We start from the raw sequence: 57,671 nt of genomic DNA, 5'->3' as shown, positions 1-57,671 counted from the left end.
AAAAAGCGGCAAGGAAACCCAGGCTATTTTTTTATCGAAAACAGGTTAACTGAGGCTGAGCACCCAATTGCAGATGTACCTCCGTTCCCAAAGGGATAGGATAATTAATCGCCCCATGGCCTATTCCTGCAATTCTTAGTACTGGAATAGCACTGTGTTCAGCAAAACGCTGTAAGACAGGTTCAATCAAAGAGGAGCCATTGGGCTCAAGACCCTCGAGAAAATCACCCAATATGATTGCAGTTGCATTGGAAAAAACCTTTGCTTGCTCTAAATGCTCCAGCATTCGATCAACACGGTATCCTCGCTCACCAACTTCTTCAAGTAAAATAATTTTATCACGTCCATCCATGTGCCAGCTCGTACCAATCCCTGATTGTACAATTGCTAGATTACCACCAGTTACCTGGCCTTTAATCATGCCCTCTTTCTTTGCCTGTTTGTTCAGAGGGATTAAATCATTGAACTGACTGGGAGTATCACCAAACAAAATTGACTTTACTGCCGCGATCGATTCTTTGGAAAATTTATCGGGTGCTGCAGCACCATGTATTGTTGGCCAACCCCAATGTTGTTGTAAATAGAGATGCAGACAGGTAATGTCACTTATACCAATAAATATTTTAGTCATTTCTGGAGGATGAAGCGTTGCTAATTTTGGAATTAAGCGCGTAGCACCATAACCACCTCGCACACAAATGACCGCTTTAGTATTAGGATTTAGAAGCGCATTTTTTAAATGGTTAAAACGCATTTCATCGGTATTGGCACAAAGCAAATCTCGAGCAAAAATATCTTCCTGCACAATACAATTTAATCCCCAAGACGCCAATAATTCTTGCAATGCAAGCAATTGACTGTCTGTACTTCGAGATGATGGTGCAATGATTTCTATAGAATCGCCAGGGGATAACACAGGTAATTTCTTCATTCGCTATCTCTTAAAAAAAAATTTCTTCCATTTTGGATAAAAGACATTGTACTGCAATTTAAGGAAAATAAGGCAAACACTACTCTATCTTCTCAGGCTCAACAAACCCTAAATAAGTAGGGTTTTACTTAGCTTTCCTGGTTCTTCACATACTAAGCGTGGCAACAGGTATCCTGGCAGGAGGTTTTGTAATTGCTTATAAATCGATTGTATTGTCGCAAAAGCTAAATCAAAATGAGTTGCTCCTTGCACCTTATCCAGTTGATGTAAATAATAAGGCAAAACGCCGTATGCAAATAAAGTTTGGCTTAAATCAGCCAAAATCTGAGCATCATCATTGATTCCTGCAAGTAATACGGCTTGGTTTAGCAAATAACATCCAATTTGTTGTAACTCATGAAGCACATGTCGCACAGACTCATCCAGTTCTTGCGCATGATTACAATGCAGGACAATCACTTTATTAAAGCGGGTATTTTTTAATATTGAAAGTAATCCCTGATCAATTCGCTCGGGAAAAACCACGGGAATTCGGGTATGGATACGTAACGTATGCAGATGTGGAATTTCTTCCAATTGTTTTATTAATTCAGCTAAAACCAAATCAGATGCCAACAGAGGATCACCTCCACTCAAAATGACTTCGGTAATGCTGGAATCTTGGGCAATGTAATCACAAATTGCTTTTAACCCATTCCGGCCAGGGTTATTCTCTTGATAGGGGAAATGTCTGCGGAAACAATAACGACAATTTACAGCACAAACACCCGTTAAGGTTAATAAAACCCGACCGTAATATTTATGCATTAATCCACGAATTGGGGTATTGTCATGCTCTTCTAAAGGATCAAGACCGTACTCTTCACTGACTTGTAATTCATTTTCAGTAGCTAAAACTTGGAGTAATAAAGGATCACGGGGATTTCCTTTTTGCATACGCTGCGCGAATCCCAGAGGCACACGACTAGGAAATTGCTTTTCAGCATGTAAATTCCCAGTAGATAAGGGCAGCTCTAAAAATTCTAATAATTCATTAACTGAAGCAAAACCTTGCGCCAATTTTTTTTGCCAACTTAAAGAGGTATCTCGCATTAATTACACAGACTTGATAAACTGTGCGAACTTTAACTAAAACCAAACAAAATCTCAACTCTGGAGTACTAATGGCAATTTATAGCACCAATGAATTTAAAAATGGCTTGAAAGTAATGGTTGATGACGCCCCATGTACCATTCTCGATTGTGAGTTTGTAAAACCCGGAAAAGGACAAGCTTTTACTCGCATTAAAATCCGCAACTTAAAAACAGGTCGTGTTGTGGAGCGTACATTCAAATCGGGAGACACATTACCTTCAGCTGATGTTGCCGATGTGGAAATGCAATATTTGTATAATGATGGGGAACAATGGCACTTTATGGTTCCTGATAATTTTGAACAATATGCTTTAGGTAAAGAAGTACTTGCTGATGCAGAACAATGGTTAAAAGAACAGGATATTTGCATTATAACGCTCTGGAATAATGAGCCCATACAAGTCACGCCACCAAACTTTGTGATTTTGGAAATTACGGAAACAGATCCTGGATTAAAAGGCGATACTTCTGGAGGCGGTGGAAAGCCAGCCACCTTAGAAACAGGAGCCGTAGTTCGTGTGCCCTTATTCGTACAAACTGGTGAACTAATTAAAGTAGATACCCGTAAAGGCGAATACGTATCTCGTGCCAAAGAATAATATAACTTCCTCACATTTTGAGGAAGTTCAACTTTAAGTTGATTGAGCGAACACCAGAAGCTGTTGGCAATTCGCAAGATTGAGCTAATGGTGAGATTTTAGAGTATAGAAACACAGAAAATCTCGCCATTTGACCAAGACAGTAGAATTATCAGTTAATAAACCTGATAAGAGTCATACATTCCCCAGTAACCTACATCTCCCAAATCGTCATAACCATAATAATAAGCATCATTATCATTGTAATAATCAATATCCCAGTAAGGACTGGTATGATAATATCCAACGGAATATGCGTATGCAGGAGTATAGGTGGGAGTATAGTAAACTCGTTCCGTAACACAGCCAGCTACCAAAAGCATAGAACTGACCATGATTAAAGCAAGAATCAATCTGTTCATAATCCCTTCCTATTTATTGATACTTTAAATCCTAAAAATTACCACCGATGCCAATAGTGCCAATGATGCCATCTATGCCAATGGTGCCACCTATGCCAACGATGCCATCTATGCCAATAGGCATATTTTGCACCTGCGGCAGGTAAATTATTATTTGCGACTACCGAGGCATCTGTTCTTTGTGCTGGATTTTCAAGGGCGGAGGGTAGAGCCGAAGCAGAAGCAGGCAACGCGGATAAAAAAAGAGGGGCACTTAAGACTACAGAAATAATTAGTTTTCTCATAATAGCCTCCAGACTCTTATTCACAAATCTAATTATGGTAGCTTAAGTATAAGACAAGAACATTATTTAATCAAAATGACTGTTTTTTATTCTAATTTTGATGTGATTATATAGGCGAAACCTTTCCAGATCCTGAGCCTCTTACATGATCCACTTTGTAGGTTTATGTAGAGCTTAAGGCGTCCCACTGACCACATAGGCCTGCACACCACTCTCCAAAACAACCTCCTAACCTGAAGTTATTAAATGGTTCAGCCGGAATAAGTATCACCCATATGTATAAAGGATAGACTACGTAGCTCGCATGTGCACAATTTTTGTGCAAACTTTACTTATTCCTTGTCTCGATATAAATGATTCGCAGAGGCTTGCACTGTGGGCATAATTGTCATTTCTTCGATATCTACATGTTGTGGGCGGGTAATACAATAAACTATCGCATCCGCTATATCTTCGGCCGATAAAGGATGAAAGTCCTCATAAAACGTTTTTGCCTTTTGTTTGTCATTCCATCGCACTTCACTAAACTCAGTTTCGACTGCACCTGGGGCAATTTCCGTAATACGAACTGGTTTACCAAGCATATCCAGTCTCATTGATTTTGAAAGCGCATGCACTGCATGTTTCGTTGCACAATAAACATTACCATTTGGATAACACTCATGTCCTGCTATAGAGCTGATGTTCACTACATGGCCACGACCTCGCTCCAACATTCCGGGAATCAAAGCTCGGCTGACGTATAACAGCCCTTTAATATTGGTATCAATCATAATATCCCAATGCGCTTCAATCCCCTGCTGCAATGGCAACGTATCCAATGCTAATCCTGCATTATTAATGAGTACATCTATAGCTTGCCACTGGTTGGGTAAAGAATTTAATTGTTTTTTTACTTGCTCACGATCACATACATCTAAAGGTAGTACATAGTGTTGTTGACCATAATGTTGACTTAATTCTTTTGCCAAAGCCTCAAGGCGTTCCACACGTCGGGCACAGAGTATCAACCGAGCCCCATATTGTGCACATAAGCGCGCGCACGCTTGACCAATGCCACTTGATGCCCCAGTAACTAAAATAATTTTATTCGTTAAATTATTCATCTCTTGTCCCTCAATGTTTCTTGTTTATTACTTAATTTAGGATCTGCTGACTATCGCTAGATTGAGCCAATGTGGTTTGATTTTAGAGTACTGAAACACAGCAAACAACCCCACATGTTAGTTAATTCGTTGACAAAAAAACTCAATAAACGTGGGCTACCTTTGCTGCAATAGCTTCATCACGTCATCATCTGTAGTTTGTGAAAAATTATTGTACCATAACCCTACCGCATGAAAATTAGACGGACGCATTGGACAAATAAACTTATCAACTAAAGCAGCAATTTCATTACAAGTTGATCGCGGTGCAACTGGGACTGCAACGATAATTTTTGCTGGTTTTTTCTGTTTCAGTGCTGCAATTGCCGCACGCATTGTATAGCCTGTGGCAATGCCATCGTCCACAAGAATTACCGTTTTTTTAGATATTTCAGGAGCAGGTCTCTTGCCACGATAAACCAGCTCACGCCGTGATAACTCTTCTTGCTCTGATTTTTGAATTGTAGCAATCGCATCTTTTTGTATGTGCAGCCTCTTGACTACCTCTTCATTAAATACAACGACGCCTCCAGAAGCGATAGCTCCCATAGCGAACTCTTCATGTCCAGGAACACCGAGTTTACGTACAATAAAAATATCGAGCGGGAGCGATAGCTTCTTCGTTACTTCATAAGCTACAGGCACACCACCTCGCGGTAATGCCAATACAATCACATCCGGTTTGTTCGCATAATCCTTAAGCGAGTCCGCTAGAACACGGCCGGCTTGATTTCGATCAACGTAATTCATGCCATATTCTCCAATACGCTCCATCACCCTGAAGTTTAGTTCATACTTCTTGAGGTCGCACAATATGCTCATGAAAGACTAGACATAATCAGCCTTAATGCCTTTTCTCCTCCTCATAATCCATACTGTCATCTTTTGAACTATATTTATGACACTGTGCTATATTTTAACAATTAGCTGTTCTCAAGGAGGAAATAGCAATGAATGTGACCGAAAAGATCCTCAAGGCCCATCTTCTTGAAGGTAAAATGGAGCCAGGGAAAGAAATCGCCTTAAAAATTGATCAAACACTGTGTCAAGATGCAACCGGAACCCTGGTCATGCTCGAATTAGAAGCCATAAAACTTGAACGTACACAAGCAGAGATTTCCGTTCAATATGTCGATCATAATCTGATTCAAGAAGACAATAAAAATCCTGACGACCACCTTTTCCTTGCCAGTGCAGCCCGACGATTTGGTTTTTATTTTAGCCGACCAGGAAATGGCATCAGTCATGCCGTACACATGCAAAATTTTGGCAAACCGGGTAAAACATTAACCGGCTCAGACAGTCACACTTGTGCTGCGGGCTCTCTAGGAATGATTGCCATTGGTTCTGGTGGCCTGGAAGTGGCAATGGCCATAGCAGGTTACCCTCTGTATATCAAAATGCCTAAAGTGATGGGTATTCATTTAATTGGGGCATTACCCAAATGGGTCAGTGCAAAAGATGTGATTCTAGAAATGCTGCGTCGTTATGATGTAAAAGGTGGAGTGGGTTACATCCTTGAGTATTATGGAGAAGGCTTAAAGCACTTAAGTGCTATGGACAGACACGTAATTGCCAATATGGGTGCTGAATTAGGCGCTACCACGACCGTATTTCCTTCAGATGAAATCACTAAAGAATTCTTGCACAGCGAAGGTCGCGAACAAGACTGGCTGGAATTAAAAGCAGACAAAAATGCATCCTATGATGAACATGTAGAAATCAACTTATCGAAACTGGTACCACTCATTGCCAAACCCACCAGTCCAGGCAATGTAGTTCCAGTTGCAGAAATAGCAGGACAAGAAGTGTATCAGACCTACATTGGCTCTTCTGCCAATCCAGGGTATCGTGATTTTGCAGTTGCCGCTGAAATGGTAAAAGGCCGAACCATCCATCCTAATGTATCATTTGATATTAATCCAACTTCTCGTACCACCTTAGAGGAATTGGTGCGTGATGGACATTTAGGAAGTCTTATTCATTCTGGTGCTCGTATTCATCAGGCAGGATGTAATGGATGCATTGGGATGGGACAAGCTCCTGCGACAGAAAAAAATAGCTTACGTACCGTACCAAGAAATTTTCCTGGACGCTCAGGAACTGAAGAAGATAAAGTTTTTCTGTGCAGCCCAGAAACTGCCGCGGCATCAGCATTAACCGGGGTAATTACCGATCCTAGAACATTAGAAATGCCTTATCCTGAAATCAAAGCGCCTAAGCAAAGGATATTAAACCACGCCTGCTTCGAAGCTCCTTTACCCTTAGAAGAAGCAAAAAAAATAAAATTAGTCAAAGGTCCGAATATAGTCAGCTTGCCTGAATTTGAGCCCTTGCCACATTCTTTGAGCATACCAGTTTTACTTAAGGTAGAAGATAATATTTCTACCGATGAAATTTCTCCAGCCGGCGCTAAGGTTCTTCCTTATCGCAGCAATATTCCTAAAATTAGTGAATTTACCTTCGGTCACGTCGATCCAGATTATGCAGAGCGTACTAAAAAGCATAAACAAGGCCATGTGATCATAGGTGGAGAAAATTATGGTCAAGGCTCAAGTCGAGAGCATGCTGCATTGGCTCCTCGTTATCTCGGTTTACGGATAGTTATCGCCAAAAGTTTTGCCCGCATTCATTGGCAAAATCTGATCAATTTCGGCATTTTGCCCTTAGTTTTTAAAAATCCTAAGGATTACGATGCCATCCACTTAGATGATGTCGTTGAAGTCAAAAACTTACCTGACATTCTGGAGAAAGAATCTTTTAAAATAAAAATAAATAATAAGGATGTGGAGGTAGAACAAACTCTATCCAAACGTCAAATCGAATTGCTTATTGAGGGTGGGTTAATTAATTGGGTGAAAAAAGATTTGCAAAAGAAACACAAAAGTAAATAAACCTCTTTTGATCCTGGATCAACCTGGTGCAGGATGTTGCCATCGCCATCCCCACTAAAATTTGCTTTTGCTATGATAAAAACAATTATGCAAACTGTGTAACAACCATCTTGAGGCCATGCTATTGCACTTTTGTAGCCCGGATTAGCATAATCCGGGCACTGCGTACCCAATAAACTCAACAGTTGGTATAGCACAAATTTAACAGTTCACACCAATTAATTAAAAATCCAATTTGGGCCCTAAAGGAACGATTTGTGTTGGGTTTATGGTTTTATGACTAAAATAATAATGTTGCTTAATATGTAATAAATTTACCGTTTCACGCACCCCAGGATGATGATACAGTCGCTCCAAATAAGGTTGGAGTCCTGCATAATCACCAATTCGTTGTTGATTTGTTTTGAAATGACCGTAATATACGGCATCAAAACGAATTAACGTTGTAAAAAAGCGCCAATCAGCCTCAGTTAACTGCGCTCCCAGCAAATATTTTTGCTTGCGTAAGCGCATATCTAACTCATCAAGCAAGAGAAATAATGCAACATAGGCCTCTTCATAGGCCTGTTGTGTTGTCGCAAAGCCACAACGATAAACCCCATTATTAATTGCATTATAAATTTGCCCATTCAATGCATCAATTTCGGGACGTAATGATTCTGGATAAAAATCTTGATTATCTCCAGTCAAATGATTAAATGCCTGATTAAACTGACGAATAATTTCCGCTGATTCATTATTAACAATTGTTTTTTCTTTTTTATCCCATAACACAGGTACGGTTACTCTGCCCGTGTATTTGCTGTCTGCCTGTACATAAAGCTCATATAAATAATTCAATCCATAAAGCACATCACCCGTGGCTCCCATCTCTTTTTTAAATGTCCACCCCTTTTCAAGCATATGTGGATGCACGATAGAGACATCAATAAAATCTTCCAGTTTCTTGAGTTTTCTGAAGATCAAAGTCCGATGTGCCCATGGACAAGCCAGGGATACGTACAAATGATAACGTCCCTTTTCAGCAGGAAATCGTGCCTGAGCATCTTGACTAATTGCAGCATGAAAATGAGTCGGTTCGCGTTTGAATTCACCGCCCGTTTTCGCAGTGTCATACCAAACATCATGCCATTGACCATCGACTAAAAGTCCCATGATTTTTTTTCCTTATACATTATTTTCAGAAAATATAGCAAAATAATGGGCTCTGTTGTTTTATTTTAATTTTTAATTTCATGCTATGATGCATTACCCCTATCATTTTTTAATCTATTAATGAATAGAAAAATAATTTGTGTCGGTGGCATCACTATTGATAGAAAACTCACATCGAAGCATCCACTGCAATTAAGAACGTCCAACCCAGTTTCATCGATCTCAACATTTGGTGGCGTGGCACATAATGTCGCTAAAAATCTGGCGTTGTTGACAGATAACGTGCATCTTTGCAGTGTTGTAGGTCAAGATAACCATGGACTGGAGGCCCTGGCCAATTTAAAACGCCTAAATATCCACATCCAGAATATTCTTACCCTGCATAATCAACCTACAGCTCATTATGATGTCATTCTTGATAATGAAGGAGAGTTGTTCCTGGCTTTAGCGGATATGGACATTTTCGATCATGTTCCTTTTAGCCAGTTCACTCAATCCTGGCATGAATGGAATAATGACGACCTTGTTTTTTTAGACAGCAACTTACCACAAACAATCATCGAGTATGCAATTCACATGGCACGTACTCAAAATATTAAGATATGTATTGATCCGGTTTCAGTAAGCAAGGCCCAAAAACTCCCGCCTTGTCTGGAACATATTTTTTTACTGAAACCCGACCGTTTCGAAGCGGAAGCATTGACTGATATGCGTATTCATTCAGTATCTGATTGCATCAAAGCAGGTAAATTATTGCTGGATAAAGGGGTTAAAAACTGCATTATCAGTTTGGGTAAAGCCGGTTATGTACTTATTAATGAACGCATACAACAACATTTCCCGGCGTTTTCTATCAACCCGATAGTTGATGTCAGTGGCGCAGGCGATGCATTTATTGCTGGTATTCTTTATGAATTAAAACACAACGCCCCTATAATTGACGCCTGTCAAACAGGAGCCGCGATGGCAGCTTTAACCATACAATCTAGCCATACAGTAAATGAACACATTAATCATGGCCTACTAAAAAAAATTCAATTATCACCTACAGAAAGAGAACTCGATCATGCAACAGTTTTTTGATTATTCCCCAGAAGTACAATCAGCCCTTGAGCATCAAAAGCCAATATTAGCATTAGAATCCACCATCATTTCTCATGGCATGCCCTACCCGGATAATTTTGAAACAGCACGGGCAGTCGAGCAAATTGTGCGTGACCAAAATGTAACGCCAGCAACCATTGCGGTGATTGAGGGGAAAATAAAAATTGGTTTAACCGCAGATGAATTACAACAATTTGCATGCAATAAAAATGTGTTGAAAGCCAGTCGACGCGATTTACCGTTCATAATAGCCAACAAACATTCTGCGGGAACTACGGTTGCTGCAACCTTATTTTGTGCAGCGAAGGCCGGGATTAAATTATTTGCTACGGGCGGAATTGGTGGCGTTCATCGTGGTGATGCACAGGATGTTTCCGCTGATTTAATTGAGATTTCAAGAACACCGATCGCGGTCATTTGTGCAGGAGCCAAAGCAATTCTTGACCTGCCACGAACCTTAGAGTTTTTAGAAACTATGAGCGTGCCTGTCATTGGTTATCGCACGAAGGTGTTACCTGCTTTTTATACTGATGCAACCCATTATCAGTTGCCGATCTGGGCAGATGATATACCAACCCTTGCCAATATATTAACCGCTCATTGGGAGATAGGTATGTCTTCAGGTGTCTTAATCACTAATCCCATTCCTACAGAATTTAATATTCCCATGGAAATAATTGAACCCGTGATCAGGAATGCCATACAAAAAGCAGAACAAAATAATATTTCTGGAAAAGCATTAACCCCTTTTCTACTATCAGAAGTAACGCAACTGACCCAAGGAAAAAGTTTACTTGCCAATATCGCTTTAATTAAAAATAATGCCCGCTTAGGTGCTGAACTTGCTCGTGCTATTTCTTATTGACGTGTGTGGGGGGTAGAACCAACCAGGCAACCCGAGAATCAGTTTCACCGACCAACAGAGTTCGTGCCTCACGCACCAACCCTGCGAAAAGCGCGCGAGTAAGTTCAAGTGATAGTCAAAGATCGGTTTTCTGCCCGACGTATCCTCCTGTACTTGCACCGATGGTGTGTGTGGTGGACAAGAACAATGACCAACTGGTTATATCACGACGTCCTATTATGATTTTGGGATGAGCACACAGGCTATTATGCCTTGCGACTCCTTCAGCACCATGCAAAGCGAGCTCTGGTAATTAAGGACCAGGAACCGAGCGCGGCTGTTCCCCAACAATCAGTAAGGACTTCAGCTGGGCTTCTAGCAAGATAAAATCTTCTGTTCTTGTTTTACATAACGCCGTCATGGCGGCTAAATCTGTGCCGGCTAACCCGCTGCGCTCCATGCCCCAGGGGGCCCACCCCGCCGCGCCGGCCTTATATATAGCCAAATCAAAACCCAACCTAGAGTTTGCATCGCACCAAGGCTCCCAAGCCTTAGATAGCCAATTATAAAACTGGCGCAAGCCTCTCGCAGGTGTGGGGCGCGCAACGAATGTTGGTACAGGCTCAAAAGGTGTATTCGAACAATACTCATCAACTACGTGCATAGGTGCCATCCGCTGCGCCCCACCAACACCTGTACGCCACTGCAGGTCAGCAGCATCCCAATTTTTAGTTGCAAGATTAGCTCCAAGAGCATTTTGAGCATTTGCTTGTTTTTGCAATGCGTCAATAATGGCGAAATCATAATGAGACTCTATTTTATTCATTTCATTGAGTTGGTACCTCACTCCTTTAGTCTTCACATTCTCATATTGGTGGAGCAACTCCAGAACAATAGCTTGACCTTCTTCAGTCAATTGCCCCTTCTCATCTTTAGGTAAACAGGCCAACATATCAGTCCACAGGTGTTTGTCTAAAGCCCATAGCGCATATTCAAAGCCACTAATGCAATCAAATGCACGGCCTGAGTAATCTTTTACGTTATCTCTTTGAATAAGCAGTCGAATATCTTGTCGCAACATCGTTTGTATTTGCCCATGCTCACCCTGTACGACATGACCTAAGAATGTCCTTAAAGGCTGACGTTGTGAAAGAGGCAATGGAGAAAGCTTCGATAGGGCATGAGTAGTTCTTGAGGTTCTCGCAAGATGAGATGAGTCGCTAGAATTGAGGTACTTGTCAACAACCCGATTAAGCACCTTGGGTAAATTATCAAAAAACTTAGCTTTCATTACCCCGCCTTAAAACGCATAAAACAAATCAACTTGAAAAAAAATTATACATTTATGGAGCGCAAATGTAAATGCAAAATAAACTTTATTTGACCTATTTGGTTAAAAAATATTCTTTAATGAGGTTTTTTAGTCAGCCATAATTTATGACCAAAAAATTTCTTGATACAATTGATACAATTAATTAACAAGCTCTTAATTTATGACACAGATCCTTTAGCCATATAAGCACCAATTGTGTCACCGGTGCGCTCTTTGGCTACTAAAGAACCCGATTCAGAGACGGAATAACTCATATCAAGAGGATTACAAATCATTGCACGAACCAACCTGGAGCCCATTCCAGGCATCCCTGCATGCATCACTTTTTTATTATCAATAAGCAATACATCCCCTTTTTTCCACAAACAAGACGAATAATAATTACGCATGGACTGGGCGAGCTCTTTCACTTCTTTGGCGTTAAAACAACTTCCTACTTTCACTGTATTCGCTGAAAAGCGCTTCGCTTTTCTGCTTGCTTTAAAATTAGATAGTTTGGTACGCAAAATGTTATATGAATTCTTTGGTGAGTTAAAAAAAGAAATAAACATAATCGCGAGTTTCTCTATCGAATTAAAAATTGGCGTGGGTAATTTCCAAAAAAAACGATGCCAAAACCAAGTCTTCCCCTTATAGTCGTTCATAAAGCATTTTCTTAGTTCATAGTTTAATGTGGGAAGTTCAAACATATTGATTTGCAATGCTTTCTCTTTAGTTTTTGGATGCTCTAAGACACTTGGTTTATACATTAAAACAAACCGATCTTCACCCTCACCGATTATAGGAAGCTTAAAGTGACTACATATTTTGTCTACTGCAGATTGGGTGATCTGATAGCGGTCTGCAATTTCGGCAAGAGACCATTTACAGACAAAAAAGGAATTTTTTTCTAGTTTCTGCTGCAGTTCATCCTGCAAATGGTTGTAAATTTTTTGTGTATTAATTAAACCTGTTTCCCCACCTAATTCTGATGGTTGAAAACAACAAAAACAAAGATAACTGGGAACATCGGTGGAATAATAATTTTCAGTATGAAACCCACCAAGATAAAGTGTTCCTCCAGTTTTATAAACTGAATTGGTATGTAAAACGTACTTGAGATCATCGACATGAACCCGGCCATTTTCAGACATAAACGCTTCGCTAATGCCGCGAAACTCGGGAATACTTAGAATAATCTGCTCAAATTGCTTATCAGTCTCAATATTAAAACCTCTTAATAGCACAGCACCATAACGGGCTATATCATCAAGAATGTGATGAGAGTTGGAAGCAAGAAATTGTTGCAGGAAACTAAAATCCGAAGAGCCATTAGCTTCGATCACCAGTGGCATTTCATTTTCTTCGGATAAGATAAGTCGTTCATCCTGGCGGAGAAATCGTGTGACCACACCTTGATATTCCTTATGCATGCCCCAAAACGTCCTTATTAAATTGCCATAAAAAACTATACCATAAAAAATGAATGTAGGCTCAATAGAGCAAGTTGATGACGTTAATTATACACCTAAACTCGTTTGTGTTTCCTCAAATGCTGAAATAGTCAATTTATACTCATGTTGCATGTAAAAATCGGGCCACGCTTTAATAAACTGTAGTAAGTTTATATTATTCACCAAAGGCTTATCTCTAATATTTTGATTGGTCATTGGATCTGGAATAGGAAAGGTATTACTCATGGTGGGCAGATTCACTTGTTTACTGTTTATCCATTTCGTTATAGAACTCTTTTCAAATGAATGGCCACTAGGACTTAAAACAGGCTCATTCATGACATTAAATAATATCGGATCTCTGATATCTTCTTCTACTTTCTGTAATTTTGCCCAATACTCTTCGGGACTTAAAGACGTTGCGGAGACGTAATTAATAATGGTTTTGAGTCTGGTATTGGGATAAAAGTCCGTTCCCTCTTCCAAACCAGGGTATCTTTCCAATAAATTAGCACGTTCATAACTTATACCATCTTGTACCCAGGTAACGGGATCTTTCATCACTTTCATTTGCCCTGACTTTATTGTTGTCAATGGGCAAGAAAGTGCGATAAGCATACCTTCTGGCAAATCGACTGTTGTAGACTCCAGTTCTGGGCCAGATGAATCGCCTTTGCGAATGTATGCGTCCGTAATGTAGGCGGTATAACCTATAGATGTTGTTTCTTGTCCCTTTTTGGGATTAACTCTATTTTCTACTTCATAACCATTTTCAGATAAAACTTTTAGTAATCCAGGCAGATGAGGTTGTGTATTCTCCTCAGTCATGTGGATAATTCCACCCGCTGCATCGGCAATATCAAAAAATGTTTCACTTTGTGGGTTCGCATTATTAACAATCCATCCTTGAGCATTGGATAGCATATAACGCTGAGGCATATTTACCTGCCATTGAGCACTCTCTTTATCCCAGCTAATAGATTGAACAGTGAGCAATCCCTTTACCTGACTGTCTCGTATCAACCATAACTTACCACCGTTTTCTTGCAACTGAGTGATTTTTAAGGAGGAGGCTTTCGATTGCTGGCTTAACCATTCTGCCTTAGCCAAAAGAATAAGATTGGTTTCATCTTGCCCTCTTTTACCGTAGATAAAAATATTCGCATCATCAGTGTCTTCTATCTTCAGCCGCATTTTTTCTCCTCAGGTGAAACAATGTGTATGGAGCAATAAAATTCCCATGTATGAGGAAGATCTTTTTGCCATTAAGAACAGTACAATTCATCGTGTATAGAACATCATTTCTCTTCATTGACTCGAGTCATAAAGTTTAAGTGTAGACAATGTGTATTTATTTACAAAGTCGACTTGGCTGGCTCATGCTGATGTGACTCAGCTTCCTTTTCTGGAGAAGCTGTTTTTCCTTGCCACCAATATTGCAGGCGTTGGAAACCATGAAGTGCTGCTTTATATAAGTCTGGAAGAATGGATACAATCGCATCAAGAAAATCTGTAGCGCCACCTTTATTAAAGCCATAAATACAACGACTAAATTCAGCACCCTTTTTACTTAGCGCAATCGTCTCGTCTTGTTTGGCATCTGGTTTTGAGAAAAATCCTAGTTGAAATTGAAACTTTTTTTCATAATCATGTAATTCTTGAGTAAATACTTTCTCAATATCATCTGCAATCAAATGTCGTACTTGAGTTTCAGTAAGAACTGGATAAAGCACCGCCATCATATCACGTATTGCTTTATTCTTTGTGAGATTAGGAATAGTGTCTTTGCGACTCTCAGTACCTTCTCCAAGACTCCAATTACAAGCACCGACTAAAAGTTTTAATGACTCATAATACTCAGTATATGCATTACCCCGTTGATTGATAAAGTACGCGGTAGCTGCCCAGCCTATCCAACCTAAAAAGCCAATGACTGGCAGAAAAGACAAAGCAGTGGCTGTAACACCAAAAATAACACTTCCTGCAATTTTTTTATCAATACTTTTTAATTGCATGGATTTTTCTTGAACCTGTGCCGTGCATTGAGTTAAAAAATTGATATATTCCTGTTTGCTTGTGCGAAAATTTTGTCCGTCTTTGACGGTAATCGCAAGCTTGTTGCCATCAGCTGCCTCAGCATTCTTTGCAATAGTAAAGTATCGCATCGATTCCGTTTGCAATGTGTTTAGATCACTATTGATGCCAAGTGGGGGCACAGGTGTAGACAGTTGCTTTTTTATCCCGAGAAGTTCTAATACTGATGACATTTTAGTTTACTCATAATAAAAAGAGGCATTTTAAATTTTCTTTAGCGTAATGACAATAAAGAATGTGCAAAAAAAACTCTTATAAATTATTTTTAATACCAAGGATGATGGTGACGCTCAAAACCCGCATTAGCTTGAGTTGATTAGACGAATTTTAGTTCTTTTTAGCAATTAAGTGTTTAATATCAATAGCTATTTCGCGAATCGTTTGTTCTTTATTGATGTCATTACGAATATCAAGATCAAACTCATCTTCTAAATCAAAGAATAAGTTGACTAAATCCAGAGAACTAGAAACAACCTGGTCAATTGACTGATCCAAATCAATCTCATCAGGTGGAATTTCTTGCGTCCTAGAGATTAAATTAATCATACGATGCTCTACTGTCTGCTCCATAAAAAATCCCTTTTTGATGTTCGCCTGATAATATCACTTATATCGAGTATATAACCAGCCCTCATTCAACTCTATTAATATTTATCCACCTTTAATTCATTGTACAACGCTCTTCGCTTCGTCTCTGTTGTGCCAATTAAAAACCAAATCGTTTAAAGCATTGTGCTCCCAATGATTTCATTGCATCGCATTGAATGATTGTGGTTGTAGCTGCTGCATCATTTGCGATTTGAATGACATAAGCATGACCATTGGAACAGGCAATATTCCAATATGCTGCATCATATCGATCGAGGCCTTGATAAAAAGCGACCACAGGAACACATGTTGCGCCTGCTGCATTGATAATTCCACTTAGTATTTGCGCTTTCTGCTCCGATGTTCTGCTTAACAAGATATCATTGGCTACATTGGCATAATTACAGGAAGTAAATACCAACAAGAAAAGCATCATCATAGGCTTACGCATCATGCATCCTTAAAAAAATGGAGTTGCATCCCCACAAAAAAATTTTGGTCTATATGATTTTATTCTAGAAGATGGAATGAATTTCTCCATTTCAATGTGTCAAGTTGATAAGCAAAATAGGATGATTTTTACTGATGGCATATGGGAACGACCATAAGGCTCATTCCCAGCCACAAATCAGGCGGAGCTGAGAATTAGCGTTCATCACAGACTGTATAATATCCATGACGAAAAGGATTACTGCGCGATCTAAACTTATAATCACGGCAACGTTGTCCGCGATCATCCGTATATCGTCTGTCCAAACGAAATGAAAAGTCACCGAAATTCATATCTTGGCGCCATTCTCGTTCTTGACGCGCCCTATCTTCTGCATCCATGTCTTTAAAAAATTTACTGAGTTTACTGGCATGCCCTACTGAGAAAAAAGAGGCAAGAAGTAGAAGTGCGATTATTTTTTTCATAACCAGGCCTTAAAAAACACAAGAAGGACGTTATTAAACCATAATTATCTTAAATAAACAAAAAATTAAAGGAACGATAAAGAACGTGTATACTAGAAAACATTTATCAGACCTCTTCGAAACCCAAAGAGACACAATTGGCCTCTGTAATAGCGTTTCGAAAGAAGCCTATTAAATTATAAGGACTTCTATATGCCAGGACAGCCATTTAAAATAACCATACCACTCACATTGCTCAGCATAATACTGTATCTTGGGTTGCTTTCTTTTATCCAATACCCTTTGACTACCATATTGAAACCCATCCCCATTGCATTACTTATGCTTTTTACATTACAAGTCAACTGCAGCAAACAAGTAAAAACCTTATTACTCTTTGCCTTGGGATTTTCACTTCTTGGTGATGTTTTTTTAACCTTACCAATAAAAATAGCATTGCACGTGGGAATTTTGGCGTTTATGGCAACGCACTGTACCTACATCTGGTTATTTTTAAAAAACATATGCTTTCGCGGCAAGAACTTACTTTCTTTTTTACCTATCTTAGTATTTGTCTTAGTCAGTTTCTACTTCTTATCCCCCTATTTGGGCGAAATGGAAAAACCAGTCGCAGTCTATCTCTGCCTACTTACTTTAATGGTATTTTGCGCGTTTCAAGTAAAGCAACAATCGCTGCTAACGCGGATCGGAGCATGTCTCTTTTTGTTGTCTGACTTTGTTTTGTCTTTAAACTTATTTGTTTTAGCAAACAATACACCAACAGCCGTGCTAATTATGTTTCTTTATTACACTGCTCAGTTTTTATTAGTAGTCAGTATCACTCAGACTAAAGAAAAGATTCTTCTCGAATTACACAGCTTATTTCGTGGTTTAAAACTGGCGTAACTATATAGCATCGCCATTAAAATTGAGACAAGCGCAAGAGAGAGTATATGTAGTACATGATTGAAGCCGAGTAAACTTGCAACAAGGCATACACCCTTGTGGGTAACACCATAGGTTTAAGTAACAAGGAGAAATAATTTCAGAAAATGTAATAATAAAGTAATCAAAATAACAATCAGAATGTTGGCCATCAAGCCAACCTTATTTTTTCCTAAAATAAGGGAAAAAACATATCTTGCCAGTGCAGTCATAAAAAATAGAAGCAAATAGGTGGCAAATATTGAGAAGAATGCCCAATACAGACACTCTTGGTTAATGTAAAAAGGCACAAATTGCATCGTGAAGCCTGCGCCTTTTTTATAGCATAAACTAAAAAAATAATGCCAATCATAGATAACTAAAACAATTATTGCGTACAAGCGAAGAAAATTTATAGTGTATAACATAGTGAATACTCTGGCGTTACAGGTTACTTACTCTCAAATGTCATCAACGTGTTTTCATACACTATTTCATCATGATGTGGCACCCTATTGTCTTTATAAATTAAGGGGGGCTCGTCATTGTCAGAAAATGAGTAATCCTGCGTTATAAAATGCTCGAAAGCATAAGGTATGCCCTCACCAAGCAATGGTGATGGTTTATCTATAATATGAAAATGTAAATGCGGTGCATCAGAATTACCAGAATTTCCTAGTTTACCAATGATCTGACCTTTACTTACTCTATCTCCTTTATGTACCTTAACACTATTAGGTATCAAATGCGCATAGAATGCATATTTGTGATTTCCAAGATCAATAATGACATAATTACCCGCTATATTGCTTAAGGTAATTGGATAATCACGTCCTAAGGGGGCATTATCGGGAATACCATCCAGCACCTCGACTACCTTGCCGTCGGCAACAGCATAAAGAGGAGCATCGTAACTATAATAATTTTCATTTTTATTGGGGTTGTCTTTGTAATAATTTCCGTCTGCCCCAAATTGCATAAAATCAATCGCATAACGTTCAGGGTAATGGGTAATACCATGAGCAGTGACATGAGCCAGTCGATGTTTCGAGGTATTCGATGGACCATTGATTGCCATCCAATGCTCGCCTTTTAAAGGTGAGCCCATGAGTAATGGTTCATCCCGGTTAATACCAGTAGGTGCTGCAGCAAGAGTAAACCAATCTGCTCTTCCAGATTCTTCTTGTGACTTAAGATAAAACCGATGCATGATTGTTCTGGGGAGTTCTCTACCCTGATTCAACTCAATTGAGAGATATATGACATGGCGAATTCCCGGATGTGCGATTAACTCCTCATTGTTATTCATTTCTTTTGCTGCAAAAGAATGCAACATTTTTTTTAACTGCTCATGATCAAAAGAACTGATAGGATGATTAGGATTTTTGCCATCAAAAATCTCGACCTTTTCTAAAGAAAACAGGTGTTGACCTATATTCGAAAGAAAAATCTCATAAGTTAAATAACGTTTTCCATTAATAACAATTGGTGCAGGCTTGTGGAGTACCTGTGCTTCCATCTGGAAATAAACCAAGTCATCGTCATTTGCGTTCAGGTGACTTTGAGTTGCTTGTGCCAATAGTGGCATTGCGAAGAATATGAACAGCGCGAAAAAACATTTACATTTATTCAATTGACGGCACCTCAAGTGTTCAATATTTCCACATTATGACACAAATTAATTTGCTTCGAAAACGTCTCATCTTAATAATGAATTTTTTATTCATACGCTTAAAATTTTGCCATCCCGATTGGCAAGCGTAGGTTGGAAGCCCAGCGTTTTGCTGAATTAATTCTTGTAGCCCAATTAGCCCATGTACTTTGGTGCATTGTTACATGCTGGGCTTAACAGCCCAGCCTACCGAATCGCCTAACACATACCATCTCGGACGACGCTCAAGATGCATACTCGATTCGCCACACCGCCACATGCATTTATCCTATTTTTTTATAGGAATCATGACCAATAAAACGGGCTCCAGGACCTTCATGAGTAATGTCGCTTGCTTGTTTGTTCAGTATGGAAATTGCATCAATAGCGTGTAGATTTTTATCGAGGTGACCACTAACACTCAATACAGACTCGCACATTGGGTAAACAACACTGAAAGAAAGTACATTACCAACCATATAACCTGTAATCGGTCTTTTTTGATTAATTGCCTGTGGACAGGTTTTAGAAGCAACTGCCGTGGTGAAATACCCTTCGATTTTATTATCAGCCAAGAAATTAAGGGTTAAAATTGAACCTCTTTCATTTTTATAAGTAATTTCTTTTGGCGCAGCAACAACCGCGTGGGTAAATAAAGAAGAAAGTGCAATTGTAGCGCAAAAAAACGATTTAAAACTCATTAAGATACTCCTTGCTAATGTTTAAATGCTCAGTGATTTTGATACCGAGTGGTTGTTTAACATGTTACCAGGATAAGGTCAAATGGTATCAATTTCCTGCTGGATAACTTAAGCAACGTGCATTATTAATTCTGATTTAAATCAAGTGACTAACTCTTTTGACACACGGAATTCTTGAGCTTAATATACGTACTTATTGCCTCAGATAGCATATCTGCTGATATTCCCGCAGTATTAAAAAATCTGTACCTGTTCAGGCAATGGCTCAACTTAAGGATGAGTATATGTAGTCGGAGTGAAACTTAGGTCGCAATCTTGCAGACCGGACACTGAGTCTACTCTTAAGTTGACGCCATTCCATGAATGCGTACCAAAGCTCAGGATGGGTTTGAAATGCATAAATTGCTGTTTATTGGGTTGACTTTCTTACTACTAACAGCCTGTGGGAAAGAGAATAAAGCTTTTAGTGGGTATATTGATGTGGACCTCATCTATTTGTCTGCAGACTTTGGTGGACGACTCACTGATCTTGCCATAGTCAGAGGACAACGAGTTAAAACCGATCAATTTCTATTTAGGCTTGAACAAACCAGCGAACTTTACAATGTACAAATAAGCAAGTTAAACAAAAAAGACCTGCTCGCTCAACGACAACAAATTTTGACCCAACTCCAATACAATGACATCAATTACCGCCGTATCGTAGACATGCGCAAACAAAATGCAGCCAGTCAAAATGACCTCGATGCAGCACAAAGAGATTTAAACATTTCCAAAGAACAGCTTACCGATATTGATGCCAAAATTAAAAGTAATCAAATCGATACTGCTGACAAAAAATGGCAGGTAACGCGCAAGGAAAACTTTGCAACGGATAATGGGATTATATTTGATACTTATCATACCAAAGGTGAGTTTGTCCAAGCAGCAGCCCCTGTTCTTTCCTTAATTACCAAAAATAATATTAAAGCCGTATTTTTCGTTCCCGAGGAAGAGCTCGAAAACATACGCCTGAATCAACGAATTAAAATCAAGACCGATCACAATGCTGATTTTGCATCGGGTCAAATTTTCTACATCTCCAATATTGCTGAATACACTCCGCCCATCATTTATTCTCGTGAGGAACGTCAGCGTCTTGTATTCCGAGTAGAAGCCAAAATTGACGCCCCCGATCTTGAAAAAATTCACCTCGGCCAACCTGTTACCTTGGAATTGACTGCATGAGTGAGTTTGCAATTGATGTTAAAGACTTAACAAAAAAATTCGCTGAAAAAGTCGCTGTAGATCACATTAACTTACAAGTAGCAAAAGGCAGCATCTTTGGATTCTTAGGTTCAAATGGCAGTGGTAAGACGACCACTATCCGCATGATTTGTGGGCTTTTAACCCCCTCTGATGGAGAGGGAGCCTGTCTTGGATATGATATTCGCAGTCAAAGTGATGAGATAAAAAAACGTACGGGTTATATGCCACAAAAATTTAGTTTTTATGCAGGACTAACGGTTCATGAAAATCTGCGCTTTATTGCCGATATTTTTCAGATAAAAAATTCAGCTAAAGCAATAGAAGACATTATAAAAGATCTCGAACTTGAAGACTATCGCAAGATTCAAGCAGCTAATTTATCAGGAGGATGGAAACAACGCTTAGCCCTAGCATGTAGTTTGGTGCATAAGCCACAATTATTATTTTTAGATGAGCCTACTGCGGGAGTTGATCCCAAAGCGCGTAAAGAGTTTTGGGATTATTTACATAAAATTTCCTCACGTGATAATACAACCATTCTGGTCACAACTCACTATATGGATGAAGCCGAAAAATGTACTGATTTGGCCTACATCAATCTAGGAAAACTATTGTATACAGGCAGTACCCAAAATTTAATTCCCTACTCCAAAGTCAAAACGTACGTATTGGAAGTCGAGAGAAAAGAGCAAACTCCATTAATGGAAAAAATACAGGATACATATCCCAAGCTCTTGGCCTCAATTGTAAATAATGAATTGCGAATTTCATCACGTGATCATCAACCATTGAAGCAACTGACTCAAGAATATAATCACTTTTCATTTAAAGAGGTTACCCCTTCCTTTGAAGAAGTTTTTATTGGACTAATGCGATGAAGTACAAACATTTTATACATGGAATATCCCTTACTCGTCTTATTGGCCTAATACGTAAAGAATTTGTGTTGATCACACGCGATCGCGGTACTATAGCGATGTTAGTCGTCTTACCGATTATGTTGCTGATTCTTTTTGGTTTTGCTATTGAATTTGATCCTAAACATCTTCCCACGACCATTATTAGCTATGATAACTCCCCATTAACTCGAGGATATGTAAGTGCTCTTGAGGCCTCGGGGTATTTTAGAATCATTCATGATGAACAAATGAGTGAACGTAAAAAAAATCAAGATTTCGCTAATGGCAAAATAAGCTTCGCCTTCACCATCCCTCCTAATTTTACACGCAAATATATTCGCAATGAAAATCCACAGTTACTGGTTGAAATCGATGGTTCAGATCCTGGAAGTAGTGCCAGTGCGCTCAGTAATGCACTCCCCATACTGAATCAAACTCTAGATACATTTAACAAACAAGGGCTAAGCTCCCCCAACGCCACTAATACACAGCGAGGTGTCAATCTCACCATTCACCGACTTTATAATGAATCGAATACCAGCTCTTACAATATCGTTCCAGGATTAATTGGGGTACTACTCACGCTTACCATGGTAATGCTTACATCAACGGCCATCACCTCAGAAAAAGAGTCTGGAACCATGGAAATGTTGTTAAGTACGCCATTGAAACCAACAGAAATCATTTTAGGTAAGGTAATACCCTACATTGTTTTAGGTTATTTGCAACTAACCAGTATTTTAATTTTTGGTAAAGTCTTAATTCATATTCCTACCGAAGGAAGTACATTCTTGCTTTATATCGCGTCTGCCCCATTTATTATTGCCAATTTAATGGTGGGGATGATTTTTTCCACGCTGGCACGTACTCCGATGCAAGCAATGCAACTCAGTGTTTTCTACCAATTACCGTCAATGTTTTTGTCAGGCTATATTTTTTCTTTTTATGGCATGCCTACTTGGGCACAAATGATAGGGTACTGCGTACCTATGACGTACTTTATTCGTATTACACGTGGGATTTTATTGAAGGGAAACACGTTTACGCAGATTGTTCCTAATATTTTACCTATTGTATTAATTGCCATTATTTTGATTTTTTTGACGGGAAAAATATTTAAAACAAAGCTCGACTAGGGGTTGTTGACTAAACTATGAAACTAAAAATTATCTTGTTACATCTATTCGCTATTTTGCTTGGAGCTTGTTGCAAAAACTGCGTTATTCCTGAAAAAGTGAATTATCCTAAAAATTCACGTGGCGGCATAAAATACACCGATAATAAAGCGGAGGACTTAAGCCGAGTTGCATGGTGGAAAAAGCTGCAGGATCCAGAACTTAATCAGCTGATTATGCAAGCATTGACCTCTAATGACACAATTAAAAGTTCGTATGCAACGATTGAGCAAGCACAAGCACAACTTAAAGCAGCTCAATTTGCGTGGATCCCAACTCTGGATGCAACAGCCACCGGTTTTGCAGGAGGAACCTGGAACTCACATATTACTCCCAGAGGACAATTAGCAAATAATCCCTTTTTCTCGCATCTTTCCAACATCAAATTTAGAGGATACTACTCCGGCTTTACACCAAAATACACGGTGAATATCTTAAATAACATCTATAACGTTAAATCAGCCAAAGCTTCTTTAGCCATGGAGCAAGCACAAGCTCAATCAACAAAATTAGGAATTATCAGCCAAATGAGCGGAGCCTACTTTATGCTCTTAAGCCAGCGCGAACAATTGGCTGTTGAAAAAGAACTGCTTGATGATTTAAGAAAGCAACACCACCTGGAACAAATTCGTTTCAAGAAAGGGGCCAGCAATATCGAAGTACCAATAAACATTGATCAACAACTGGCACAGGAGGAGGCCAGGATTCCGCAAATTGAAAGCGTTATCGCGCAAAGTGAAAATACCATCCGCCTGTTGTTGAATCAAAATCCTGGCCCGATTACCACGCATCGCAGCTTGCTTGCATTGAACTTAAATCAGGTGATCCCTAAATCATTGCCGTCATCGGTTTTAAAAAATCGTCCAGATCTCATGATTGCGTTAAACAATTTAAAAATAGCCCAGGCACAAGTTGGAGTCGCTTATTCGGCTTTTTTTCCAACCATCGCATTAACCAGTTTAATTGGGGGTGCTTCTGTTGATTTAACAAATATTCTAAAATTGAGTACGAATATTTGGGTTGCAGAAGCGGCTGCTTCAACAAAAATTTTCAATGCCAGCACCTATGAAAATATCAAATCAGCGAAGGCTGGATTCAAGGCAACTTATTATGAATACTTAAACACCCTCCACACCGCATTTGCGGATGTAGATGATGCTCTTACCAATGAACAGAAAAACAATTTATCCTATTTGCAAACTCAAAAAGGCTATATGGCAGCACGAAGGGCATATGCGGTTGCATTAGCTCAATATAAGTCAGGAGCAAAAGACTATCGCAATGTGCTCAATGCAAAAATTAATCTTGATCGCAGTAAATTGACGTTAATTCAAGAAAAAGCACAATTACTTGATAGTATTGTGCAAGTGTATAACGAGGTGGCAGGCGGATATGATGTTGCTTAAGGTAGTCAGCGAGGTAGGCTGCTGATAAGCCCAGCGTTTGCTGTGTTAATTCTTATTCTTCAAAATGTCCATTATAAAAACTACCACTGAAATCTCAATTAACAAGTAACTTATCCATGGTGTTCATCCGTCGACATTGTTACATGCTGGGCTTAACAGCCCAGTCTACAGGTAGTTATATATGCCCATCAATAATTATGCTTTTTCGTCAAGAGCCTTTTCAACTACTTTGACCAAACGCCCTGCTTCAGGAGAAGTCGTTGAATAAAAATAATCAATCAGCTCCCCTTTGCGATTAATAAGATATTTATGGAAATTCCATTTTGGTGCTGTGCCAAATCCTAATTTCTGTCTCGCCCACAGATAAAATGGATGTGCATTTTTTCCTGAAACCACTTCTTTAGCAGCCATTGGAAAAGTGACACCATAATTGACTTGGCAAAAACTAGCAATTTCTTGCTCGGTTCCTGGTTCTTGGCCACCGAAATCGTTTGAAGGAACACCCAGTATTACCAAACCGCGATCTTTATACTGTTCATAAAGCTTCTCTAACCGCGCATATTGCGGGGTAAAACCACACTTTGAAGCCGTATTCACAACAATTAAAACCTTGCCTTGAAATGATGAGAGTGGCAATGGCTCATGACCGCGCAATGTATGAAATGCATAATCATAGGCACTATCATTGAGTTTAGATGAATCAGCGGCAGCGATATTAGAAGTCATAATGTAACATCCTAGTAAAAAGGTTAGAAAACGCATGGTTATCCCTTATGTTCTTTGTGAAACTGAATTGCTGGGATGTCTAATCCTCATCCATCATATATGATTGATCGGGCATTGCAAGCAATACCGAATTTCGCACAAATACGGCATGTCACCTAGTTCAAACATACCTCGAAAAATCTGTTAATCGACATTCAGCTGGTGCTTAATTTGTTCTTGGACTTCCTGCATATGCTGTTCATCTTTATAATGGGTGCGTGGCCAAAAAAAACCTTTAAGCCCATCGTGTTTGTTCCTGGGAACAATATGTATATGCAGATGAGGGATACTTTGGCTAACGGTATTATTCATTGCAATAAAACTTCCTGCAGCCCCCATTGCTTTTTCCACAGCCCTGCCTATTCTTTGTGTTAATGAAAAAAGTGGGGATAGCATTGAGTCAGGCAAATCATATAGTGTTTGAATATGCATCTTAGGAGCTAATAAGGTATGCCCCAGAAAAAGTGGACGAGAGTCCAAAAAAGCGATAAAACCCTCGTCTTCAAAAACAATCAATGCTTTTTCCTTTTTTTCTACAATTAAATCAATAACACAGCCAATGGTCATTTTTATATCCCTATTCACCTAATTTATGATTTAAACGATCTGTATTTTACTCATTGCATTATATGTTGCTCCTTTATGTTCTAACAAACTCTCTTTTTCATCCTTAGGATTTTTCTTGAGGAGTTGGCTAAAAAAACCATCCATGCAATGTGCAGAGGATGTAAGTGCACGAGAAGGCTCTTCAGTAACTTGAGCGGCTTCCTCAACAATCTGCGGTGGCTCTTCAGCAATTTCTTCTATTCTTCCCGCATTGATGCGATTGCTCCATCTATAGGCTAATCCGGGAATAGCGATAATAACACCCCCTGTATACCCCGCAGCGATGCCATATATTCCTAACTTCGTTTTAAGTCCAAGAAGAGCGGAGCCAGTGATCCCCAAAGATAATGCAGAAACTGAAATAATAGTTGACCCCTTGAGATCATTCAAAACTCGTAATTGTTGTAACAAATCATAGCGTACCGAATCCAAAATGACTCCAGCCGACATAATGGGTGCCAAATATTTAAGAATATCTTTTACTTGAGCGGGATTATTGCCCATAACCAGCACACCTGGCATCACCGCAAAAAATAAAGGAATAGGAGTGGTATAAAGCAGGGTCGTTAATAATCCATATTTCCCCATACGGTTAGCATTTTCATATTTTTTGGCGCCAATTAGACGATTAAGCTCCTGTGAATTCCCTTGTCCAAACCCTGCTAATAATAAAAAATTAAAGAAGACATACTGATTTAAAGCAGTGATGGCTGCTTGTTCCTTTGTCCCCAAAATCCCCGACAGAACACTTACAGAAAGAGACATTGCCATTTCACTTGCAACCGACAAAGTAATCGAGCCACCTATTTGCAAAAGTTCTTTAAGCTGTGCGAACTGCCCGGAAAATTTTTTAAAAATATTGAAAAATTCGTACTGACTAAAATCTTTATGTTTTGCTAAATAAAGCGCATAAGCTATCGATGTTAAATACGCTTCAATGACATAACCTATAGCAATTCCAGTCCCCCTTAGCCTTGGTACACCTAGACCGCCAAATCCAAGCCAGGCAGAAATTCCTGTTCCTACAGCAAGGTTTGCTAATCCCATAAACATTGCTGGTTTAGCACGTCCAAAGCTAAACATCATTTGTTCCGTAGATATGCGTGTCAATAGCCCTACTACTGCAGGTGAATAAATACGTAAAAAATTCTGTGTAATTTCCGCAACATGGTCATTCTGTCCAAAAACAGTAGTTAATAAAGGTTTAGAAAAAATCATTCCCGCCATAATTGCTGGAGTAAGTACAGCCGACATCAAAAGACCATTCCGGTTGATACCGGCAATATATTCACGTTTTTCCTGCAAGACAACTTCGTTGGTTTCCCCCTGTTCTTCAGCTTCAGTAAGCTCACCAATTTTCTTACTGGCGACCACACTCATAGAAAACAAAGGAGCCATACCAATGACTAAAAGAGTATTGATCATTGTAGAGATTAACGTAGCGGAAGCCACTTCGTCTTCGTTTTCACTGAGCGAGTTAAGTAATAGAACAATTAAAAAAATCTCAAAGCTAAAGGTAAATGAAAGCGCCATAGGAACAGAAAGCGCACTTAGCGATTTGAAAACCTCCCAAAGCCCGTATGAATCATCATCTGTCTCGTCAGAATCAGTAATTGGAGCTATTGACTCATACCCCTCATTTTCTAATGAAACATCTTCTAGCTGATTCTGTTGTTCAGGAGCAACATATGCCTCAACAGCCTTAGAAGTTTCAGGAACATTGATGATTACTTCACCGATTTGTAGCTCTTGAGATGTTGAGTTAATACTTGTTCCTTCTTTTTTTGCATGTCTCGATTTTTCAATTTTTTTTTCCATTACCATTTCCTATAAAAAAACAACTCATTCCAATCAATTCATCTTTTTTTATGTGCAGAGTACAGAAAAATAAACTGCCAACAACCATGATTTACAGATGAATATCTAGACCAACATGCCAATAAATTTTATTGTGTGACAAAAGATTAAGCGAAACTTAGGGGCGTGGATTATATCAATCTTTAAAATCTTTGCATCTGGATTTTTTTTTTGTTCAAATGAATATGGAAGTACCTGATTGAAGATAAGTAAGCACTGCAATATTATTAACTTTTCTAATTCGTGAATTCATAGCGGTGCTTTATTGTCTCAATGATCTACTTTTTTAATAGGTTGGAGGAAAATAAAAATGAAAAAATATTCTCTGCTTTTATTCTTAACCCTTTCTTTTTTTTACTGCCATAGTATTGCAAATGCGTTCACCCTAAAAAGCTCAGCATTTAAAATGAATTCCATGATTCCAGACCAGTTTACATGTAATGGAACAGACCAATCGCCCCCTTTAAGCTGGCAAAACATTCCACCCAATACACAGTCTCTTGCTCTGGTTGTTGATGATCCGGATGCACCTGACGGCACTTGGACACACTGGATTGTGTTTAATATACCACCCACAGTAACCGAGTTGGGCGCTGGAGCTCCCACTCCTCCTGGAGCTGCAAATGCAAAAAACAGTTGGGGTGGCTTAGGATATCGAGGTCCTTGCCCTTCCTTAGGAGCACATAGTTATCATTTCAAATTGTATGCTCTGGATACCGTATTAAATTTGGGTGATGGTACCACTCGTGAAATCGTTTTAGACACAATGACGGGACATGTTATTGGCAGCGCAGAGTTGATTGGACTGTATCAAAACTTTAAAAATAATGCTCCTGCTCAGTGATTACAACGGGACTGATTACTATGTGTAGCGCAGCCGAACTTGGGATTCTGGATACGCCCCGCGCTACACTTTGTGTCCTTATTTTGCACCATTTCCAAACCATTTTTTGTAAATTTTTTCATAGGTTCCATCGGCTTGCATTTCTGCTTGAGCCTGATTAACAGCTTTAACCATGTCCTGATTGGCTTGGTTCATACCAAACCCCAATGGCTGAGGTGCATTGGGGACTGCGGCAAGAATCTTTAATTCAGGATGGTATTGAACATAATAATAAGAAACGGGAAATACCTTCATCACCGCCCCTACCTTGCCGGCCATTAAGTCCTCTATTGCTAGGTTAAAATTTTTAAAAGGATATATTTTTATTCCATGAATTTGTCCCTTTTTTTGCATGAGTTGGGCAATATCAAAATCTGTTGTTGCTGCTTGGACGCCCATAGTAAGATTGCCAAGATCATTAATGTTTTTTACCTGGGGTGTTTTATTTGTATTAATCACGATACTTAGGGTAGTAGTCATATAGGGCTTAGAAAATGCGATGAGTTGTTCACGTTCCTTAGTAATCGTAATCGCCCCCATTATTAGGTCATAATGATTTTCTTTTAACTCATTTATAATTTTTTCCCATTGCGTATTTCTAAACTCAAGATGTACATGCAAGCGTTTGGCAACCTCTCTGATCAAATCCACTTCAAAACCAATTTCCCTTCCATTGTGTAAATATTCAAAAGGCGGATTGGTAAAATAAGTAGCCACAATGAGTGTTCCTGGTTTCAGAGTATGCAATAGCAAATGTTTCTCATTGTCTGCATAGACCAGTCTAATCGTGAGAACAGAAGATAAAAACACCAAAAAACACAGAAATAATGTTTTTACAAATTGCTTTAACATACCTAACTCCTTTTGTACTCATCTAGAGTCTATCTCGCCCGCTATCACTTGGTTTGTGAGGCTTTTTTTGTATAAAAACGAATTAATAAAGGTACAAACCCCAAAAGAATCCCTCCTACTGCAACAATATCGGTCACCAAATCAAATTTAGGAATACTAAATCCTGCGATAAAAACTAAAAATAAGGCACTAAAAGTAGGCCAAATGATATAGCCTAGTAATTCAGCAGTATTTTTCCACAAAGAGCGATGGTACCAAGCACAAGCAAATCCAGTTAAGGAATAATAAAAAGCAACCAAAAGACCAAGCGCATGCACTGAATCTTTAATAATAAGATTTACCGTTGAATAATTAGAGGATAGAAACAAGAGAATCACCCCTAAAAACCAGATAAAAAGAATTGCTATCCATGGCGTATTTCGGGTTTGATGTAAAGTCGCATAACGCGGATGAATTATTTCATCACGTGCCTCAGCAAAAAGAGTTCGCGTAAATTGCACAATGGTGGTCTGCAAGGTACCAATTGTACTGAGCATCACACAAAAAACCGCCAAATAACTCCATGGACGCGGCACTATTTTTTCTGCAACTGCAAAGATTACATTTGTTCCAGCATGCTTTATTTCTGCATCAGAAAGTGCCAAAAGTGTGACAACAGCAAAACTGACATAGATGCATATAATAATCAGTACAGACCAGAAGGCCCCTATTCCTGGCGCGTGTCGCGTATTTTTTGTTTCCTCATTTAAATTAAGGGTAACATCCCAGCCCCAATAAAAAAACACTGCAGTTAATGCACCTGTTGCAAATAAATCGGGCGTAAAGCTGGTAAAAGAAAGCCAAGACCAAGAGAAATGATGAGCAGGAAGATGGCTGAACTTGACCAGCCCCACACCAATAATTGCAAATAGAATAAGCACTTCGAAACCAGTCATCAGAATTTGCAAATAGGCAGTAGGTTTAATTCCCACAATCGCTATTGCTGAAATCATAGTTATCCAGAGTATACTGGTAAATGCAACCCAGCCAGGGCTGTTTACCAAATCAGGTGCGACAAGTAGTAAAGTTGCTGTGGCTGCGGGAATAGAGCCCGAGACCATAAAGACTACTGAAGAAGCTAAAACAGCCCATCCAGTAAAAAAGCCTAAATACACCCCAAAAATTTTGGATATCCATGCATAGGACGCACCAGCATTAACAATGACCTTATTCAGATGAATAAATGCCAGGGAAATACCAAACATGATAAACCCGCAGTACAAAATACTTGCTGGGGCTAAGGTACCCACTGTAACGACAAGTGTAGCGGTTGCTGCAGCAACACTAAAAGCGGGCGCAGATCCTGCTGTTCCCATAACGATGGATTCGCCTATCCCTAAAGAATCCGCAGCAAGCTTCCGTTCGTTCCTCATGTTCATTTTGCCCAAGTTCCTAATGATAAAATTAAGCTATCTTTAAATAAGCATATCAACTTTTAGTGAAATATGTTCTTCGTAAAAAAATTTTGCAAAAAAAATTAGATTTATTAATCTTTGACAAAAAATAAATCAGAACAAATAATTAATCATCAGTTACAAATAAAAACTAATCACTAAATTAACCGAGAAATAAACATGCAAGCAGATCTCTTTTATACAGTAGATAGCACCAGACCTGTCCCTCTTTATTTCATGTCCCCAAAACAGTGGGAGGAACAACGCCCCACATTAACGGCAGTAGAGCATAACTACTTTGAGCAAATGCAATTTAATGGGACACTTGGTGATTGTTGCTTGTTTTATAATGCCGATGGTTTATTAGAAAAAGCATATATAGGCACCGGCGATGATAATCAGGTATTGGCAATGGCACATGCCGCGGAATTATTGCCTGTGAACACGTATCAAGTTCAAGATACATGCACTCAGGAAGCTGTCTTATATTGGGCATTAGCACAATATCGTTTTGAAAAATACAAAAAAAACTCGACTGCTCCTCGAATTTTAGTGGTTGAGCCACAAATGCTTGATGAGGTGCTCCAATTGGCGCAAACGCACTTCTTAGTACGTGATCTAATCAATGAGCCAGCCAGCGACCTGGGGCCTAAAGAAATGGCCGATGCAGTTGCTACATTAGCCCATACATATAATGCTAAATTTGAACAATGGATTGGTAATGAACTGTTACACGATAATTTTCCAGCCATCCACGCCGTTGGCCGTGCAGCCCAGTCAGAACCACGTTTGCTCTCGTTAACCTGGGGTAATGAAGAAAATCCTCGTATTGCTTTGGTGGGTAAGGGCGTTTGTTATGATACAGGAGGCCTGAATATTAAATCAGCTTATGGCATGCGGATAATGAAAAAGGACATGGGCGGGGCAGCACATGTGATAGGCTTAGCTCAGTGGATTATGGCACATAACTTACCTATTCACTTACATCTGCTTATTCCTGCAGTGGAAAACGCCATTGGTCCTAATGCATACAGACCAGGTGATATTTTAGTGATGCGCAATGGCTTAACAGTAGAATTAGACAATACGGATGCCGAAGGACGATTGATTCTAGCCGATGCTTTGGTTAAAGCATGTGAAGGGCAACCCGATCTACTGATTGACTTCGCCACATTAACTTCCTCAGCTCGTGTTTCTGTAGGTACTGAAATGTCAGCATTTTTTACAAATAACGAAGCATTGGCCACAGGCATAATTGATGCATCTCATAAAGCAGTTGATCCGGTATGGCGCTTGCCGCTGTTTACACCTTATGAAAAATTTCTACGCTCTTCGATTGCAGATATGACCAACTGCAGTGATCATCCTTATGCTGGAGCTATTATTGCGTCATTGTTTCTCCAGCGTTACATCACCAAAACAACACCGTGGATACATTTCGACATTATGGCCTGGAGCGAACAAAGCAAACCGGGCAAACCAGAGGGTGGCGAGGTTATGGGGCTACGTGCTGTCATGGAATATTTGTTGCGTGTTTATGGTTAATAATTTTCGTGGATGACAATATTCTAAGCCAGTTTAAATTCCGCCAATGAATAGTAATTTTGCATCCCTTTTTCAGGTCTACTTTCAATCAGATAAATCTTATCTACTGTAATAGGCGGCATAATCGGCACTTTTATCGTTTCTAAAAGCTCATGAGGGATCCTATGTCGAATCAATCGTCCCATAGTTAAATGCCCTCGAAATGGGCGTGACTCAACAGGAACATGCAATGCAATAAGCGCCTTTCCGATTGTCTCAGACAGTGTAGCTAAAGTCGCTTGTGGTTGCACTGACAAAGAAATAACTTTAGGACGATGTGATGAAGGAAACCATTCCAAATGCCCTAATTCGAGTTGAAATACGGGTAGATTTTTTATTGCAGCGCGCACATGTTCTATCACCGGTACTAACTGTTCTTGTGGCAAATCACCTAAAAATTGTAATGTTATATGCATTTTTTCAACATGAGCCCAACGAATATAATCCGAAGAGAGGTTTTTTTGTAAAGAATTTAAACATCTTGATAGTTTAGCTTGTGTTTTACTTGGAACAGTAATTGCAAAAAAAACGCGTATTGACGGCATTATTCCCTCACAAAAGCAGTATGTATTTCATTAAGACGCTGCACCGTAAGAAACATCCTTAAGTATCCTGCATCAAAATAATTGAAGCAGGATATATATACTATAATAGTATCTAAATTGACCAAATAGAATTGAATGTGCACTTAGCGTGAATAAGACTATATGGATAGTGGAGAATTACAATGATTCTTAAGAGCACACAAGAAAAACTCGAATTCCTAGAAGGTTGTCTTTCCCATATTGATCATCTATTCAAGTATGTTAGCAACAAGGTGCCACACATTACGTTGTATAAAAAAAACATCGCAGAAAAAATATTTTCCTGAATAGAAAACTTCCAAGCGCTATAACCATTATGTCAATCTTATTTCCACAATCGAGCCGATTGGCATGGCATTAGGTTATATCATTAGAACAAAATCTGCTGTAGAAGCGTCCATTATCATGAATGCGGTACGCAAACAATTAAGTGAAAAAAAACTTGAAGACTCTATTCGTTATATCGACTCCCAAAGCAGGTCCTCTCAAAACAAAGGCTCATCGACAATTGAAATATGGGATCAAGTTGTAGACATACTTAACACATTAAAAAATAAAAATATTTACTCATTTGGTTCATTCAGTTGCATGAGTTTATTCACAATTAGCCGTGCCAATCACAACAAGATGGGTTATAGATAAACCGTAACCGAGATGCTAGCATTGGCATTTTTGTTCGAGAACAAATGAAATACCGACCCGATATTGATGGGCTCAGAGCGATTGCGATTCTACTGGTCTTAATTTATCACGGAGGACTCTCCTTTTTCCCTGCAGGCTTTATCGGCGTGGATGTATTTTTTGTGATCTCGGGCTTCCTTATCACGGGTATCATTCATCAGTCACTTCAGAACGGTTCTTTTTCTTTTTTAAACTTTTACAATCGAAGATTATGGCGTTTACAACCTGTCTTTGTTTGTTTGCTCCTAGTGACTTCTGCATTAGCATTATTGTTTTTTTTGCCTGATGATTTAATACAATACAGTAGAAGTGCACGCAAAACTTCTTTATTTCTATCTAACTTGTTTTTTGATAAAACGACCACGGGCTATTTTGCACCAGATACCCAGCAGATTCCCTTACTCCATACCTGGTCTCTTTCAATAGAGTGGCAATGCTATTTGCTTTTACCTTGCCTCATCTACGGTGTGCATCGTGTTACACCTAAAAAATACATGATACCACTTATCGTTGGCTTGACTTGTATCGCTTTTCTCTGCTCCTTGTATCAGGCGAAAACCATACCTGCACACACCTACTACTTATTTTCGAGCAGAATCTTTGAGTTTTTGATCGGCGCGTGTGTCGCCTTCATACCGGCGACTTTTTTTGCTGGCAATACATATCTTTTAAACCTAGTGGGAGGCTTGGCATTAATCACATTACTGTATCTTGCCAGCCTTAACCCTGTATTGGCAGGTTACCCTGATGAACATGCTTTTGTCGTTTGCATTGCAACAGGATTACTGATTCTCATAGGGACCTATTCGCCTCAAAATATCTTGAGCCAATTACTGTCTAGTAAGCCGTTGGTTTTCATAGGATTATTGTCTTATTCTCTTTATATTTGGCATTGGGTAGTTTTTTCATTTTTGAGATATCAAAGTATCGTCGAGACATCCCCTGTTGTATTAAGTGCTTTTGGACTTACTTTTGTTTTAGCCTACCTTTCCTGGCGCTTTATTGAAAAACCTGCAAAACGCTGGAAACACATGCCGTTGCGACACACTGTTGTACTCCTGTTATTAGTCCCTATACTTGCGCTACATCTGAGCGACTATATGATTAGAAAAAATCAGGGATTTCCTCAGCGCTTTAATGATGAACTATTAGCCATCTATCAACAATTGAACCAATACAACAGTCCACAAAGAGCTTTGTGTATGGCTGATTCTCAGAATAAAAACAATACTCAATGTCTTCTTGGCGCAAAAAAAGCAGACAGTAAACACGCATTAATGATTGGGGATTCATTTGCCAATCATTATTGGGGTTTTATGGATAAGTTAGGGCAAGCAGCAAATGTCTCTATTTTAATGCAAACCGTATCGTCTTGCTTAACCTTGCCCGACATTTATCTTTATGATTGGTGGTATTTTAAAAGACGAGTCTATTCGCACTGTTATGAGCAGACCCAAAAGTATTATCAAATGGTTCAACACAATCACTACGATTATGTAATCATTGGACAATTATGGGTTAATTATTTTACCGACAACATCATCAATAACCTGGGTGATAAACGCTCTTACCGCCTATCCCAAAAAAGATTGGTCAACGCCTTAGATAAAGCACTTGCAATCATTATTGCCTCAGGAGCAAAACCTGTATTAATCCATGCAACGGCGAGAATACAAAATAATTTTCATGACTGTTTTTTTAAACATATAAAACAAAGAACCGCATATATCCCGCACGAATGTGATTTTACCTTTAATGAGGTTCAATGGCTAAATCAGTTATTTCAGCAAATGCAACGCAAGTACCCGCAATTAATTATCATAGACCCTAAAAAAGTACAATGTGCGCACAGTACCTGTAAAGCAGACATCAATGGCATTCCCATATACCGTGATGTAGGCCATATTACTGATTATGCCTCTTATCAATTTGGGAAACGTTACTTACAAAAATATCCCAATCCTCTGGCTTAGCCCTAGCTATTGACTAAGCCAAAATGGCGTGATTTTAGAGTACCGAAACACAAGGACAATCTCACGCTAACTAACCTTAGGCTGGGTTGCTAAGCCCAGCATGTAACAATGAGCTGGAGCACCATGAGTAAGATACGTGTTAATTGGGCTTCATAATGGAATTTTGGAGAGTACGAATGAACTCTGCGGATGCTGGGCTTAACAGCCCAGCCTACCCCTGTCATTTTGTCAACGAATTACCTAACATCTTTTGGGATGACAGGGTAGTATGTAAACATCGGATCACATTGGCCAGGATAGTATCAGTCAACAGCCCCTCAGCCAGGCATAAACTTTTGCACTAAATAATCTTGGTGCAAGCGGTTCGCAATGCCCACCCGTTCCCTCTGTCTCATTAAAAAGAATATAGTGCTTTTTGCATTGCAGCTGATCATATAGTTTTTTTGCCTGGCCTAATGTGATGTATTCTAAAGTATTATCACAAACCAACATAGGGCATTGAATCTGTTCGACTAAGCCATGCAATGTATAGTCACGCGTTTTAGCGAGCATTTCCTCAATTGTTTTAGCCCCAAATCGCCATTTTCGGCTTGCTAACATAAACCGTAAATGTTCATCCGTTTGCATTAGTTGTGTTATCGCTTGCTCTAAAGGAACATCTTTTAAATCAGGAGCCTTCGTTTTAAACGAATTAAATTTGGCTTCTAAATTGCCACTTGCATCAAATATCCCAGGATCAACAATACAGGCCGCAATTCGTTTTTCTTGGGTTACCGCCCGCGCAGCAAGATATCCACCAAAGCTGCGTCCAATTAAGAAAATCTTCTGGGGATCAATTTCTGGACGCTCGATAATAAAATCAACAACGTGTTTGATCACTCGCTCCCAATCTGGGATAAAGGGTATTTTATTTAAACGCAGCAAACTGCCTTGACCAGGACCTTCAAAATTCAGACAATGAAAACCACGACTTAACGCTTCTGCTGCCGTATTAAAATAAGATTCCTCCTTCGTGCCATCACCACCGCCAGTATCGATTAAAATGGGTTTAGGCGCCTGCGGAAAAGAATTATTCAGATAAAGATAACCAGGTAAGGTGGTGTTCTCGAAGGGAATTTCTACCTTTTCCACTGGTGTTTCAAAAAATTCAAGCGCCTGATGAAAAGCACGAATACTGTATTGCAATGCCTGTTCAATCCGAGGGTCAGAAGGCTCATCTTCCAAGAAAAAGAAAGCAGTTCGATAATACGTAGAGGCACGCAGAAAGGCCAACTTTGCATCGGCGTGTAATCCTTGAGCACGATAAGTTTCAGCCATGCTGTAATTGCTATCAGCAAAAGCAGCCCAATGCGTATACCAGCTTTCTTTATTGCCAGGTTCTATTTGATTCGCTATTGCAAGACATTCACCAATTTCGGCTCCTTGATAGGTGGCACACCCTAAACTTCTGATTAACTGCGCATTGAAAAGTGCCGGTTTGATTAGATCGAGCATTGATACATGTCCTTATTCTTTATCAAGTTCTATTAGCGTCTCGCGTTGTGGCTTGGCAGGATAACAACCAATTTAATGTATTATAAATTTATTTACAATCAATTGGTTGATGACTTTAATAATGTCTCTTGAGGTTCGAGAGAACGTTCGGCTTTAACGAGAGACTGTTTTGCAGACCCGTTCAAAAAACTTAAGGGCAGAATTGAGGCTTGTGGGCGATTCAAACGCCATTGGCCTAAGGAGCCGTCATCTCTTTTAAGAGTAGCCCCTGAACTTACAGTAGATTGCTTCATTTGCACTTTCTGTAGTTTGATCTTAGATGCAAATTCTTGTTCATCTCTCAGTATGCTTTCTTGTTCTTCTGCTCTAAGAGGCTCAACTTTAGGCGAATAAAAAGGAGCAAGTAATCTAAGCTTTATAACCAGCAAGAATGCTTTGCCAGGAGTGAGATCCTCATATCCATGCGCGAGCGGGGCTTTAGCAGTTGCCTCATATTGCGAAAATGTCATTCATAAGGAATCAGCGTGGGCCCGCTTGACTTAGGTGCCTATCATCTGCGTCTTTACACTCTCTAAGCTCTTTAAAAAACGCACTTCCCCGGCGTCTATCTGTATCGATTAACCTGATTTTTTCATCTGGTCTTTCTCCTTGCACCACCAGATAATGCGGTTTTGTTTTCATCGCCTCATCGTGACTTTTGCTTACACGATAAGTGACTTGTCCCATACTTGGAGCTAAAGAACCTAATGTAGATAATGCATTGATCTCTTCGCAGCTTAAACTATATTGGATTTCCCAATGATATAGTTTTTTATAATACTCGTCTCCTGTTCGGGAATGTTTTGCATAAAACCATACATCAAATGCCTCTTTGATTTCCATGGATGTAAGAGCAACCCGATGAGATTCTGATTTTCGTGGCGCTGAAAACATTGGTGAGTCCTTTAATACCAGCGTCGCTTTCTTATCACCTGCAATACTTCGGCTTGCCACATCATAATAAGGATCCTCTTCTGATTGGCCACCATCTCTGATTGGGCCTAAGGAGGCATTGTGATTTTTACAGTATTTATAAGTCGTGTTCCTCTCTATATCATAATATAAAGCTTCACGCTTACTGAAAATTAAATTTTGGATCAAGCCATACTCATAATCCTCTTGAGGCATCAGGGCTTGCACAACATGACAGCGAATTTCTATAGATGGATAACTGGGGGTAAATGGGCTTACGACACCGATATCACGTGCAATTGAAAAATCAATCGATGGTACGTCTTCTGCGAGCACCTTGAACTTTACTTTAGGATTCCCATCTTCGCTAAAACCAAGCTCTACTTTTACTGGATTGATAATATCCTCTAGCTCCTGCTTTACCTGCATTTCCAATACCTCTACTCATGAGAAAAAAAAACTACACCGACTGTTTTTTACCATTAGTGTTTATTTTTTTGTTATATATACTGCACTTATGGCCTGGAGTCATTAGCTCATGCCAATCTTATTTGACTTTTTAAGGTGATTTCCTGGTATTAATTAAAATATGCTCATTTGGAGAACAAGGATGTCAAATCAATTACAAGTATTTGTACGAGGCATGGATGGCAATTTGTGGCTAGAACATGCTCCTTTTAACTCAGTTCCACCAAGTCGGATTCAAATCGCTGAGTTTGTGGAGACTGCTTAGGGCAAGCCCTCTTCTCCTGCCGGGGAAGAGGCCTACCCTTTCTGCGCTCGCAGGATTAAGCCGTACCAATACTCAACTCAATCAAACATCGTATAAACAATCCAAGGCTCGCGGTTTGCAATGTTATCATAAAGCGCTTGCGCCACTCGATTATTGGGGCCGGTGAGCCAATACACTCTACTCCAATGCCTTAGTTTACCTAAGTGTTTTAACTCATCCATGAGCTTTTTGGCCACTCCCCCTCTTCGACACTCGGGTTTTACGTATAAATCATGCACATAACATTCTGGTTCTATGGCCCAGGTACTTAGGTGGGTAATAAACGTTAGAAACCCAACAGCTACGTTTTGAGGATCGCAGGCAATAAGACAACCTGAATTTTTATTATCTGAGAGCAAGGTACGCAAGGTATTATCCACTACATCTGCCGGCAGCGATATTTGATAAAACGCCATATATTCCTGCCACATCGTTAACCAGTTTTCCTTGTCGTCAGGATGTAACCACCTTACCGTATAGTTCTTCATAAAGCAGTTCCTAGTTTCAATTTATAAGTTAAATTACTTTTTGCTAAAGCGGGAGTAATGGATACCCTACGAAGCCTGGTTAGAGTAAAAGGTAATTGAGCCTTATAACACTCTAGGGGCTAAATCTTCGCCTTCTACGAGCACAGGCTGTGTAAATGCTTTTTCAGCAAACCAAGCTGCATATACATTGATATCTGGGGTTAAGAATGCTTTAAAGTCCCATCCCAATTCATTGTGATTAAATGGCCCTAATTCAATATGCTTATCTTTAGCAAGTCCTCTGATCATCCATTCAACAATTGCTGAGTTGCCTCGACCTACAGGCTGTAATTGCGCAAGACCATACGCGAGTTTTCCTGCATTAGCTAAAAAATCCTTAATATCATGATCGGACTCCCAATCACAGCACGCCTGAAAATAAGGCTCGATCAAATCAAATTGTACCTGGAAATAGCTCGAACTATCACGATAATCTTGATTAAAAGGAGTAGGACGATGATCCACTACAAGGGATGTTCTGCTGTCATCTTTCCCATAATCGTCAAAAGTAATAGTAAGAATAATATCATCTTCAACAAATGGGGATGGTGACTCTGCATTTTTTTGATGTAAGCGCTCACGTTCCTCAGCTGTTAACTTGACCGTAATCGTATATTTTGTACCATCCTGTGCTTGATGTTGTTGCCGGTTAATCTCAATGTGTTCCTCATTTTTCTGAGTTAAAACGATTAGATGCTCATAGATCAAATTCTTTTGCGTGGGTAGATCTCGGGACAAATTAAACTCATCAGTCGATACAAAACCTGCTTTATTAATTAATCCAAATTGATGTCGCAACGGACCTTGTTTTAACATTTTGGCTATTTCGCGCCGCTTATCAGCCAACCAAGCATATGTGCACCCCACTCGAGATTGCAACATATCTGGGGGACAATGAATATCTTTATGAACTACTGGTGGTACTTGCGGAAAAGCAGATATTCTCGGTCCTAAATCTTGAATCACGTTTTTGCTAAATTCCAGCCATTGACTCTGTTTTGCTGCATCAAAATCCTTTAAGCGATCTTTAGAAGAGGCTGTATTATTTTCAGGAGCAGAAAATAAGGTATTACGATGCACTCCTAATGCTTCTCTTTTTTCATCGGCCATAATTACCTCCAGTTGCGCATTATTTTTAATTATAGATGTGAATAATAAATCCTTGCTGAACGGCTGGAACAGAGCATCAAATGGCTATTTGAAAATTTTACATCTCACTTCTATATTTAATACTTAGCCCTTCTTTTTTACACCATAAATGCTGGAACAGCTTTAATAAATTCATTGTGTTTTTGTAGCGAACTTAAAAATAAGAAAAATGGAGCTTGCTTATGGATACGACTGAACACACGGAACTGGGTGATGCATTACGTTTTTTAGATTGGGAGGTTTTAAAAAATAATCCCTATGTCACTATTGATGAGAAAGGGGGCTTGCATTTACAGCTGCAAGGATTTAACGAACTTGGCCTGCCTGAGTCGATTGGATTAAATCTTTCCGCCGGCAACATTGTTGCCATGTCTGGGGACTATTTTGGCGGCCAAGAAGTCTGTTTAAATTTGCCAAGCTTAGCTGAGTTTAATGCAAAACCAAAAAAATTTGATAGTACAGGCGCATGCGGAACCTTAGGGACTTATTTAATCAAAAAGCCGGTTACTGAACCCGAGGAACAAAAATTAATTAGCTCTTATAAACGACTAGCAAATAAAGACGTACAGCAAAGCGATATCAAGACTATTTATACAATAAATGATGCCAATTACATCCCCTTTTCAAGTACGCTCAATTTTTATGTGCAGCAACTTATGTTTGCCCTGAGGGTAAAAAACTATAGTGAAATTTTAAATAGAAACTTGTCACATTTCACTCCTTGGTCAGTCCGTGTATACACCATTGGACATCATATAGCGCTTAGATACGCACGCATTCATTATGAGCTAACCCAACTCATGGCGCACGCAGATTATCAATCGAAAAATAGCGAATTCAATGAGTTACTCAATACACTGAAACAAACTCCAGGTGGTTTAAATCGGGATAACCTGCAGGATATGGCCCATCGCTATCAAGCTTTGGCTTTGGGAATGGAGTTTTTTTGCTTTCACTACTATACCGATCACTTCGCTGCAGGCCATATTTCATTTATGGGAGACTTGCGTGACATACTGCCACAGCGCTTTGGGGTTTGGGGTAGTATTTTAGTCAATAATTTGCATGATGAATTAAACCGAATAACTGTCTACACCAAACGCGTTTATGACCCAACTCCCGATAACAGCGAACCTCCAGTTCAAGCAGGCGGTGATGGTGATTTTGATGCGTCGAATAATGATTTTAACAAACAAGCCTGTTTGAATGGTATGACCGAGTCATTGCAGGATTTGCATCAGGTATTTAAAGGAAGTGCTCTTCCTGAGCAAGCAGAATATGGAGGGCTGGAGCAAATGCCCGATATTGATCATCAATATCGCCAACCGCAACCCTTGCTGCTGTTAGGTGATGATCGAAAAATTTATTATCGTACGGATCTAAATAGCATTGGTACATTATCTCCATCGCAATTACAGGCAACCTATGCTGCACCGTTAAAACATGGGTATACTGAACTCAGTAATTCATTCGAAGCATTCTTTTTAGTGCTTAAACTGCGCGTGCTTCCTTTTACCTACTCAAGCCAAATGCAACCACTTACTGCCGAGCAACTTAAATTATTGGCAGCGGAAGAAAACCAACTTAATCCAGGGAGAAAACCGATACCCCAACCACCAACGGTGCTTGGACAAAAGCCGGTCGCAACTCCTGCTTGGCAGCAACCTGCAAGCGCTCATGTTGTGATGAAAGGCCTAGTCAAGAATGGGTTATTGGCTACTTCTAGTAAAAAAGAGCATCCTTTGCAACAAGAACTTACTTTAGATACAGAAGCGACATTAAGTGCCTCGCTGTAAATGAAGGTTGCGGATACTTTTAGTTTCCATACTGAAAAATTGTAACCCGGAGCAGCACAGCTGAACCCGGGTTATAAGAGCATGATTTGTTATCCAAAACCCGGGTTCCACTACGCTGCACCCAGGCTACACCTGAAGATCCGCATTACAGCAGTGCAGAGGAATTCGTACCATCCATTTGGTGCAGATGATGCAGATTATCGGCAGACTTTGTTCTTCTGAGATGACTAAAATGAGAGTATGTTTGTAGCGCAGATGCGTGCTCTCCCCTTTGAGTGTGTTGGTTCAACTCTCCACGTAAACGAGATACTTGTTGCTCCAATTCAGGCACTCGTGATGCAGTCTGTTCCAACTCGTCAGCGCGAGAAGCTCTTTTTTCTAAGGTCTCCATTTGCGATACTTTTTGCCTTAACGTCTGTATTTCCAATTGCGCTGCCTCTTCTTTCTCTAAGCTTCTAACGCCAGATTCAAGTTCATCAATTAATGTTTTTAGTTTCTCGGTTTCTTTATCTACAACATCCGATTTGCATAATTTATCAATCTTTTCTTTATCCAGCCCTCGCCAACGGCTAATTAGATTTTCAATTCCTGGACGTTCAACAAACCAGTAAACACTCAAGGCAGCTATACCAACTGCAATACTCGCGACCACAATAGGCCATGCTGTTGCAGCCATTGAAGCAACAAATAAACCTGCAATAGCCAGCGCCACAGTTTGCCCAGCAAAAAAACCACCACTGAAAAAGATAATGCCCGCAACCCCTGCAGTGATGTACTTTCCAGCTTTTAAGTATGGGTTGTCCAAAGCAGCATTCAATTCATCTCGAGCTTCTTTTAAATCCAGATGTCGCTGATACAGCATTTTTGCAAGTTCAAGATCAGCCTGCAGTTCATCTTTGGACTTCCCAGAAACGCGGCTAATACGCGCACGAATCGCTTTTATTTCTTTGAATTGCTCAAGTAAAATATCAAGCAACTGCGGCGTTTCTGAAGATTTAATACCTAGGTTTTTGGAAATTTCAACCAAGTCAAAGCTATAAAATACAATCATGGACAGGATTGAAAAGAGCGTTCCCCCCAAGAAAATAGCAATCGTAGGAATCGATGAAAAAATTCCCATGAATGCAGTAACACCATCAAATCCCTCGCAACCAAAATAAATTGTTCCTGCAAGTGCTAATAGTCCGTATTTGACTGCTGCAGAAACCCCCGCTTTTTTGGTTTCATCTTCTTTCTTCCCAGGATTTAATGACTTATTCAGATCCTTTAATAACGAGTTTTGTAATGAGGCGATTAAAAAAAAGTCTGCATCACTAGTCTTAGTTTTGGAGGTTAGTGCAAACCAGGCGAGCAAAGTCTTTCGTTCAATATCTGTTGTAACGCTCTGCAACAAGGCAGCAAGATCAGGTCTGCTTCCACATATTTTTTTAATTAGCTCTTGGCTGGTAGTACTCAGTGCTATTGTCATTTATTAGTCTCCCCCCTAGAATTTGCCGGCTTATTTGCAAGGGAATATCTAAACATGATACTGAGTATTTATTAAACAAATATTAAGTTGTAAAAAGTCCTTTGTAAAAAAATGCTTTTGTTTTGTTAAATAAGAGTAAATCAATAAGGTCTGATAGGTGAAATAACCTTTTCCTCCGCAGCTTGGATGCAGCAACGCGGCGCTTTGCTCATCCCAATGTAACGTGGGGTAAGGATGGGTTATGCTATCATAAGTAAGAAAGGGAGTTTTCTATGATAATTTTATATTCCTATCCTGAGCTTTTTGGTCTTCCAGATAACAATCCTTTTGGCTTAAAAGTAGATACTTTTCTTCGCTTAGCCCACATAGATTATCAACATGAGCATATTATTGATACGCAGAACGCACCTCGAGGACAGCTACCTTATTTGCATGATGCAGGGCAAATCATTACAGACAGTAATAACATGTTGCAATATCTGTCACAAAAATATGTGGATTTGGATCACGATCTAACAAAAGAACAAAAAAACATTCATTTTTTAGTGACTCGCATGTTAGATAATCATTTGTATTGGGTTATGTCCTATTCGCGCTGGCAAGATGATCAATTTTGGCCTTTATTCAAAGCAGAGTTCCTAAAACAATTTTCTGAATTATCAGACGCTTCACTTGAAAATGTAAGAAAATACAATATTGAAAAATATCATTATCAAGGTATTGGTAGGTATCCCTTCAAGGATATATATCAATCAGGTATTGATGATTTACAAACCATTCAACATATTGTAGGCGATAATGATTTTATATTCGGCAATACACCACATACTTTGGATGCGTGTTGTTATGGTTTTTTAGCTAACATTTTTTATTTTAATATCGACACACCACTAAAAGAATTTATGATGAACACAACTCTAAAGGATTATACCAAACGAATCAGAACATTATTGGGCTATTGAGGCAAGAGTATTTAACTATTTGTCCAAATGAGCTCGAGGGCTTGCAACTCCTTATCGGTTAAAAGCTCATATTTGTTCATTGCATTGGTGGTAAGGTTTGGATAATGCTCAAGACATTTTTTAATCAGCTTTAATAAATCACTTTCATTGATGGGCTTAGTGATAAAATCAATCGCTCCAGCTTTTATCGCTCTAACAGCCATAGGAATGTCGCCATAAGCCGTAATAATAATTACTTTAAGCATGCTGTTTTGCCGCTTTAATTTGTCGAATAGCTCAAGCCCATCCATATCAGGCATCCGAACATCGGTAATCAAACACCCCTCATGCAGCGGATTATATTGTTCCAAAAAAATTTTTGCACTTAAATAGGTTTGCACTTCAAAGCTCATAGACTCAAAAAGCCATTTTAAAGCACGCAATACGTTCTCATCATCATCAACAACATAAATAGTCTTATTCATTGTTAGATCCCGAAGTTTGCATAGGCAGTCTAAAAGAACACACCGTCCCTTCGCCTACGGTATTTTTTTCTATTTTGAAACATCCGCCATGGCCCTCAATAATTTTTCTACAAATACTCAATCCCAAACCCAAGCCATATTCCTTAGTGCTGTAACACGAAGCCAGTAGATTATCGAGCACATTTTGCGTAATTCCTGGTCCATTATCGGTGATAGTCACCAACACCCCAGAATCGATATTTTTTATATTAATCAATAAGGTAGGATTATTTGTTTGTGCATCAACCAAGGCTTCAAATGCATTATTAATCAGGTTTAAAAATACCTGCCCCATTTGATTTCTATCTAAAGAAACTTCTGTCAAATGCTCATCAATCTCATATTGAACAGTTCCAGAAAAATTAGAATAAAATTTTGATAAGACAACTGATTGTTTTGCTAATAAAGCCAAATCAACTCGCTCAAAATGCAATTCGCCATGGGTAACAAAACGTCTCATTCGCTTAATAATCGTATTGATTAACTCAACTTGTTCTAACGCTTTTTGCAGTACATCTATAAATTCATTAACGTCATTACCTTCTTGTTTCAAACGTAAAATACTCCCAAGAAGATAGGAGTTTAGTGCCAATATAGGTTGAGAGATCTCATGCGATAAGGTGGATGCAGACTCCCCTGAAAAATAACATCTTGAGATGCGATCAAGTGTTGACTGTTGTAACCGAATTAATTCCTGGTTCTTTTTTTGTTCCGTAATAAAATGCCAAGTCCCTACCATTTTAATCGCATTATTTTCTGCATCGCGAATACAACGACCATGCGCTGACACCCATTCATAATGTCCCTGAGTCGATTGAATACGAAAATCCGCTCTATAATCCTCAAAATAAGAAAGAGAATCGATTAACTTATTAGCAACTTCTTCACGATGTTCTGGGTGAAGCCGCGTTATAAAATGATCAATATGTCCTACTTCACTGTTTGGGGTTAGAATGGATAAAGACTCAGAATAACCAAAGTCAATGACTTCATTTGTACTCAGATCCCACTGCCAAATATTTAGTTTCCCAACGTCGAGTAATTCCATTAAATATTCACGAGAGATTCGGCAGGTGCGTGTATTTGCGAATAGATCCTCAAAGCATTTCTTTTTTAAATCGATAGGCATCTCGGAGTTTATCATTTATGTATCCTCTGATTGAGTCATCCATTCTATGATTTATACAGTTTGTCGCATAAAGAACCGTTTTTGCGCTCTGAAGATGATAGCACAGTATTGTCACATAATTTGAGTTAATATATACCATAATGTTTTTTTATATAAACTCTAATTTGGCATATATAAAAAGACGACTTGGATTTTTTTATTCCAAGTCGTCTTTGAAGTGTCCAAAGCCTGACTCAGTCAGCTAAGTCATAAGGAATATAAATGGGGTTCCAGATGTTGGCAGCAAGTTCACTCTCAAACTCAGCCTCATTGACCCCAGCAAGGCCTTCAGAAATCGCCTGTTTCCCCACCGCTTTTGCTACCTCAAGACTAATGGCACGAAGATCGGCAATAGGTGGTAAAAGGTTTGCCGACTTATCTTTCCTCGCAGGGGAACATCCCGCAAGTGCAAGCGCCGAAGCTTTAATCATCCCATCTGAAACTCGTTTTGCTTTCGCTGAGATAATACCTAAAGCTAATCCTGGAAAGATGTATGAATTATTCGTCTGATCAATATGAAACTCTTTTCCATTGTATTTAACTGGATCAAAAGGACTTCCTGTGCCAATCAAAGCACGTCCCTCAGTCCAAGTCAGAAGATCTTGAGGCACTGCTTCACTATGAGACGTTGGGTTAGATAAAGGGAAAATAACTGGCCTATCTGTGTATTGAGCCATGGTGCGCACCACTGCTTCAGTAAATGCACCCTGTTGTGCCGAAACCCCGATAAGTGCAGTAGGCTTCACATGACGCACAACATCCAGCAAGCCAATTTCCTCACGATTGGCAACCTGCCACCCAGCTACTTCAGAACGCTTACGAGCAAAAGCAGCTTGATCCTCAGTCAATCCCTTGCTACCTTCCACAAGCAATCCATATCGGTCCACCGCATAGATACGATCACTAGCCTCTTGCTCACTTAATCCTGCATCCATAAGAGCGCCGCGCATTAATTGAGCAATTCCATGACCAGTTCCTCCGAAACCAAGGAAAACAATTTTTTGCTCGGCCAGAGGAATTCCAGTCACATTAATAGCGGAAAGCAACGTACCGGTCGCCATAGCAGCGGTTCCCTGGATGTCATCATTAAACGTGCAGAGTTGATCGCGATAACGGGTCAACAACCGTGCAGCGTTCATTCCCGCAAAATCTTCCCATTGCAGAAGAACATTTGGCCACCGACGTTTTACTGCGGATACAAATGACTCAACGAACTCGTCATACTCAGCACCACGAATACGCTTATGACGCCAGCCAATATAAAGAGGATCAGCTAATCGCTCTTCATTATCAGTACCTACGTCCAGTAAAATAGGTAAACAATATTGAGGGGGAATGCCAGCTAAAGCAGTGTAAAGCGCCATTTTTCCGATAGGAATTCCCATCCCTCCAGCACCTTGATCACCAAGACCAAGAATGCGTTCACCATCACTGACGACAATACATTTAATCAAATCATAGCGTGGATGAGAAAAAATTTGATCAATCATGTTCTTGTTGGGATAACTAAGGAATAGACCACGCGGCTTGCGGAATACCTCACTGAATTTTTGGCATCCTTCGCCAACTACAGGGGTATAAACGATAGGGAGCATTTCCTCGATATTGTTAATAATCAACGAGTAAAAAAGAGTTTCATTATTATCTTGAAGATCACGCAAGAAACTATATTTGTCTAACGATGTTGGGAATGCTGTCAATCTATCATGACGGCGTTTTTGCTGTTCTTCTAAGGTACTCACCTGCGGTGGTAATAAACCGTGAAGTGCAAACATATCTCGTTCACTATTAGTAAACGCGGTCCCTTTGTTTAATCTGGAGTTGTTGAGCAGATTATATCCTGTCAATTTTGTTTTGATGACACCATCTTTGAGATACTGAGCTTCGTGATCCGACTTTTTCATTTCAAGGTCCTTTTTGATAATATTAAGTGTTTTATAAGATTTTCACCGCAATGCAGGACCTGTTTACATTTTGGCTCAAGCTAGCGAAATGTAAACAGGACCCTTTAGTCTGGTAAAGGAATAAATTCTTTCTCATCACCTGGTATTTTGCCAAATTTTCCTTCCTTCCAATCTAATTTCGCTTGCTCAATTCGTTCCCGCGAACTGGACACAAAATTCCACCACAGGTACCGCCGCTCCTCTAAAGCAGCTCCCCCCAGGATAATCATATGCACCGCCGAATCCGCCATCACTTTCAGTTCAGCCCCGGGCTTAAGAACTAACATTCGCGTGGCATCATAGCTCACATTATCAATGGTTATCTTGCCGCTTAAAAGATGAATCGCGCGTTCTTCCAGGGTAGATGGAATAATCAATTCAGCCTGTGCTTGTAACTTACATTCAACAAAAAGTGCATCGTTTTGCGTAATAACTGAAGATCTAAGTCCCATCCATTCCCCAACAATTACCCAAAAACTTATATTATTATCATTATCCATAGGAATTGCACTTTTATCATAATGATTAAATGAAGGGTTTGTTTCCTCTTTATTAAGAGGTAGTGCAAGCCAGCACTGGATGCCAAAAAAATGTTGCGGATAAAAGCGATCGGGTTGTGGTGTACGTTCTGAATGAGCAATGCCTCGTCCAGCAGTCATTAAGTTCACTTCACCTGGAACAATAATTTGATGACTCCCAAGTGTATCTCGGTGTTCCAGTCGACCAGAGAATAAATAAGTCATCGTTGATAAACCAATATGAGGGTGTGGACGAACATCAATTCCCTTACCCGTAAGCAGTTCACTAGGTCCGGCTTGATCCCAGAAGACAAAAGGCCCCACGGTTCTCTTTTCCTTAGATGGTAATACACGTCCCACTTGAAACCCTCCGAGATCTACCGTTCTCGGAATTAACTCCACACTGATGTGCTTGGGACAATCTTCGGTCTCACATATTGGGTCCTTTACATCAAAATAACTCATTCTTAGTACTCTCCCTGATCCACAATATCGTGCTGAAGCATTGAATAAGCATAGCCTAATTAAGCGTTTCTGTCGTTCGAAACAGTAGCAAAGAAAAGGGTTTTGTATATAAAATTTTATAACCCTAATGATGCTGGATACACGTTTGCTTAAATTTCGCGACAAACTCATCAAGCATATTGTGCTTTAATTTCGTTTTACCTTCAGTAGCATAAGAAGTGAATAATTGGTTCAAGCATGGTTGGAGCGTACCTTGTTCAGGCATTTCCTGGATCTCTTTAACCTTATCTAAATCAACATAACTCAGTTGCAACTGCGCATTGCCACCCAGTTCATAATATGCTTTTGCAACACAGCAAATAGCACAAGCCGCTAAATCATCATAGGCTTTAACGTCTGGCGCAGCTTTCTTAGATAGTGCAATAAGATCGTAGGCAGTAAGATTCTGACTAAAACTTAAATGATCATTTACGGCAGAGACATCTTGCACGCCACCATTGCAGCGATCACCATCTACTAGAGTTTCTATTTCTAAAATATCCGTACTTTTTCTCTTTACTCGCAGAATGGCCGTGAAATCTCCGGTGCCGCCACCACTATTAATGGTGTAAAGCCAATACACGTTTTTCCCGGCATTAAAAAATTTATAATAACTGTATCCTTCTGCAGGGCCCGGATATTCTGGATCTTGCCAGTTATATCCTATATATCCCTTTTCGATGAGACTGGCATTGTGCCCTTTCACTGCGTATTTGGCTTTTGCTAATCCACATTGCTTCAGATCAATTTCTTTTCCTTCTACATTAAAAAAACACAGCGCATCGATGGGTTTATCATGAAACATTAAAGCAGCAGGAACAGCCGCACTAATTTTTGCAGCCAATAAATAGGCAAGCAAAATAAACCAACATACTCTAATCTTCATTTTAAACCCCTTCCCCTAAACCTGATTGTGCAAAAGCTGAAATTTTTATTCAACAGAATAAACCATGCCTGTTTGTGCTCCCTCGACACTTTTACTATACGCCAGTGCAACTCGACTTGCTGGCACCGATTCAAAACCACGAAAAAAAGGTGCGTATCGATTCATTGACTCTGAAAGGACAGTAGGGCTTACCGCATTAATACGCAGATGATGAGGCATTTCAATCGCCGCACTTTTTACAAAAGAATTGATCGCACCGTTGACCATGGCTGCAGAAGTGCCCATCGGGATTGGATCATGACTTAAAATACCGCTGGTTAAAGTAAATGACCCCCCTTTATTGATGTATTTAAGTCCCTCTAACACGAGCCTAACCTGCCCCATTAATTTACTATTCAGACCTATAGTATATTGTTCCTCAGTAAATTGGCTTAGCGCTTCAAAATATACCTCGCCAGTTACAGCAACCACTGCATCGAATGAACCAAGTGCTTTATAAAGTAATGCAATTGAATTAGTGTCTCTAATATCAACTTGATAATCACCATTCGTATGCCCTACGGTAACTACCGTGTGACGTTGTGCTAATTCGTCACAAACCGCATTGCCTATTGTCCCAGTTCCACCGATTACTATAACTTTCATGTGTATTTCCTTTTAGAGGTCAATCAACTTTATTAGTCTTTTCTACTGTTCTTATTCTAATCCATACAGTTGTTCTAAAATGTCATCGATGCCTTTGCGGGCAGCTAAAATTACTGAAGAGGTTTTGCAGTTCATTTGATTTGCATCCCCTAATACTCTGTAAGAACGATGCAGGTTGGTGCGGGCATTAAACCAGTATTCTTTTAAAATGAACGCACCAGTTTGTTCTACCAAGCGTGCAGATTCATGCATCAAAGAAGAACAACTGTTTGTTTGTTCCGCACTTAACTCTTCAATTTTTTGTGATAATTCATGGCATTGATTCGCAAGATAAGCTCTTTCCTCATCAGGCATACTGTATGCTGAAAGAGAACATAATAAAAATGAAACACTGATAAGAAGTTTTGTAAACATTTGATCATCCTTTATAAATTTAAGTCCAAAATTTTCACACAGAATTTTTACATGCTCTTTTTAACTTTTCAATCCTGATTATCATGAATCCACGCTACATGGATAATAGGAGACAAATCGACTAATAAAAATAATTGTCGTATAATAAAAGCCCAAATCTTATTCGATTAAATATCCCTTATGTTCGATTTTATTTATCACGCTACACAAGAAGCGACTAGCCCACAAGATTTAGCATCCCGGTTAAAAGACCGGCACATTGATGCCAGAAAAATCAATCAGCTGTTAATCACCGCAGCAGCTTGTCTCGCATTAGAGGAGCAACACGAGAAAGTAAAATGGTTATGGGAGCTAGGAGCAAGTGCTGATGAAATTGCACGTGCCTATGCTATGAAAGCAAATCATCGTAAGGTTATGGAGTATCAGCTTCCTCCTTGTAACGCCAGTGTCGATCGAATTGCTGAAGGTTATGCTTTTGCTGGCAATACGCTGAAAGTCGGAGAGTATCGAACAAAATACAAAGCCAGTGTTCATGCAATTGCTAGAGGTTATGCTTTAGCTGGAAATGGTCCTAAAGTTGCAGAATATCAAAGGATATATAAAGCAAGTGTGCATGAAATTGCTAGAGGCTACGCTCTCGCTGGCAATGCTCCTAAGGTTGAAGAATATCGCAAGACATATAAAGCAAGCGTACATGCCATTGCACACAGCTATGCTCTCGCTGGAAATGATGACAAAGTTGAAAAATATCGGACAACACATAAAGCAAACATTGATGAGATTGCTAAAGGCTATGCTCTTGCCGGAAATGATCGCAAAGTTGAAGCATATCGAACCAAACATAAAGCAAGCGTTGATGCGATTGCTGAAGGTTATGCCACCGCTGGCAATCATATCAAAGTAGAAGAGTATCGAACCAAACATAAAGCAAGCGTGCATGCAATTGCTAAAGGCTATGCTCTGGCTGGAAATGATGGCAAAGTTGAAGAATATCGAACGATACATAAAGCACGTGCTAGTGACATTGTTAAAGGCTACGCTTTAGCTCGAAATCATACAAAAGTTGAAGAATATCGGACCACATATAATGCAAGCGTGCATTCAATCGCTAAATATTATGCTTTAGCTGGAGACGATGAGAAAGTCGAAATATATCGTTTTCGACTTAACGCCAATAAGGATGTGATTGCCCAAAGTTATGCAATCATGGGAAATCACGACAAAGTAGATGAGTACTACATGACTCATCATGCAAGTGCTAGTGCTATTGCTCAAGGATATGCGATCTCTGGAAATGATGACAAAGTTGAAGAATATCGGATGCTGTATCAGGTAAATCCAGTGGCGATTGTTCATGGCTATGCGTTAGCTGGAAATCATGAAAAAGTCGAAGAATATCGGACAACATATAATATATCTGCTAATGATATTGCCCAAGGCTACGCTTTTGCTGGAAATCATGACAAAGTTGAAGAATATCGCACAAAACATAAGGCCAGAGTTAAATCGATTATTGAAGGATATGCTTTAGCTCAAAATCAGGAAAAACTTAGAGAGTATGACATCAATAAGCTCCTTTCAGGCTATCTTGAAGACAGAAAAAAAGTGGTTGACTCCTCAGGCAAGACTAAAGAGTATTTCCATCGCTTTTTTACCTGCTTGCAAAAAAGTTTTAAACAAAAAAACGATGCAGTTGTCGCAGTACAAAACGCTTTAAAGCCAAAAGAGCAAAGAGATCCTAGCCTAAAAGAGATTAATTTAATCGAACATTTATCTACTTTGATAGATGGTAGATTAGGCAATGAACTAAACGCATTGATTAAGTCTGGAAAAGCCGATGAGCTTGTGGATCAAAAGGTCCGGACAATAACTGAATTTGTGTATGCACTTCAAGCTAAGGCAGCTCCTGCTTTACAAATCTGAATATGATCAGAGGCTCATTAATATACTTGTAGCCTGGGTGCAACGAAGTGAAACCCGGGTTTCGGACCTTCACCCAGGCTACACTTAAATTGACGCATTGCATAAACGCTTACTTTTTTTCTTTGATTCTTTATTTCAGTTATTGATTGCATGATAATAAAAACCTGCAAAAAAATGTCGGTCATTTTTTTGCAGATACCGCTAAGAATAATCAATAAAAAAAGGACCATTATGTATCGATCTATCCATAAATTATTATCTTGCATGCTGATTTTAACGAGTTCTGTGGTTTTTTCTACACCAGTCGAAATCAGCCTTGATCCCAATAAACCGGTTATTTTAACCAATACAAATAATCAAGTGCTTTCTCTATTATGTGAAGTACATGTGGTTGCAAGCACACAAAACTATGTTTCCGTTCGCATAATTAGTGGAAAAGGAATGTTCAATGGTACGTCGCTAAAACAAGGTGATTCGTTAGTCTCCGCTTTAACCAACGTGCAGCAAATCCCTATATCCGCAGACCCTGGAACCAAGGCCCAAGTCACAAATTTAGGCACCCAACCTGTAAGTGCAAAATGCAACTAAAGTATTAGGCCAATAGACTTTAATTTTTTCAAAATATTATGGATAACCTTAAAGACATTAGCTATTCTCAATGAGGAAGGGGTAAAATTACAATCAAAGCAAAGGAGCAACAAATCATGAATTTTTTCTGTAAGGGAGTCGCAATTTCTGTTCTTGCCATGATGTTTTCTTTACCGACTTATGCAGATGCCGCAGGTGGAGGAGGGGACTTTCAAACTAATTGTACTAATTCCTGGATGAAAAAAGCCGATGATGCAAAAGATAAAGTAGATTTTAAAAATTTTGGAGAAAAATACTGTGGTTGTGCTGCAAAACTACCTTTAGACAATGACGCTGCCGTTCAAAAAGCAATCCATATCTGTATGTCAAGAACCCTGTTGCATGATGCAATGGATTCATTGGAAGATGAAGTGGGTTTAAGTAAAGCAAAGGACAGTGATATAGCTGATTATTGCCAAAACAGATGGGATCTTATCTATCCAAAACAATCCGATGAAGATAAAAAATTAATTACTGCATATTGTGAATGTGCTAAGCCTAAATTAACCGATCTGCTCAAACGCTCTAATGATATGACCGACAAACAATATGATGCAGAGATCGATACTGTTGCAGATGCGTGCTCTGCTGATGCTGTTGCCTCCAAACCATCTTCAAATTAACTACTAGTTCATCTCCCTAGAGGAGAGAAAATATCCTCCCCCCTGCCCCCCTCTCCAAAATGGGAGAGGGGATTTCTTCTCCTCCCCAAGGAAAATGCGTTCTCTCATACTCTTCCCAAAAGCAGGAGTGAGGACTTCTTACTTCTGACCATCATATTCAAATTCAAAGAACATCCCATCGTCTCAAGAGAAATGTGCCCTACCCCTAGTCCTCTCCCACAAAATAGAAAGGGAATTTTCTCTCAATTGAAGTTAAGAGCATATCCCTTATCCCTGTCAGAGAGAAGGTGTCCATCAGAGCGGATAAGGGTTACTCATCTTGGCGTTCCTCAATCAAGTAGGATCCGAGATATTGATAGAAACTCCTTCTAGGAACAAAAGAGGTTTTTTTATCGTATTCGCTAATTTCCTTCCCCAACAGATTTGGCATGGAATAAATCTCTTGATGCAGGCAATCTTTTCTTTGGTGATATTAATCATGCAGGTTCGAAAAACGATATGATATTCCAAACCAGCACCAATTTTTTGCGCTATAGCATCACAATTAGGTTCAATAATTTGTGTTGCTAATGCTTCAGAAGCAAGTAGGGATGCTTCTGGTGTTAAGTTGCTATAAAGTCTTTTAAATTCACCGTCGTAAAAAACCATTTCCTTCTCTAAACAATAAGCATAACGATCCCGAGTCAGAGTAAATTGACATTTACCGCTATACCTCAAAACAGTCGCATGCGCTTGCGCCGAAATTAAAAAAAGACAGAATAAAAAAACACTATGCGCTGTTTTTTTCATCATACCCTCACCTGTTTCAATAGTTCGGCATTTGTGCCTATTTCGAGTTAATGGAAAACCACTTAATCCACTATAAATGCTAATCACGCATAAATTCAACTAACCCCTGTGTTATGATTACAAGCTGATAAAAAAGTATGTACCAATATGAAACACACAAAGTATGGTTATAAAATACAACAAATCACGGAAGGTCCAGGATACACCTGGTTATGCTTACCCGGAGGCCCTGGTTTGGGCTCTGAATATCTCAGCAATTTTTGCAGTTCCTTGCAGTTACCGGGAACGATTTTTCTTTTAGATTTTCCGCAAGATGGTACTAACTCACAAGGCACACTGGATATACAACATTGGCAAGATGGTTTAATTGATTTATTAAAATCCTTCCCTCAACCAGTATTAGTGACACACAGTTTTTCAGGAATGTTTGCTTTAAATTTACCTGAATTAGAACATCATCTTGCAGGCCTGGTGTTAATGAATACCACCACTGAAAACAGTTTTTTTCAGCATGTCAGCGCGATGCAGCAGCAACATCATTTACCTGATTTAGTTCCTGCTGCCAGTGAATATCATTTGGCACCTTCAGATCTAACCTATAAAGAATTTTGGAATACTTATAAATACTACTGTTTTACTGCTGACGAATTGGCGGAGGGAGAAAAAATCATGCCTCTTTTTGCCTTTAATAATACAGCTTATCATTATGCCATTGAACATTTTTACCCGGATTTCTACTGTAAATGGTTTCCAGAGACAATACCAACAATGACCATTGCCAGTGAAAATGACTTTATTTGCCCACCCCAAATTTTTAGGAACAATAAAAAGTTCCAAGGAAAAAATAGTACCCATAAAATAATTACTAAAGCTGGTCATTGCCCTTGGTTAATGTTTTTTGATGCGGTTCAGCATTGCTTTGATGATTTTGTCGTGCAACTGAATTCTGCAACAACCAATACAGAAACCTACTTATTAGGAGAGTGAAATGTATCCAATGACAACCCTAGCTGCTTCCTTGTTAGCCCTCGCCTACATATATCTCTCAGTCCAAGTCGTGACGCTACGTCATAAATATAAAGTTGGCATGGGAAGTAAAGAATTTGCTGATTTAGAAATGGCAGTCAGAGCTCACGGCAATTTTGGAGAATATGTTCCTCTTACGCTCATCTTACTTCTTTGTGCTGAAGTAAATAGTGCAAACTGGATTGTGCTTTGCACTTTGATTTTTTTCTTTATCTTAGGACGCATCTTCCATGCTTATGCATTTCTTACAGCAAAACATCACCTAAAATTTCGCACTCGCGGCATGATTTTGACTTTTAGCGTCATGGCCTGCCTCTCCCTTTTAAATTTAGCACTTCTCTTTCTCAACAGATAAGGGGCACACATTGTGTATCCTTTGGTCTTTATAGAAAATTGCAGCTGTTGACAATTCGTTAGCATGAAAATTGATATTTGTGCTGGAATCCATTATTTTGCTTACTATGAAAAATCACCTGATCTGAGTAAGGATGACCAGACGTTTTATCAGTAAGAATATTGATATTTATAAATATCCTAATGTACTGGAAAACAATTTAGGGGCGATTACGCTTGGCGATTTGCATGGCAATCCCATTAAACTGATTCACATTCTCTTCCGTCATCAAATCATTCAATTTAACCATGAAGTGACGAATGTTGAGGAAGCCTATCAACAATTTGTAACTCTGTATGAACAATTTGGTGAAATTCTTGAGGAGTATTTTGAGAACCACACCCTGCTACAATTTGCACAAATCAAAATAGATAATGCAAAAGAACGCATCGCAAATTTAGAACAACAATTATTAGCTGCGGTAAATGCAGAAACACAAACGCAACAAAACTTATCCCAATTACGGTAATCTAGGTCTGGTAATCTGGAACAAAATTCAGGAAAAATAAGAGCTATTCCGAATTGGTTTATTAA

Annotated in this window: 58 protein-coding genes; 22 read left to right on the top strand and 36 right to left on the bottom strand. The window is 39.3% G+C overall.

Going from position 1 to position 57,671, the window contains the following annotated elements:
• Positions 1-31: 31 nt before the first annotated feature.
• Both BGO44_RS11070 and epmB read right to left on the bottom strand, forming a co-directional pair.
• Positions 32-931, bottom strand: coding sequence for a S66 peptidase family protein (locus BGO44_RS11070; protein ID WP_273200291.1), 900 nt, complete (start codon positions 929-931; stop codon positions 32-34).
• Positions 932-1,039: 108 nt separating this feature from the next.
• Entirely contained in the window at positions 1,040-2,023 is a 984-nt protein-coding gene (epmB, locus tag BGO44_RS11065; protein WP_058509284.1) for an EF-P beta-lysylation protein EpmB, read from the bottom strand.
• Positions 2,024-2,094: 71 nt separating this feature from the next.
• On the opposite strand from epmB, the gene efp reads away from it, so the two are divergent.
• On the top strand, positions 2,095-2,664 hold the full coding sequence (efp, locus tag BGO44_RS11060) for an elongation factor P (protein WP_058509283.1): 570 nt from the start codon (positions 2,095-2,097) through the stop codon (positions 2,662-2,664).
• A gap of 155 nt (positions 2,665-2,819) precedes the next feature.
• Here the strand turns inward: efp and BGO44_RS11055 are convergent, their stop codons facing one another.
• From BGO44_RS11055 to BGO44_RS11040, 4 genes are all read right to left on the bottom strand, one after another.
• Positions 2,820-3,065 (bottom strand): hypothetical protein, encoded by a 246-nt coding sequence (locus BGO44_RS11055; RefSeq protein WP_058509282.1) that lies wholly within the window; start codon positions 3,063-3,065, stop codon positions 2,820-2,822.
• Positions 3,066-3,103: 38 nt separating this feature from the next.
• Positions 3,104-3,349: a hypothetical protein gene (locus BGO44_RS11050; RefSeq protein ID WP_273200296.1), complete on the bottom strand. Its 246-nt coding sequence runs from the start codon at positions 3,347-3,349 to the stop codon at positions 3,104-3,106.
• Between the two features lie 332 nt (positions 3,350-3,681).
• A complete protein-coding gene (locus BGO44_RS11045; protein ID WP_273200300.1) occupies positions 3,682-4,455 on the bottom strand; it encodes an SDR family oxidoreductase in 774 nt (257 codons plus the stop codon).
• 156 nt (positions 4,456-4,611) lie between these two features.
• Positions 4,612-5,244 (bottom strand): phosphoribosyltransferase, encoded by a 633-nt coding sequence (locus BGO44_RS11040; RefSeq protein WP_273200302.1) that lies wholly within the window; start codon positions 5,242-5,244, stop codon positions 4,612-4,614.
• Between the two features lie 200 nt (positions 5,245-5,444).
• Here BGO44_RS11040 and BGO44_RS11035 point away from each other — a divergent pair, with 200 nt between their 5' ends.
• Positions 5,445-7,388, top strand: coding sequence for an aconitate hydratase (locus BGO44_RS11035; RefSeq protein ID WP_058509278.1), 1,944 nt, complete (start codon positions 5,445-5,447; stop codon positions 7,386-7,388).
• A gap of 222 nt (positions 7,389-7,610) precedes the next feature.
• Here the strand turns inward: BGO44_RS11035 and BGO44_RS11030 are convergent, their stop codons facing one another.
• Positions 7,611-8,543 (bottom strand): glutathione S-transferase family protein, encoded by a 933-nt coding sequence (locus tag BGO44_RS11030; RefSeq protein WP_058509277.1) that lies wholly within the window; start codon positions 8,541-8,543, stop codon positions 7,611-7,613.
• A gap of 120 nt (positions 8,544-8,663) precedes the next feature.
• Between BGO44_RS11030 and BGO44_RS11025 the strand changes: the two genes are divergently transcribed.
• Together BGO44_RS11025 and BGO44_RS11020 are read left to right on the top strand one after the other, a co-directional pair.
• On the top strand, positions 8,664-9,626 hold the full coding sequence (locus BGO44_RS11025) for a carbohydrate kinase family protein (RefSeq protein WP_058509276.1): 963 nt from the start codon (positions 8,664-8,666) through the stop codon (positions 9,624-9,626).
• On the top strand, positions 9,610-10,512 hold the full coding sequence (locus BGO44_RS11020) for a pseudouridine-5'-phosphate glycosidase (protein ID WP_058509275.1): 903 nt from the start codon (positions 9,610-9,612) through the stop codon (positions 10,510-10,512). The genes BGO44_RS11025 and BGO44_RS11020 overlap by 17 nt, the downstream gene beginning before the upstream one ends.
• Positions 10,513-10,804: 292 nt before the next feature.
• Here the strand turns inward: BGO44_RS11020 and BGO44_RS11015 are convergent, their stop codons facing one another.
• From BGO44_RS11015 to BGO44_RS10985, 7 genes are all read right to left on the bottom strand, one after another.
• Positions 10,805-11,782, bottom strand: coding sequence for a Dot/Icm T4SS effector CpeA-related protein (locus BGO44_RS11015; RefSeq protein WP_058509274.1), 978 nt, complete (start codon positions 11,780-11,782; stop codon positions 10,805-10,807).
• A gap of 200 nt (positions 11,783-11,982) precedes the next feature.
• Positions 11,983-13,236, bottom strand: a complete 1,254-nt coding sequence (locus BGO44_RS11010; RefSeq protein ID WP_058509273.1) for a TauD/TfdA family dioxygenase — start codon at positions 13,234-13,236, stop codon at positions 11,983-11,985.
• A gap of 87 nt (positions 13,237-13,323) precedes the next feature.
• Complete coding sequence (locus BGO44_RS11005) at positions 13,324-14,451, bottom strand: U-box domain-containing protein (protein WP_058509272.1); 1,128 nt, start codon at positions 14,449-14,451, stop codon at positions 13,324-13,326.
• A gap of 161 nt (positions 14,452-14,612) precedes the next feature.
• The gene (locus tag BGO44_RS11000; RefSeq protein WP_058509271.1) at positions 14,613-15,524 is read right to left on the bottom strand and encodes a hypothetical protein; all 912 of its coding nucleotides are present in this window, start codon (positions 15,522-15,524) and stop codon (positions 14,613-14,615) included.
• Between the two features lie 154 nt (positions 15,525-15,678).
• A complete protein-coding gene (locus tag BGO44_RS10995; protein ID WP_058509270.1) occupies positions 15,679-15,921 on the bottom strand; it encodes an acyl carrier protein in 243 nt (80 codons plus the stop codon).
• Positions 15,922-16,057: 136 nt separating this feature from the next.
• Entirely contained in the window at positions 16,058-16,393 is a 336-nt protein-coding gene (locus BGO44_RS10990) for a hypothetical protein (RefSeq protein ID WP_237760401.1), read from the bottom strand.
• Between the two features lie 191 nt (positions 16,394-16,584).
• Positions 16,585-16,854 carry a hypothetical protein gene (locus tag BGO44_RS10985; protein WP_058509268.1) on the bottom strand — a complete coding sequence of 90 codons (270 nt, stop codon included), beginning with the start codon at positions 16,852-16,854 and terminating at the stop codon, positions 16,585-16,587.
• Between the two features lie 192 nt (positions 16,855-17,046).
• Between BGO44_RS10985 and BGO44_RS10980 the strand changes: the two genes are divergently transcribed.
• Positions 17,047-17,739, top strand: coding sequence for a lysoplasmalogenase (locus BGO44_RS10980; protein ID WP_273200310.1), 693 nt, complete (start codon positions 17,047-17,049; stop codon positions 17,737-17,739).
• A gap of 469 nt (positions 17,740-18,208) precedes the next feature.
• On the opposite strand, the gene BGO44_RS10975 is transcribed toward BGO44_RS10980, so the two are convergent.
• A complete protein-coding gene (locus tag BGO44_RS10975; protein ID WP_157070675.1) occupies positions 18,209-19,390 on the bottom strand; it encodes a M23 family metallopeptidase in 1,182 nt (393 codons plus the stop codon).
• 302 nt (positions 19,391-19,692) lie between these two features.
• On the bottom strand, positions 19,693-20,109 hold the full coding sequence (locus tag BGO44_RS10970; RefSeq protein ID WP_193393369.1) for an avidin/streptavidin family protein: 417 nt from the start codon (positions 20,107-20,109) through the stop codon (positions 19,693-19,695).
• A gap of 393 nt (positions 20,110-20,502) precedes the next feature.
• Between BGO44_RS10970 and BGO44_RS10965 the strand changes: the two genes are divergently transcribed.
• The 4 genes from BGO44_RS10965 to BGO44_RS10950 are packed head-to-tail and all read left to right on the top strand — an operon-like array spanning position 20,503 to position 24,837.
• A complete protein-coding gene (locus BGO44_RS10965; protein WP_273200312.1) occupies positions 20,503-21,336 on the top strand; it encodes an HlyD family secretion protein in 834 nt (277 codons plus the stop codon).
• Positions 21,333-22,235 (top strand): ABC transporter ATP-binding protein, encoded by a 903-nt coding sequence (locus BGO44_RS10960; protein ID WP_058509264.1) that lies wholly within the window; start codon positions 21,333-21,335, stop codon positions 22,233-22,235. The genes BGO44_RS10965 and BGO44_RS10960 overlap by 4 nt, the downstream gene beginning before the upstream one ends.
• Positions 22,232-23,392 (top strand): ABC transporter permease, encoded by a 1,161-nt coding sequence (locus BGO44_RS10955; protein ID WP_058509263.1) that lies wholly within the window; start codon positions 22,232-22,234, stop codon positions 23,390-23,392. Before BGO44_RS10960 ends, BGO44_RS10955 begins: the two co-directional genes overlap by 4 nt.
• Positions 23,393-23,409: 17 nt before the next feature.
• Complete coding sequence (locus tag BGO44_RS10950) at positions 23,410-24,837, top strand: TolC family protein (RefSeq protein ID WP_058509262.1); 1,428 nt, start codon at positions 23,410-23,412, stop codon at positions 24,835-24,837.
• Between the two features lie 195 nt (positions 24,838-25,032).
• Here the strand turns inward: BGO44_RS10950 and BGO44_RS10945 are convergent, their stop codons facing one another.
• The 3 genes from BGO44_RS10945 to BGO44_RS10935 all read right to left on the bottom strand — a co-directional run bounded on the left by BGO44_RS10945 (position 25,033) and on the right by BGO44_RS10935 (position 28,026).
• The gene (locus tag BGO44_RS10945) at positions 25,033-25,563 is read right to left on the bottom strand and encodes a glutathione peroxidase (protein ID WP_273200317.1); all 531 of its coding nucleotides are present in this window, start codon (positions 25,561-25,563) and stop codon (positions 25,033-25,035) included.
• A 183-nt stretch (positions 25,564-25,746) separates the two neighbouring features.
• Positions 25,747-26,169, bottom strand: coding sequence for an HIT family protein (locus BGO44_RS10940; RefSeq protein WP_058509260.1), 423 nt, complete (start codon positions 26,167-26,169; stop codon positions 25,747-25,749).
• Positions 26,170-26,199: 30 nt separating this feature from the next.
• Positions 26,200-28,026 (bottom strand): MATE family efflux transporter, encoded by a 1,827-nt coding sequence (locus tag BGO44_RS10935; protein ID WP_058509259.1) that lies wholly within the window; start codon positions 28,024-28,026, stop codon positions 26,200-26,202.
• A gap of 349 nt (positions 28,027-28,375) precedes the next feature.
• Between BGO44_RS10935 and BGO44_RS10930 the strand changes: the two genes are divergently transcribed.
• A complete protein-coding gene (locus BGO44_RS10930; protein WP_058509258.1) occupies positions 28,376-28,909 on the top strand; it encodes a YbhB/YbcL family Raf kinase inhibitor-like protein in 534 nt (177 codons plus the stop codon).
• A 78-nt stretch (positions 28,910-28,987) separates the two neighbouring features.
• On the opposite strand, the gene BGO44_RS10925 is transcribed toward BGO44_RS10930, so the two are convergent.
• Positions 28,988-29,800 (bottom strand): ABC transporter substrate-binding protein, encoded by an 813-nt coding sequence (locus BGO44_RS10925; RefSeq protein ID WP_058509257.1) that lies wholly within the window; start codon positions 29,798-29,800, stop codon positions 28,988-28,990.
• A 44-nt stretch (positions 29,801-29,844) separates the two neighbouring features.
• A complete protein-coding gene (locus BGO44_RS10920) occupies positions 29,845-31,218 on the bottom strand; it encodes an APC family permease (protein ID WP_083503889.1) in 1,374 nt (457 codons plus the stop codon).
• 195 nt (positions 31,219-31,413) lie between these two features.
• Here BGO44_RS10920 and BGO44_RS10915 point away from each other — a divergent pair, with 195 nt between their 5' ends.
• Entirely contained in the window at positions 31,414-32,778 is a 1,365-nt protein-coding gene (locus BGO44_RS10915) for a leucyl aminopeptidase family protein (RefSeq protein ID WP_273200322.1), read from the top strand.
• Between the two features lie 23 nt (positions 32,779-32,801).
• On the opposite strand, the gene thpR is transcribed toward BGO44_RS10915, so the two are convergent.
• Positions 32,802-33,362, bottom strand: a complete 561-nt coding sequence (gene thpR / locus BGO44_RS10910; protein WP_273200325.1) for an RNA 2',3'-cyclic phosphodiesterase — start codon at positions 33,360-33,362, stop codon at positions 32,802-32,804.
• A 390-nt stretch (positions 33,363-33,752) separates the two neighbouring features.
• Here thpR and BGO44_RS10905 point away from each other — a divergent pair, with 390 nt between their 5' ends.
• Positions 33,753-34,043 carry a hypothetical protein gene (locus BGO44_RS10905; protein WP_058509254.1) on the top strand — a complete coding sequence of 97 codons (291 nt, stop codon included), beginning with the start codon at positions 33,753-33,755 and terminating at the stop codon, positions 34,041-34,043.
• A gap of 44 nt (positions 34,044-34,087) precedes the next feature.
• Entirely contained in the window at positions 34,088-36,055 is a 1,968-nt protein-coding gene (locus tag BGO44_RS10900) for an acyltransferase family protein (protein WP_058509253.1), read from the top strand.
• 306 nt (positions 36,056-36,361) lie between these two features.
• Here BGO44_RS10900 and BGO44_RS10895 read toward each other — a convergent pair whose 3' ends face one another.
• The 3 genes from BGO44_RS10895 to BGO44_RS10885 form a co-directional block, all read right to left on the bottom strand.
• A complete protein-coding gene (locus BGO44_RS10895; RefSeq protein ID WP_058509252.1) occupies positions 36,362-37,549 on the bottom strand; it encodes an alpha/beta hydrolase family protein in 1,188 nt (395 codons plus the stop codon).
• Between the two features lie 98 nt (positions 37,550-37,647).
• Positions 37,648-38,058: a hypothetical protein gene (locus tag BGO44_RS10890; RefSeq protein ID WP_058509251.1), complete on the bottom strand. Its 411-nt coding sequence runs from the start codon at positions 38,056-38,058 to the stop codon at positions 37,648-37,650.
• A gap of 10 nt (positions 38,059-38,068) precedes the next feature.
• Positions 38,069-38,929 carry a hypothetical protein gene (locus BGO44_RS10885; protein ID WP_058509250.1) on the bottom strand — a complete coding sequence of 287 codons (861 nt, stop codon included), beginning with the start codon at positions 38,927-38,929 and terminating at the stop codon, positions 38,069-38,071.
• Positions 38,930-39,110: 181 nt separating this feature from the next.
• On the opposite strand from BGO44_RS10885, the gene BGO44_RS10880 reads away from it, so the two are divergent.
• Positions 39,111-39,233: a hypothetical protein gene (locus BGO44_RS10880; protein WP_272947109.1), complete on the top strand. Its 123-nt coding sequence runs from the start codon at positions 39,111-39,113 to the stop codon at positions 39,231-39,233.
• A gap of 77 nt (positions 39,234-39,310) precedes the next feature.
• Here BGO44_RS10880 and BGO44_RS10875 read toward each other — a convergent pair whose 3' ends face one another.
• Together BGO44_RS10875 and BGO44_RS10870 are read right to left on the bottom strand one after the other, a co-directional pair.
• Positions 39,311-39,760, bottom strand: coding sequence for a GNAT family N-acetyltransferase (locus BGO44_RS10875; RefSeq protein WP_273200330.1), 450 nt, complete (start codon positions 39,758-39,760; stop codon positions 39,311-39,313).
• Between the two features lie 102 nt (positions 39,761-39,862).
• The gene (locus tag BGO44_RS10870) at positions 39,863-40,909 is read right to left on the bottom strand and encodes a hypothetical protein (RefSeq protein ID WP_058509248.1); all 1,047 of its coding nucleotides are present in this window, start codon (positions 40,907-40,909) and stop codon (positions 39,863-39,865) included.
• A gap of 221 nt (positions 40,910-41,130) precedes the next feature.
• On the opposite strand from BGO44_RS10870, the gene BGO44_RS10865 reads away from it, so the two are divergent.
• On the top strand, positions 41,131-42,744 hold the full coding sequence (locus BGO44_RS10865; protein WP_058509247.1) for a hypothetical protein: 1,614 nt from the start codon (positions 41,131-41,133) through the stop codon (positions 42,742-42,744).
• Positions 42,745-42,889: 145 nt separating this feature from the next.
• Here the strand turns inward: BGO44_RS10865 and BGO44_RS10860 are convergent, their stop codons facing one another.
• Entirely contained in the window at positions 42,890-44,212 is a 1,323-nt protein-coding gene (locus BGO44_RS10860) for a hypothetical protein (protein ID WP_058509246.1), read from the bottom strand.
• Positions 44,213-44,484: 272 nt separating this feature from the next.
• Here BGO44_RS10860 and BGO44_RS10855 point away from each other — a divergent pair, with 272 nt between their 5' ends.
• Entirely contained in the window at positions 44,485-45,174 is a 690-nt protein-coding gene (locus BGO44_RS10855; protein ID WP_058509245.1) for a glutathione S-transferase family protein, read from the top strand.
• An 11-nt stretch (positions 45,175-45,185) separates the two neighbouring features.
• On the opposite strand, the gene BGO44_RS10850 is transcribed toward BGO44_RS10855, so the two are convergent.
• The 7 genes from BGO44_RS10850 to BGO44_RS10820 all read right to left on the bottom strand — a co-directional run bounded on the left by BGO44_RS10850 (position 45,186) and on the right by BGO44_RS10820 (position 51,755).
• A complete protein-coding gene (locus tag BGO44_RS10850; protein ID WP_058509244.1) occupies positions 45,186-45,638 on the bottom strand; it encodes a response regulator transcription factor in 453 nt (150 codons plus the stop codon).
• Positions 45,631-46,821 (bottom strand): sensor histidine kinase, encoded by a 1,191-nt coding sequence (locus tag BGO44_RS10845; protein ID WP_058509243.1) that lies wholly within the window; start codon positions 46,819-46,821, stop codon positions 45,631-45,633. The genes BGO44_RS10850 and BGO44_RS10845 overlap by 8 nt, the downstream gene beginning before the upstream one ends.
• A gap of 218 nt (positions 46,822-47,039) precedes the next feature.
• Positions 47,040-48,749: an NAD-dependent malic enzyme gene (locus tag BGO44_RS10840; RefSeq protein ID WP_273200337.1), complete on the bottom strand. Its 1,710-nt coding sequence runs from the start codon at positions 48,747-48,749 to the stop codon at positions 47,040-47,042.
• A 104-nt stretch (positions 48,750-48,853) separates the two neighbouring features.
• On the bottom strand, positions 48,854-49,771 hold the full coding sequence (locus BGO44_RS10835; protein WP_058509241.1) for a pirin family protein: 918 nt from the start codon (positions 49,769-49,771) through the stop codon (positions 48,854-48,856).
• A gap of 124 nt (positions 49,772-49,895) precedes the next feature.
• A complete protein-coding gene (locus tag BGO44_RS10830) occupies positions 49,896-50,696 on the bottom strand; it encodes a hypothetical protein (RefSeq protein ID WP_058509240.1) in 801 nt (266 codons plus the stop codon).
• A 45-nt stretch (positions 50,697-50,741) separates the two neighbouring features.
• Positions 50,742-51,341: a short chain dehydrogenase gene (locus BGO44_RS10825; RefSeq protein ID WP_058509239.1), complete on the bottom strand. Its 600-nt coding sequence runs from the start codon at positions 51,339-51,341 to the stop codon at positions 50,742-50,744.
• 51 nt (positions 51,342-51,392) lie between these two features.
• Positions 51,393-51,755, bottom strand: coding sequence for a hypothetical protein (locus tag BGO44_RS10820; RefSeq protein ID WP_058509238.1), 363 nt, complete (start codon positions 51,753-51,755; stop codon positions 51,393-51,395).
• 180 nt (positions 51,756-51,935) lie between these two features.
• Here BGO44_RS10820 and BGO44_RS10815 point away from each other — a divergent pair, with 180 nt between their 5' ends.
• The 3 genes from BGO44_RS10815 (at position 51,936) to BGO44_RS10805 (ending at position 54,928) form a co-directional block, all read left to right on the top strand.
• On the top strand, positions 51,936-53,678 hold the full coding sequence (locus BGO44_RS10815) for a hypothetical protein (protein ID WP_273200339.1): 1,743 nt from the start codon (positions 51,936-51,938) through the stop codon (positions 53,676-53,678).
• A 231-nt stretch (positions 53,679-53,909) separates the two neighbouring features.
• A complete protein-coding gene (locus tag BGO44_RS10810) occupies positions 53,910-54,266 on the top strand; it encodes a hypothetical protein (protein WP_058509235.1) in 357 nt (118 codons plus the stop codon).
• Between the two features lie 116 nt (positions 54,267-54,382).
• Positions 54,383-54,928, top strand: a complete 546-nt coding sequence (locus BGO44_RS10805) for a hypothetical protein (RefSeq protein WP_058509234.1) — start codon at positions 54,383-54,385, stop codon at positions 54,926-54,928.
• A gap of 333 nt (positions 54,929-55,261) precedes the next feature.
• On the opposite strand, the gene BGO44_RS10800 is transcribed toward BGO44_RS10805, so the two are convergent.
• A complete protein-coding gene (locus tag BGO44_RS10800) occupies positions 55,262-55,720 on the bottom strand; it encodes a lysozyme inhibitor LprI family protein (RefSeq protein ID WP_058509233.1) in 459 nt (152 codons plus the stop codon).
• Positions 55,721-55,864: 144 nt separating this feature from the next.
• Here BGO44_RS10800 and BGO44_RS10795 point away from each other — a divergent pair, with 144 nt between their 5' ends.
• The 3 genes from BGO44_RS10795 to BGO44_RS10785 all read left to right on the top strand — a co-directional run bounded on the left by BGO44_RS10795 (position 55,865) and on the right by BGO44_RS10785 (position 57,606).
• Entirely contained in the window at positions 55,865-56,704 is an 840-nt protein-coding gene (locus tag BGO44_RS10795) for an alpha/beta fold hydrolase (RefSeq protein WP_273200344.1), read from the top strand.
• Between the two features lies 1 nt (position 56,705).
• Positions 56,706-57,098, top strand: a complete 393-nt coding sequence (locus tag BGO44_RS10790) for an MAPEG family protein (protein WP_273200346.1) — start codon at positions 56,706-56,708, stop codon at positions 57,096-57,098.
• 133 nt (positions 57,099-57,231) lie between these two features.
• A complete protein-coding gene (locus BGO44_RS10785) occupies positions 57,232-57,606 on the top strand; it encodes a hypothetical protein (protein WP_273200349.1) in 375 nt (124 codons plus the stop codon).
• The last annotated feature ends 65 nt before the right edge of the window (positions 57,607-57,671 follow it).

This window comes from Legionella sp. 39-23, from assembly GCF_001897665.1.
Lineage (GTDB): Bacteria > Pseudomonadota > Gammaproteobacteria > Legionellales > Legionellaceae > Legionella > Legionella steelei.
The sequence above is the reverse complement of the archived record's forward strand: the minus strand, read 5'-3'. Positions and strand labels throughout refer to the sequence as shown.

Bases quoted from the DNA above. Each gene is read 5' to 3' on its own strand.
- BGO44_RS11070 (WP_273200291.1), bottom strand. From the start codon at position 931: ATGAAGAAATTACCTGTGTTATCCCCTGGCGATTCTATAGAAATCATT.
- epmB (WP_058509284.1), bottom strand. From the start codon at position 2,023: ATGCGAGATACCTCTTTAAGTTGGCAAAAAAAATTGGCGCAAGGTTTT.
- efp (WP_058509283.1), top strand. From the start codon at position 2,095: ATGGCAATTTATAGCACCAATGAATTTAAAAATGGCTTGAAAGTAATG.
- BGO44_RS11055 (WP_058509282.1), bottom strand. From the start codon at position 3,065: ATGAACAGATTGATTCTTGCTTTAATCATGGTCAGTTCTATGCTTTTG.
- BGO44_RS11050 (WP_273200296.1), bottom strand. From the start codon at position 3,349: ATGAGAAAACTAATTATTTCTGTAGTCTTAAGTGCCCCTCTTTTTTTA.
- BGO44_RS11045 (WP_273200300.1), bottom strand. From the start codon at position 4,455: ATGAATAATTTAACGAATAAAATTATTTTAGTTACTGGGGCATCAAGT.
- BGO44_RS11040 (WP_273200302.1), bottom strand. From the start codon at position 5,244: ATGAATTACGTTGATCGAAATCAAGCCGGCCGTGTTCTAGCGGACTCG.
- BGO44_RS11035 (WP_058509278.1), top strand. From the start codon at position 5,445: ATGAATGTGACCGAAAAGATCCTCAAGGCCCATCTTCTTGAAGGTAAA.
- BGO44_RS11030 (WP_058509277.1), bottom strand. From the start codon at position 8,543: ATGGGACTTTTAGTCGATGGTCAATGGCATGATGTTTGGTATGACACT.
- BGO44_RS11025 (WP_058509276.1), top strand. From the start codon at position 8,664: ATGAATAGAAAAATAATTTGTGTCGGTGGCATCACTATTGATAGAAAA.
- BGO44_RS11020 (WP_058509275.1), top strand. From the start codon at position 9,610: ATGCAACAGTTTTTTGATTATTCCCCAGAAGTACAATCAGCCCTTGAG.
- BGO44_RS11015 (WP_058509274.1), bottom strand. From the start codon at position 11,782: ATGAAAGCTAAGTTTTTTGATAATTTACCCAAGGTGCTTAATCGGGTT.
- BGO44_RS11010 (WP_058509273.1), bottom strand. From the start codon at position 13,236: ATGCATAAGGAATATCAAGGTGTGGTCACACGATTTCTCCGCCAGGAT.
- BGO44_RS11005 (WP_058509272.1), bottom strand. From the start codon at position 14,451: ATGCGGCTGAAGATAGAAGACACTGATGATGCGAATATTTTTATCTAC.
- BGO44_RS11000 (WP_058509271.1), bottom strand. From the start codon at position 15,524: ATGTCATCAGTATTAGAACTTCTCGGGATAAAAAAGCAACTGTCTACA.
- BGO44_RS10995 (WP_058509270.1), bottom strand. From the start codon at position 15,921: ATGGAGCAGACAGTAGAGCATCGTATGATTAATTTAATCTCTAGGACG.
- BGO44_RS10990 (WP_237760401.1), bottom strand. From the start codon at position 16,393: ATGATGCGTAAGCCTATGATGATGCTTTTCTTGTTGGTATTTACTTCC.
- BGO44_RS10985 (WP_058509268.1), bottom strand. From the start codon at position 16,854: ATGAAAAAAATAATCGCACTTCTACTTCTTGCCTCTTTTTTCTCAGTA.
- BGO44_RS10980 (WP_273200310.1), top strand. From the start codon at position 17,047: ATGCCAGGACAGCCATTTAAAATAACCATACCACTCACATTGCTCAGC.
- BGO44_RS10970 (WP_193393369.1), bottom strand. From the start codon at position 20,109: ATGAGTTTTAAATCGTTTTTTTGCGCTACAATTGCACTTTCTTCTTTA.
- BGO44_RS10965 (WP_273200312.1), top strand. From the start codon at position 20,503: ATGCATAAATTGCTGTTTATTGGGTTGACTTTCTTACTACTAACAGCC.
- BGO44_RS10960 (WP_058509264.1), top strand. From the start codon at position 21,333: ATGAGTGAGTTTGCAATTGATGTTAAAGACTTAACAAAAAAATTCGCT.
- BGO44_RS10955 (WP_058509263.1), top strand. From the start codon at position 22,232: ATGAAGTACAAACATTTTATACATGGAATATCCCTTACTCGTCTTATT.
- BGO44_RS10950 (WP_058509262.1), top strand. From the start codon at position 23,410: ATGAAACTAAAAATTATCTTGTTACATCTATTCGCTATTTTGCTTGGA.
- BGO44_RS10945 (WP_273200317.1), bottom strand. From the start codon at position 25,563: ATGACTTCTAATATCGCTGCCGCTGATTCATCTAAACTCAATGATAGT.
- BGO44_RS10940 (WP_058509260.1), bottom strand. From the start codon at position 26,169: ATGACCATTGGCTGTGTTATTGATTTAATTGTAGAAAAAAAGGAAAAA.
- BGO44_RS10935 (WP_058509259.1), bottom strand. From the start codon at position 28,026: ATGGAAAAAAAAATTGAAAAATCGAGACATGCAAAAAAAGAAGGAACA.
- BGO44_RS10930 (WP_058509258.1), top strand. From the start codon at position 28,376: ATGAAAAAATATTCTCTGCTTTTATTCTTAACCCTTTCTTTTTTTTAC.
- BGO44_RS10925 (WP_058509257.1), bottom strand. From the start codon at position 29,800: ATGTTAAAGCAATTTGTAAAAACATTATTTCTGTGTTTTTTGGTGTTT.
- BGO44_RS10920 (WP_083503889.1), bottom strand. From the start codon at position 31,218: ATGAACATGAGGAACGAACGGAAGCTTGCTGCGGATTCTTTAGGGATA.
- BGO44_RS10915 (WP_273200322.1), top strand. From the start codon at position 31,414: ATGCAAGCAGATCTCTTTTATACAGTAGATAGCACCAGACCTGTCCCT.
- thpR (WP_273200325.1), bottom strand. From the start codon at position 33,362: ATGCCGTCAATACGCGTTTTTTTTGCAATTACTGTTCCAAGTAAAACA.
- BGO44_RS10905 (WP_058509254.1), top strand. From the start codon at position 33,753: ATGGCATTAGGTTATATCATTAGAACAAAATCTGCTGTAGAAGCGTCC.
- BGO44_RS10900 (WP_058509253.1), top strand. From the start codon at position 34,088: ATGAAATACCGACCCGATATTGATGGGCTCAGAGCGATTGCGATTCTA.
- BGO44_RS10895 (WP_058509252.1), bottom strand. From the start codon at position 37,549: ATGCTCGATCTAATCAAACCGGCACTTTTCAATGCGCAGTTAATCAGA.
- BGO44_RS10890 (WP_058509251.1), bottom strand. From the start codon at position 38,058: ATGACATTTTCGCAATATGAGGCAACTGCTAAAGCCCCGCTCGCGCAT.
- BGO44_RS10885 (WP_058509250.1), bottom strand. From the start codon at position 38,929: ATGCAGGTAAAGCAGGAGCTAGAGGATATTATCAATCCAGTAAAAGTA.
- BGO44_RS10880 (WP_272947109.1), top strand. From the start codon at position 39,111: ATGTCAAATCAATTACAAGTATTTGTACGAGGCATGGATGGCAATTTG.
- BGO44_RS10875 (WP_273200330.1), bottom strand. From the start codon at position 39,760: ATGAAGAACTATACGGTAAGGTGGTTACATCCTGACGACAAGGAAAAC.
- BGO44_RS10870 (WP_058509248.1), bottom strand. From the start codon at position 40,909: ATGGCCGATGAAAAAAGAGAAGCATTAGGAGTGCATCGTAATACCTTA.
- BGO44_RS10865 (WP_058509247.1), top strand. From the start codon at position 41,131: ATGGATACGACTGAACACACGGAACTGGGTGATGCATTACGTTTTTTA.
- BGO44_RS10860 (WP_058509246.1), bottom strand. From the start codon at position 44,212: ATGACAATAGCACTGAGTACTACCAGCCAAGAGCTAATTAAAAAAATA.
- BGO44_RS10855 (WP_058509245.1), top strand. From the start codon at position 44,485: ATGATAATTTTATATTCCTATCCTGAGCTTTTTGGTCTTCCAGATAAC.
- BGO44_RS10850 (WP_058509244.1), bottom strand. From the start codon at position 45,638: ATGAATAAGACTATTTATGTTGTTGATGATGATGAGAACGTATTGCGT.
- BGO44_RS10845 (WP_058509243.1), bottom strand. From the start codon at position 46,821: ATGATAAACTCCGAGATGCCTATCGATTTAAAAAAGAAATGCTTTGAG.
- BGO44_RS10840 (WP_273200337.1), bottom strand. From the start codon at position 48,749: ATGAAAAAGTCGGATCACGAAGCTCAGTATCTCAAAGATGGTGTCATC.
- BGO44_RS10835 (WP_058509241.1), bottom strand. From the start codon at position 49,771: ATGAGTTATTTTGATGTAAAGGACCCAATATGTGAGACCGAAGATTGT.
- BGO44_RS10830 (WP_058509240.1), bottom strand. From the start codon at position 50,696: ATGAAGATTAGAGTATGTTGGTTTATTTTGCTTGCCTATTTATTGGCT.
- BGO44_RS10825 (WP_058509239.1), bottom strand. From the start codon at position 51,341: ATGAAAGTTATAGTAATCGGTGGAACTGGGACAATAGGCAATGCGGTT.
- BGO44_RS10820 (WP_058509238.1), bottom strand. From the start codon at position 51,755: ATGTTTACAAAACTTCTTATCAGTGTTTCATTTTTATTATGTTCTCTT.
- BGO44_RS10815 (WP_273200339.1), top strand. From the start codon at position 51,936: ATGTTCGATTTTATTTATCACGCTACACAAGAAGCGACTAGCCCACAA.
- BGO44_RS10810 (WP_058509235.1), top strand. From the start codon at position 53,910: ATGTATCGATCTATCCATAAATTATTATCTTGCATGCTGATTTTAACG.
- BGO44_RS10805 (WP_058509234.1), top strand. From the start codon at position 54,383: ATGAATTTTTTCTGTAAGGGAGTCGCAATTTCTGTTCTTGCCATGATG.
- BGO44_RS10800 (WP_058509233.1), bottom strand. From the start codon at position 55,720: ATGATGAAAAAAACAGCGCATAGTGTTTTTTTATTCTGTCTTTTTTTA.
- BGO44_RS10795 (WP_273200344.1), top strand. From the start codon at position 55,865: ATGAAACACACAAAGTATGGTTATAAAATACAACAAATCACGGAAGGT.
- BGO44_RS10790 (WP_273200346.1), top strand. From the start codon at position 56,706: ATGTATCCAATGACAACCCTAGCTGCTTCCTTGTTAGCCCTCGCCTAC.
- BGO44_RS10785 (WP_273200349.1), top strand. From the start codon at position 57,232: ATGACCAGACGTTTTATCAGTAAGAATATTGATATTTATAAATATCCT.